The organism is Mesorhizobium sp. dw_380 (assembly GCF_018588885.1).
Classification (GTDB): domain Bacteria; phylum Pseudomonadota; class Alphaproteobacteria; order Rhizobiales; family Rhizobiaceae; genus Mesorhizobium.
In genome coordinates, this window is sequence record NZ_JAFFIW010000001.1 from 111,290 (window position 1) to 168,406 (window position 57,117).

At 63.5% G+C, this 57,117-nt stretch carries 52 protein-coding genes and 1 tRNA gene (1 of these 53 running past the window's edge); 24 read left to right on the plus strand and 29 right to left on the minus strand.

Annotated features, from left to right (window positions below; genetic code table 11):
- Positions 1–225: 225 nt before the first annotated feature.
- From JT360_RS00565 to JT360_RS00575, 3 genes are read left to right on the plus strand one after another with little or no spacing between them, the layout of a single operon-like run.
- Positions 226–2,175: a PrkA family serine protein kinase gene (locus JT360_RS00565; RefSeq protein WP_214469548.1), complete on the plus strand. Its 1,950-nt coding sequence runs from the start codon at positions 226–228 to the stop codon at positions 2,173–2,175.
- Between the two features lie 19 nt (positions 2,176–2,194).
- A complete protein-coding gene (locus JT360_RS00570) occupies positions 2,195–3,505 on the plus strand; it encodes a YeaH/YhbH family protein (protein ID WP_214469549.1) in 1,311 nt (436 codons plus the stop codon).
- A gap of 10 nt (positions 3,506–3,515) precedes the next feature.
- Complete coding sequence (locus tag JT360_RS00575; RefSeq protein ID WP_214469550.1) at positions 3,516–5,060, plus strand: SpoVR family protein; 1,545 nt, start codon at positions 3,516–3,518, stop codon at positions 5,058–5,060.
- A 159-nt stretch (positions 5,061–5,219) separates the two neighbouring features.
- On the opposite strand, the gene JT360_RS00580 is transcribed toward JT360_RS00575, so the two are convergent.
- From JT360_RS00580 to JT360_RS00590, 3 genes are read right to left on the minus strand one after another with little or no spacing between them, the layout of a single operon-like run.
- Positions 5,220–6,110, minus strand: coding sequence for an HlyC/CorC family transporter (locus tag JT360_RS00580; protein ID WP_214469551.1), 891 nt, complete (start codon positions 6,108–6,110; stop codon positions 5,220–5,222).
- Position 6,111: 1 nt separating this feature from the next.
- On the minus strand, positions 6,112–7,248 hold the full coding sequence (aroB, locus tag JT360_RS00585) for a 3-dehydroquinate synthase (protein WP_214469552.1): 1,137 nt from the start codon (positions 7,246–7,248) through the stop codon (positions 6,112–6,114).
- Positions 7,245–7,856, minus strand: coding sequence for a shikimate kinase (locus tag JT360_RS00590; RefSeq protein ID WP_214469553.1), 612 nt, complete (start codon positions 7,854–7,856; stop codon positions 7,245–7,247). The genes aroB and JT360_RS00590 overlap by 4 nt, the downstream gene beginning before the upstream one ends.
- 211 nt (positions 7,857–8,067) lie before the next feature.
- Here JT360_RS00590 and JT360_RS00595 point away from each other — a divergent pair, with 211 nt between their 5' ends.
- The 5 genes from JT360_RS00595 (at position 8,068) to JT360_RS00615 (ending at position 12,033) form a co-directional block, all read left to right on the plus strand.
- On the plus strand, positions 8,068–8,220 hold the full coding sequence (locus JT360_RS00595; RefSeq protein ID WP_214469745.1) for a histidine kinase: 153 nt from the start codon (positions 8,068–8,070) through the stop codon (positions 8,218–8,220).
- Between the two features lie 56 nt (positions 8,221–8,276).
- On the plus strand, positions 8,277–9,194 hold the full coding sequence (locus JT360_RS00600) for a site-specific tyrosine recombinase XerD (protein WP_214469554.1): 918 nt from the start codon (positions 8,277–8,279) through the stop codon (positions 9,192–9,194).
- Between the two features lie 98 nt (positions 9,195–9,292).
- The gene (locus tag JT360_RS00605; RefSeq protein ID WP_214469555.1) at positions 9,293–10,243 is read left to right on the plus strand and encodes an acetyl-CoA carboxylase carboxyltransferase subunit alpha; all 951 of its coding nucleotides are present in this window, start codon (positions 9,293–9,295) and stop codon (positions 10,241–10,243) included.
- Between the two features lie 240 nt (positions 10,244–10,483).
- On the plus strand, positions 10,484–11,782 hold the full coding sequence (locus tag JT360_RS00610; protein ID WP_214469556.1) for a L,D-transpeptidase family protein: 1,299 nt from the start codon (positions 10,484–10,486) through the stop codon (positions 11,780–11,782).
- A gap of 8 nt (positions 11,783–11,790) precedes the next feature.
- Complete coding sequence (locus JT360_RS00615) at positions 11,791–12,033, plus strand: sulfurtransferase TusA family protein (protein ID WP_214469557.1); 243 nt, start codon at positions 11,791–11,793, stop codon at positions 12,031–12,033.
- 3 nt (positions 12,034–12,036) lie between these two features.
- Here JT360_RS00615 and JT360_RS00620 read toward each other — a convergent pair whose 3' ends face one another.
- Positions 12,037–13,143 carry a CobW family GTP-binding protein gene (locus JT360_RS00620; RefSeq protein ID WP_214469558.1) on the minus strand — a complete coding sequence of 369 codons (1,107 nt, stop codon included), beginning with the start codon at positions 13,141–13,143 and terminating at the stop codon, positions 12,037–12,039.
- 5 nt (positions 13,144–13,148) lie between these two features.
- A complete protein-coding gene (locus JT360_RS00625; RefSeq protein ID WP_214469559.1) occupies positions 13,149–14,312 on the minus strand; it encodes a D-alanyl-D-alanine carboxypeptidase family protein in 1,164 nt (387 codons plus the stop codon).
- On the opposite strand from JT360_RS00625, the gene JT360_RS00630 reads away from it, so the two are divergent.
- The 3 genes from JT360_RS00630 (at position 14,311) to JT360_RS00640 (ending at position 15,883) form a co-directional block, all read left to right on the plus strand.
- Complete coding sequence (locus JT360_RS00630) at positions 14,311–14,574, plus strand: hypothetical protein (protein WP_214469560.1); 264 nt, start codon at positions 14,311–14,313, stop codon at positions 14,572–14,574. The genes JT360_RS00625 and JT360_RS00630 overlap by 2 nt on opposite strands.
- On the plus strand, positions 14,549–15,712 hold the full coding sequence (locus JT360_RS00635) for a M20 aminoacylase family protein (RefSeq protein ID WP_214469561.1): 1,164 nt from the start codon (positions 14,549–14,551) through the stop codon (positions 15,710–15,712). The genes JT360_RS00630 and JT360_RS00635 overlap by 26 nt, the downstream gene beginning before the upstream one ends.
- Positions 15,713–15,806: 94 nt before the next feature.
- A tRNA-Arg gene (locus tag JT360_RS00640) sits at positions 15,807–15,883 on the plus strand.
- A 1,910-nt stretch (positions 15,884–17,793) separates the two neighbouring features.
- On the opposite strand, the gene JT360_RS00645 is transcribed toward JT360_RS00640, so the two are convergent.
- From JT360_RS00645 to JT360_RS00680, 8 genes are all read right to left on the minus strand, one after another.
- A complete protein-coding gene (locus JT360_RS00645) occupies positions 17,794–18,258 on the minus strand; it encodes a DUF2231 domain-containing protein (RefSeq protein WP_214469562.1) in 465 nt (154 codons plus the stop codon).
- Between the two features lie 210 nt (positions 18,259–18,468).
- Positions 18,469–18,822: a cupin domain-containing protein gene (locus JT360_RS00650; RefSeq protein ID WP_214469563.1), complete on the minus strand. Its 354-nt coding sequence runs from the start codon at positions 18,820–18,822 to the stop codon at positions 18,469–18,471.
- A gap of 140 nt (positions 18,823–18,962) precedes the next feature.
- Positions 18,963–19,856, minus strand: coding sequence for a sugar phosphate isomerase/epimerase family protein (locus tag JT360_RS00655; RefSeq protein WP_214469564.1), 894 nt, complete (start codon positions 19,854–19,856; stop codon positions 18,963–18,965).
- Between the two features lie 72 nt (positions 19,857–19,928).
- Positions 19,929–20,867, minus strand: a complete 939-nt coding sequence (locus JT360_RS00660) for an ABC transporter substrate-binding protein (RefSeq protein ID WP_214469565.1) — start codon at positions 20,865–20,867, stop codon at positions 19,929–19,931.
- An 80-nt stretch (positions 20,868–20,947) separates the two neighbouring features.
- A complete protein-coding gene (locus tag JT360_RS00665; RefSeq protein WP_214469566.1) occupies positions 20,948–21,943 on the minus strand; it encodes an ABC transporter permease subunit in 996 nt (331 codons plus the stop codon).
- 8 nt (positions 21,944–21,951) lie between these two features.
- Complete coding sequence (locus JT360_RS00670; RefSeq protein WP_214469567.1) at positions 21,952–23,496, minus strand: sugar ABC transporter ATP-binding protein; 1,545 nt, start codon at positions 23,494–23,496, stop codon at positions 21,952–21,954.
- The gene (locus tag JT360_RS00675) at positions 23,493–24,872 is read right to left on the minus strand and encodes an FGGY-family carbohydrate kinase (RefSeq protein ID WP_214469568.1); all 1,380 of its coding nucleotides are present in this window, start codon (positions 24,870–24,872) and stop codon (positions 23,493–23,495) included. The genes JT360_RS00670 and JT360_RS00675 overlap by 4 nt, the downstream gene beginning before the upstream one ends.
- A complete protein-coding gene (locus JT360_RS00680) occupies positions 24,869–25,651 on the minus strand; it encodes a DeoR/GlpR family DNA-binding transcription regulator (RefSeq protein ID WP_214469569.1) in 783 nt (260 codons plus the stop codon). The genes JT360_RS00675 and JT360_RS00680 overlap by 4 nt, the downstream gene beginning before the upstream one ends.
- A 185-nt stretch (positions 25,652–25,836) precedes the next feature.
- Between JT360_RS00680 and JT360_RS00685 the strand changes: the two genes are divergently transcribed.
- From JT360_RS00685 to JT360_RS00695, 3 genes are read left to right on the plus strand one after another with little or no spacing between them, the layout of a single operon-like run.
- Positions 25,837–26,880 (plus strand): class II aldolase/adducin family protein, encoded by a 1,044-nt coding sequence (locus tag JT360_RS00685; RefSeq protein ID WP_214469570.1) that lies wholly within the window; start codon positions 25,837–25,839, stop codon positions 26,878–26,880.
- A 12-nt stretch (positions 26,881–26,892) separates the two neighbouring features.
- The gene (locus tag JT360_RS00690) at positions 26,893–28,167 is read left to right on the plus strand and encodes an FGGY-family carbohydrate kinase (protein ID WP_214469571.1); all 1,275 of its coding nucleotides are present in this window, start codon (positions 26,893–26,895) and stop codon (positions 28,165–28,167) included.
- Positions 28,164–29,015 (plus strand): TIGR01459 family HAD-type hydrolase, encoded by an 852-nt coding sequence (locus JT360_RS00695; RefSeq protein WP_214469572.1) that lies wholly within the window; start codon positions 28,164–28,166, stop codon positions 29,013–29,015. Before JT360_RS00690 ends, JT360_RS00695 begins: the two co-directional genes overlap by 4 nt.
- On the opposite strand, the gene JT360_RS00700 is transcribed toward JT360_RS00695, so the two are convergent.
- Complete coding sequence (locus JT360_RS00700; RefSeq protein ID WP_214469573.1) at positions 29,002–30,012, minus strand: sugar-binding transcriptional regulator; 1,011 nt, start codon at positions 30,010–30,012, stop codon at positions 29,002–29,004. The two genes, JT360_RS00695 and JT360_RS00700, sit on opposite strands and share 14 nt — an antisense overlap.
- 157 nt (positions 30,013–30,169) lie before the next feature.
- Here JT360_RS00700 and JT360_RS00705 point away from each other — a divergent pair, with 157 nt between their 5' ends.
- The gene (locus JT360_RS00705; RefSeq protein WP_214469574.1) at positions 30,170–30,970 is read left to right on the plus strand and encodes a hypothetical protein; all 801 of its coding nucleotides are present in this window, start codon (positions 30,170–30,172) and stop codon (positions 30,968–30,970) included.
- A gap of 2 nt (positions 30,971–30,972) precedes the next feature.
- Here the strand turns inward: JT360_RS00705 and ptsP are convergent, their stop codons facing one another.
- The 5 genes from ptsP to JT360_RS00730 all read right to left on the minus strand — a co-directional run bounded on the left by ptsP (position 30,973) and on the right by JT360_RS00730 (position 35,794).
- Positions 30,973–32,952 (minus strand): phosphoenolpyruvate--protein phosphotransferase, encoded by a 1,980-nt coding sequence (ptsP, locus tag JT360_RS00710; protein ID WP_214469575.1) that lies wholly within the window; start codon positions 32,950–32,952, stop codon positions 30,973–30,975.
- Positions 32,953–33,008: 56 nt separating this feature from the next.
- Positions 33,009–33,389, minus strand: coding sequence for a PTS glucitol/sorbitol transporter subunit IIA (locus JT360_RS00715; protein ID WP_214469576.1), 381 nt, complete (start codon positions 33,387–33,389; stop codon positions 33,009–33,011).
- A 132-nt stretch (positions 33,390–33,521) separates the two neighbouring features.
- Positions 33,522–34,526 (minus strand): PTS glucitol/sorbitol transporter subunit IIB, encoded by a 1,005-nt coding sequence (gene srlE / locus JT360_RS00720; protein WP_214469577.1) that lies wholly within the window; start codon positions 34,524–34,526, stop codon positions 33,522–33,524.
- Between the two features lie 16 nt (positions 34,527–34,542).
- Positions 34,543–35,304 carry a PTS glucitol/sorbitol transporter subunit IIC gene (gene srlA / locus JT360_RS00725; RefSeq protein ID WP_013892733.1) on the minus strand — a complete coding sequence of 254 codons (762 nt, stop codon included), beginning with the start codon at positions 35,302–35,304 and terminating at the stop codon, positions 34,543–34,545.
- 52 nt (positions 35,305–35,356) lie between these two features.
- Positions 35,357–35,794 (minus strand): transcriptional regulator GutM, encoded by a 438-nt coding sequence (locus JT360_RS00730; RefSeq protein ID WP_214469578.1) that lies wholly within the window; start codon positions 35,792–35,794, stop codon positions 35,357–35,359.
- A gap of 192 nt (positions 35,795–35,986) precedes the next feature.
- Between JT360_RS00730 and JT360_RS00735 the strand changes: the two genes are divergently transcribed.
- Positions 35,987–36,628 (plus strand): hypothetical protein, encoded by a 642-nt coding sequence (locus JT360_RS00735; RefSeq protein WP_214469579.1) that lies wholly within the window; start codon positions 35,987–35,989, stop codon positions 36,626–36,628.
- Between the two features lie 105 nt (positions 36,629–36,733).
- Positions 36,734–37,408, plus strand: a complete 675-nt coding sequence (locus JT360_RS00740; RefSeq protein WP_214469580.1) for an HAD family hydrolase — start codon at positions 36,734–36,736, stop codon at positions 37,406–37,408.
- On the opposite strand, the gene JT360_RS00745 is transcribed toward JT360_RS00740, so the two are convergent.
- The 8 genes from JT360_RS00745 to JT360_RS00780 form a co-directional block, all read right to left on the minus strand.
- Complete coding sequence (locus JT360_RS00745; protein ID WP_214469581.1) at positions 37,405–38,553, minus strand: DUF930 domain-containing protein; 1,149 nt, start codon at positions 38,551–38,553, stop codon at positions 37,405–37,407. The two genes, JT360_RS00740 and JT360_RS00745, sit on opposite strands and share 4 nt — an antisense overlap.
- A gap of 32 nt (positions 38,554–38,585) precedes the next feature.
- Positions 38,586–38,855 carry a hypothetical protein gene (locus JT360_RS00750; RefSeq protein ID WP_214469582.1) on the minus strand — a complete coding sequence of 90 codons (270 nt, stop codon included), beginning with the start codon at positions 38,853–38,855 and terminating at the stop codon, positions 38,586–38,588.
- Between the two features lie 121 nt (positions 38,856–38,976).
- Positions 38,977–40,146, minus strand: coding sequence for a DUF930 domain-containing protein (locus tag JT360_RS00755; RefSeq protein ID WP_214469746.1), 1,170 nt, complete (start codon positions 40,144–40,146; stop codon positions 38,977–38,979).
- A gap of 423 nt (positions 40,147–40,569) precedes the next feature.
- Entirely contained in the window at positions 40,570–41,994 is a 1,425-nt protein-coding gene (locus JT360_RS00760; RefSeq protein WP_214469583.1) for a pyruvate dehydrogenase complex dihydrolipoamide acetyltransferase, read from the minus strand.
- A gap of 2 nt (positions 41,995–41,996) precedes the next feature.
- Entirely contained in the window at positions 41,997–42,995 is a 999-nt protein-coding gene (locus JT360_RS00765; RefSeq protein WP_214469747.1) for an alpha-ketoacid dehydrogenase subunit beta, read from the minus strand.
- Entirely contained in the window at positions 42,995–44,023 is a 1,029-nt protein-coding gene (locus tag JT360_RS00770) for a thiamine pyrophosphate-dependent dehydrogenase E1 component subunit alpha (protein WP_214469584.1), read from the minus strand. The genes JT360_RS00765 and JT360_RS00770 overlap by 1 nt, the downstream gene beginning before the upstream one ends.
- Before the next feature lie 2 nt (positions 44,024–44,025).
- The gene (locus JT360_RS00775) at positions 44,026–45,354 is read right to left on the minus strand and encodes an NAD(P)H-dependent oxidoreductase (protein ID WP_214469585.1); all 1,329 of its coding nucleotides are present in this window, start codon (positions 45,352–45,354) and stop codon (positions 44,026–44,028) included.
- A gap of 398 nt (positions 45,355–45,752) precedes the next feature.
- Positions 45,753–46,541, minus strand: coding sequence for a 3-hydroxybutyrate dehydrogenase (locus JT360_RS00780; protein ID WP_214469586.1), 789 nt, complete (start codon positions 46,539–46,541; stop codon positions 45,753–45,755).
- A gap of 259 nt (positions 46,542–46,800) precedes the next feature.
- Between JT360_RS00780 and JT360_RS00785 the strand changes: the two genes are divergently transcribed.
- Positions 46,801–47,589, plus strand: a complete 789-nt coding sequence (locus JT360_RS00785) for an acetoacetate decarboxylase (RefSeq protein ID WP_214469587.1) — start codon at positions 46,801–46,803, stop codon at positions 47,587–47,589.
- The gene (locus tag JT360_RS00790; protein WP_214469588.1) at positions 47,582–48,742 is read left to right on the plus strand and encodes a patatin-like phospholipase family protein; all 1,161 of its coding nucleotides are present in this window, start codon (positions 47,582–47,584) and stop codon (positions 48,740–48,742) included. The genes JT360_RS00785 and JT360_RS00790 overlap by 8 nt, the downstream gene beginning before the upstream one ends.
- Before the next feature lie 292 nt (positions 48,743–49,034).
- Here the strand turns inward: JT360_RS00790 and JT360_RS00795 are convergent, their stop codons facing one another.
- Positions 49,035–50,636 (minus strand): inorganic phosphate transporter, encoded by a 1,602-nt coding sequence (locus JT360_RS00795; protein WP_214469589.1) that lies wholly within the window; start codon positions 50,634–50,636, stop codon positions 49,035–49,037.
- A gap of 101 nt (positions 50,637–50,737) precedes the next feature.
- A complete protein-coding gene (locus tag JT360_RS00800; RefSeq protein ID WP_214469590.1) occupies positions 50,738–51,952 on the minus strand; it encodes an ROK family transcriptional regulator in 1,215 nt (404 codons plus the stop codon).
- 220 nt (positions 51,953–52,172) lie between these two features.
- Between JT360_RS00800 and JT360_RS00805 the strand changes: the two genes are divergently transcribed.
- The 5 genes from JT360_RS00805 to JT360_RS00825 all read left to right on the plus strand — a co-directional run.
- Complete coding sequence (locus JT360_RS00805) at positions 52,173–53,411, plus strand: extracellular solute-binding protein (RefSeq protein WP_214469591.1); 1,239 nt, start codon at positions 52,173–52,175, stop codon at positions 53,409–53,411.
- Positions 53,412–53,493: 82 nt separating this feature from the next.
- Positions 53,494–54,378 carry a carbohydrate ABC transporter permease gene (locus JT360_RS00810; protein ID WP_214469592.1) on the plus strand — a complete coding sequence of 295 codons (885 nt, stop codon included), beginning with the start codon at positions 53,494–53,496 and terminating at the stop codon, positions 54,376–54,378.
- Positions 54,378–55,223: a carbohydrate ABC transporter permease gene (locus tag JT360_RS00815; protein WP_214469593.1), complete on the plus strand. Its 846-nt coding sequence runs from the start codon at positions 54,378–54,380 to the stop codon at positions 55,221–55,223. The genes JT360_RS00810 and JT360_RS00815 overlap by 1 nt, the downstream gene beginning before the upstream one ends.
- A complete protein-coding gene (locus tag JT360_RS00820; protein WP_214469594.1) occupies positions 55,220–56,242 on the plus strand; it encodes an SIS domain-containing protein in 1,023 nt (340 codons plus the stop codon). Before JT360_RS00815 ends, JT360_RS00820 begins: the two co-directional genes overlap by 4 nt.
- Positions 56,242–57,117 carry the 5' portion of a PfkB family carbohydrate kinase gene (locus JT360_RS00825; protein WP_214469595.1) on the plus strand. The gene runs 63 nt beyond the window's last position, so 876 of the gene's 939 nt are visible here — the first part of the coding sequence; its start codon is at positions 56,242–56,244; its stop codon lies beyond the right edge, outside the window. The genes JT360_RS00820 and JT360_RS00825 overlap by 1 nt, the downstream gene beginning before the upstream one ends.

The window sequence follows — 57,117 nt, forward strand, 5'->3', positions numbered from 1 at the left end:
CCTGCATTGAAATGCGGGGCAACCGGCCCCACCTGAAGATTGAGATGCCCTGCTTGCGCCGACGGACCTGATCCGCCCAAGCGTTTTCCCCCCAGGGGGATGGCCTTGGACCCTCGGTGATCGCGGCTGCGCCTCCCTTCATGTGAAGGGAACAAACAGTGCTTCTCGGCAGTTGAATAGGTAATGAGCCGTCCGGCAGCCAAAACGGCTCTGAGGGCAAGCATCATGCGAGAGAATCAATCCGACATCTTCGATCTGTTTTCGGAGATTTACGCGAACGCGGCCCAGGAAGAGATCAGTCTCCAGCAATATCTCCTGGCCTGTAGCGAGGACAAGTCGATGTACGCCTCGGCACCCGAGCGGATGGTCGAGGCAATCGGCGAGCCGAACCTGGTCGACACCAGCAAGGATGAACGGCTCGGCCGCATTTTCTCGAACCGCACCGTCAAGGTCTATCCATCCTTTTCCGACTTCTACGGGATGGAGGATACGATCGAGCGCATCGCCGGATATTTCCGCTATGCCTCGCAAGGGCTGGAGGAGCGCAAGCAGATCCTCTACCTTCTCGGCCCTGTCGGCGGCGGCAAATCGTCCCTGGCCGAACGGCTGAAAAGGCTGATGGAGGAGCGCCCAATCTACACGCTGAAGGTCGGCAGCCAGATCAGTCCGATTTTCGAATCGCCGCTTGGTCTCTTCCATCCCGACCGCATGGGCGATCTGCTGGAGGATAAATACGGGATAGCCCGGCGCCGCCTCAACGGACTTATCTCGCCTTGGGCGGCCAAGCGGCTCGACGAACTGTCTGGCGACATTTCCAAGTTCAGCGTGGTCAAGCTGATGCCGTCGCGGCTGCGCCAGATCGGCATTGCCAAGACGGAGCCTGGCGACGAGAACAACCAGGACGTCTCGGCCCTGGTCGGCAAGGTCGACATCAGGCAATTGGAACATTACAGCCAGTCCGATCCGGACGCCTATTCCTACAGCGGCGGCCTGAACCGGACCACGCAAGGCCTGCTCGAATTCGTCGAGATGTTCAAGGCGCCCATCAAGGTCCTGCATCCGCTGCTCACCGCGACCCAGGAAGGCAGCTACAATGGCACCGAGAATTTCGGCGCTTTCCCCTATCAAGGCATCATCATTGCCCATTCCAACGAATCGGAATGGCAGCAGTTCAAGAACAACAAGAACAACGAGGCGTTTCTCGACCGCATTCTCGTGGTCAAGGTGCCGTATTGCCTGCGGATCACTGAGGAAAGGCATATTTACGAGAAACTGCTGCGCGAGAGCGAACTGGCCGGCAGCCCCTGCGCACCTGAAGTGCTGGACATTCTCAGCCGGTTCACCGTCTCGACCCGTCTTGCCGAGCACGACAATTCGCCCCTCTACACCAAGATGCGCGCCTATGACGGCGAAACCCTCAAGGAGGTCGACCCGAGGGCCAAATCTGTCCAGGAATATCGCGACGCCGCCGGCGTCGACGAGGGCATGACCGGCGTAAGCACGCGCTTCGCCTTCAAAATCCTGTCGCAGACGTTCAACTACGACACCACCGAGGTCGCGGCGGACCCGGTGCACCTGATGTACATTCTGGAGGAGGCGATCAAGCGCGAGCAGTTCCCGAAGGAAACGGAAGCTGCCTATCTCGAATACATCAAGTCGGAACTCGCGACCCGCTATGCCGAGTTCATCGGCCACGAGATCCAGAAGGCCTATCTGGAATCATACAGCGAATACGGCCAGAACCTTTTCGACCGCTACATCGCCTATGCCGACGCCTGGATCGAGGATCAGGACTACAAGGACCCGGATACGGGCCAAATCCTCAACCGCGAGGTGCTGGACAAGGAACTGTCGCAGGTCGAAAAGCCGGCCGGCATCGCCAATCCCAAGGACTTCCGCAATGAAGTGGTCAAATTCACGCTGCGCGCCCGGGCGCGCAACCATGGCCGCAATCCGTCATGGACCAGCTACGAAAAACTGCGTGAAGTGATCGAGAAGCGAATGTTCGGGCAGGTCGAAGACCTTCTGCCCGTGATCAGTTTCGGCTCCAAACAGGACAGCGTCACGGAAAGGCGCCACAATGAATTCGTGCAGCGCATGGTGGAACGCGGCTACACCGAGCGGCAGGTGCGCCGGCTTGTCGACTGGTACATGCGTGTGAACAAGGCGGGTTGAGGCAAGCCCGGATGCTTCCATGCCGATCTTTATCGACCGACGCCTGAACCCGAAGGACAAAAGCCTGGGCAACCGCCAGCGCTTTCTGAAGCGCGCGCGCGAGGAGCTCAAGCGAAACATCCGCGACAAGGTCCGCGCCGGCCGCATCGCCGAGGTCGACCAGGAGCATGCCGTGCCCATGCCGCGCAAGGGCACCAGCGAGCCTGTCTTCAGCGACGCCAGGGACAGCGGCCGGCGTCAGCACATCTTGCCCGGCAACAGAACTTACATTTCCGGAGATCTGATCCCCAAGCCGGGTCTCGGAGGCATGGGCTCTTCGTCTCCGGGAAACAGCGAATCCGAAGACGATTTCCGTTTCGTGCTGTCACGCGAGGAGGTTCTCGATCTTTTCTTCGAGGATCTCGAATTGCCCGATCTGGTCAAGCTCAGTCTCAAGCAGATATTGACGTTCAAGCCGAAGCGGGCGGGCTTCGCCGCCAGCGGCTCGCCGACCAACATCAATGTCGGCCGCACCATGCGCAACAGCCATGGCCGCCGCATTGCGCTCCGGCGCCCCAAACAGGCGCAGCTGGATGCGATCGCCCGGCAGCTCGCCATGCTGGAAGCGCAACCGCCGAACGCGGCGAGGCGCGAGCGCATCGCGGCCCTGCGCGAGGAATTCGACCTGATGGAGCGCCGCCGCAGGCGAATTGCCTATGTCGACCCGGTCGACATCCGCTTCAACCGCTTCGACCCCCAGCCGCAGCCGAATGCCAGCGCCGTCATGTTTTGCCTGATGGACGTATCGGGATCGATGGGGGAACGCGAAAAGGATTTGGCCAAACGCTTCTTCGTGCTGCTGCACCTGTTCCTGACGCGGCGTTATGAGAGGACGGACATCGTTTTCATTCGCCACACCCACGAGGCCCAGGAGGTCGACGAGCAGACGTTCTTCTATCACACCCAGAGCGGCGGCACCGTCGTCTCCACGGCGCTTGAGGAAATGCATCGCATCATCGAACGGCGCTACCCGGCGACGGAATGGAACATCTATGCCGCCCAGGCCTCCGACGGCGATAATTTCGCCACCGATTCCGAGCGCTGCATCGAGCTGCTCGGCGGCAAACTGATGCGCTTGTGCCAGTATTTCGCCTATGTGGAGATCATCGACGAACGCGAAAGCCATATTTTCGGTTCGACCGAAAACGGCACCTCACTGTGGCGCGCCTATAGCGCCATTGAGCAGAAATGGCCGAATTTCCAGATGAGGCGCATCGCCGCTCCGGCTGATATCTACCCCGTCTTTCGCCAGCTCTTCGCCAGGCAGCCGGCGATGCGTGTGAGCGCGTGAGGTATGTCGGATGGCTAGTCAAACCGGGAAATCCGGATTGCTTTTCTCCGGATCCGACTGGGACTTCAAGAAACTGTCGCGTGTCTATGACGAGATCGAGGCGATCGCGATCGATCAGCTTCATCTCGATACCTATCCGGTGCAGATGGAGGTCATCTCCTCCGAGCAGATGCTCGACGCCTACTCATCGGTCGGCATGCCGCTGATGTACCGGCACTGGTCGTTCGGCAAGCATTTCCTGCACAACGAGTTCCTCTACCGCAAAGGCGGCCGCGGGCTGGCCTATGAACTGGTCATCAACTCCAACCCCTGCATCGTCTACCTGATGGAAGAAAACACCATGGCCCTCCAGGCCTTGGTTACCGCCCATGCCGCACTCGGGCACAATCATTTCTTCAAGAACAATCACCTTTTTCGCCAATGGACCGATGCCGCGGGGATCCTGAGCTATCTGGACTTCGCCAAGGGCTACATCGCCCGCTGCGAGGAGCGGCATGGCCCTGCCGCCGTCGAGGCTGTTCTCGATTCCGCCCACGCGCTGATGGACCAAGGCGTGTTCCGATACCACCGGCCGCCGAAACTGTCGTCGGAGCAGCAACGCGAAGGCCTTCGCGAACGCCTCGAATACGAAGAGCGTTCCTACAATGATCTATGGCGAACCCTGCCGCCCGCGCAGGGCACCGACAAGGCCAAAGCCGGGGAAGAAGGCCTGGCGGAACGGAAAAAATCGCTCAGCCTGCCCGAGGAGAACCTGCTCTATTTCCTGGAGAAGAACAGCCTCGTCCTCGAACCGTGGCAACGCGAGGTCCTCAGGATCGTCCGTGTCATCGCGCAGTATTTCTATCCGCAGCGGCAGACCCAGGTGATGAACGAGGGCTGCGCCACGTTCGTCCATTACACCCTCATGAACATGTTGTTCGATCGCGGCAGGATCAACGAAGGCGCCATGCTCGAAATCCTGCGCAACCACTCGAATGTGATCTTCCAGCCGTCCTTCGACGATCCGCGGTTTTCCGGCATCAATCCCTACGCCCTCGGTCTTGACATGATGCAGGACATCCAGCGCATCGCGACCGAGCCGACGGCGGAAGACCGCGACTGGTTCCCCGACATTGCCGGCCGCGGCGACTGGCTCGAAACCTTGCTCGACGCCTGGGCCAATCACCGTGACGAATCCTTCATTCGTCAATATCTCAGTCCGACCTTGATACGGAAATGGCGGCTCTTCGTGCTGGCCGACGGATCCGACCGCCCGCACTACGAGGTCGCGTCGATCCACAATGAGCGTGGCTACAAAAAGATACGTGCCGCGCTGGCCCAAAACTATGATTTGGGCGCGAACCGGCCCGATATACAGGTCGTGGACGTGGACCTGCTCGGTGACCGGCATCTGCGCCTGCAGCACAAGGTGAAGGATGGCATCATCCTCGAGAATGAGAGCCGCGACGCGACCCTGCGCCACATCCGAAGCCTTTGGGGGTACGAGGTCAGCCTGGCGGCGGTCGACGCCGAAACGGGCGCAACGCTCGGCGAACGCTGGACCAAGGACTGTTGAGCGGCTCGCCGTTTCCGTGAAAGGGTGGACCGCTCTAGAGCAATTCCAGGAAAAGTGTGAAACGGTTTTCCCGGGAAAAGCGCGTAGCGCTTTCCCTTGGGAATTGCGTCAAAACAAAGACTTAGAGCGATTCACCGTTCCGTGAAACGGTGAATCGCTCTAAGTCTCGGCTGCCGGTCTGATCCTCAGCCTGGCGATCCGGTTCTTGTCGCGCTTCATGACGATGAAGCGCTTGCCGTGGAAGGTGAAGGCCTGCTTCTCCTCGGGGATCGACTGCGTTTCGTGGATGACGAGGCCGGCAATCGTGGTCGCCTCCTCGTCGGGCAGGTTCCAGTCGAGCGCCCGGTTCAGGTCGCGGATCGGCACCGTGCCGTCGACGACAACGGAGCCGTCGGCCTCCTGCTTGACGCCCTGGATGTCGACATCGTGCTCGTCGGCGATCTCGCCGACGATCTCCTCGATGATGTCCTCCAGCGTCACCAGCCCTTCGACTTCGCCATATTCGTCGACGACGACGGCAAAATGCGCCTTGCGGCGCAGGAAGGCGTTGAGCTGTTCCTGCAAGGTCGTGGTGTCGGGCACGAACCAGGGTTTCGAGGCGATCTTCATCACGTCGATCCTGGAGAAATCATTGCCGACTTCGTTCAAGGCGCGCAGCAGATCCTTGGCGTGCAGCACCCCGACAATGTTGTCGAGCGAACCTTTCCACAACGGCATCCGGGTGTGCGGGCTCTGCAGGATCTCGCGCACCACCGCTTCCGGCGCATTGTCGGCGTTGACCGAGCGCATGTTGGTGCGGTGCACCATGACGTCGGAGACCTCGAGTTCCTCGAGATCGAACAGGCCGCCGACGCGGTCGCGATCCGCGCGCACCACCTGGCCGTCGCGGCGGAAATCGTCGACCGCGCCGCGCAACTCGTCCTGGCTCGATCGCTGCGGTTCGACGCGCGACAGCTCATAGCCGAACGCGGCAAGCAGGCGCTTGCGCAAGGCAATGGCCAGCAGGATGCCGGCGGCAACAACGGCAACGACGATCCAGCCGGTGTCCATCTCAGCCGGCTTTCCGGCTGGCTGGGTGGTTCTCCCTGAGGAACGACAGCACTTCGGAGGCCGGCACATCCTTGGCGATGAAAGCCTGGCCGATGCCGCGCGTCAGGATGAAGGTCAGCGCGCCGCGCGATACCTTCTTGTCCTGCGTGATGAAGGAAAGCAGTGCCTCGGCATCGGGCAGATCGCCCGGAATATCGGCCATCCGCCAGGGCAGGCCGACGGCGCGCAGATGCGCCTCGACGCGCGCCGCATCGTCCGGGCTGGCCAGATTGAGCCGCGAGGAGAACCGATGCGCCAGCGCCATGCCGATGGCGACCCCTTCGCCATGGACGAGACGGTTTCCGTCATACTGCGTGGCGGCTTCGAGCGCGTGACCGAACGTGTGGCCGAGATTGAGCAGCGCCCGGTCGCCGGTCTCGAACTCGTCGCGGGCGACGACATCGGCCTTGGCCCGGCAGGCCTCGGCAATCGCCTGCGCCCTCTCCGGCCCGCCGGCAAACACGTTGGCCCAGTTCGCCTCCAGCCAGGCGAAGAATTCCGGGCGGTCGATCAATCCGTATTTGGCGAGCTCGGCATAGCCGGCGCGGAATTCGCGGATCGGCAGCGTGTCGAGCACTTCGGTGTCGGCCAGCACCAGCTTCGGCTGGTGGAAAACGCCGACAAGGTTCTTGCCGCGTGGGCTGTTGATGCCGGTCTTGCCGCCGACCGAAGAATCGACCTGCGCCAGCAGCGAGGTCGGAATCTGTACGAAATTCATGCCGCGCCGCACGATGCCGGCTGCAAAACCGGCGAGATCGCCGATGACGCCGCCGCCAAGCGCGATGACGACGTCGCCGCGCTCCAGCCTGGCCGCCAGAACGCCGTCGACCACCGCTTCGAGATGCGCAAAGCTCTTGGTCTTCTCGCCCGGCGGCAGCGTTATGACGGCTGGCTGGATGCCGCCCGTCTCAAGCCCGGCCTTCAGCGTAGCGAGATGGACAGCGGCGACATTCTCGTCGGTGACGACCGCGGCGCGCGTGCCCGGCAGGCGGCGAGAAATCTCGGCGCCGGCGCGCGACAAAAGGCCGGAGCCGATCAATATGTCGTAGGCCCGGTCGCCAAGCCCGACTTCGACGGTGACCGGCTGATCCACGCTCACGGGCGCACCTCGCCTGTCGCTGCGATTTCATCAATGCCAAAATGCCGGCACAGCGCCTCCAGCACCTCGGCGGCAATGACTTCCTTGCGATCGTCGCGGGTCGGCACGGTGACATCGGATGTCGCGTAGACCGGATAACGCTCGCTCATCAGCCGCTCCAGCACGGCACGGGGATCGGGGTTTTTCAACAGCGGCCGGTTCTGCTTCTTCGAGACGCGGTCCATCAAAAGGTCGAGCTCGGCCTTCAGCCACACCGACACGCCATGCGCGGTGATGGCCTCGCGCGTCTGCGCGTTCATGAAGGCGCCGCCGCCGGTCGACAGCACCTGCGGGCCATTTTCCAGCACGCGCAGAATGACGCGCTGCTCCAGCGCCCTGAACTCGGTCTCGCCATAGCGCTCGAACAGTTCGGGGACGGTCATGCGCGAAACGCTTTCGATCTCCTGGTCGCTGTCGATGAAGGGCAGCGACAGCATCGTCGACACCTTACGGCCGATCGCCGTCTTGCCGGCGCCCATCAGGCCGACAAAGACGATGGACCGGCTGCCCAGCCGGCCAAGCAGTGCGGCATGGGTCTCGCCTGGAGGATTTGCCTGTAGCGCGTTCATCAGCTGTTTCTTGGGCCCTCTTTGCCGGCGTATCGACATGAAAAGCCCGTTTGCGTCAAGCGGGCCGAGCACCGGGGACCCTATATCGGCCGAGGGACGCCTGCATCAGAAGTTGCTAACAGGCCTCCGCTTCTTTCTTGAATTGGCCGGATTGGCGTCCCATAAGGGCACAGGGTTTGGAAACGCAGAACAAGAAGACGGGCGAAAATTGATGCCGACACTGTTTCGCTTTGTCGTGACCCTCGCGATTCTGGCCGGCATTGCCTATGGTACGATGTTCGCATTGGTGATGTTCGTCGAGCCAAAAAAAGCGGAGATGAGCGTGCGTATCCCGCCGGAAAAGCTGAATCCCAAGAGAAACTGATCTAAGAAAAACTGATCCTAAGAAAAACTGACTCCAGGAAAAAACTGATCCTAGGGATGAACAGCGCCGCCCGCATCGAGGCCTTCCTGGAAATGATGAGCGCCGAGCGGGGCGCTGCCGAGAACACGCTTTCCTCCTATCGTCGCGACCTCGAAGACGCTTCGAGCGAGATTGCTGGGGGGCTTGCCGGTGCGGCGGCCGTCGATATCCGCGGCTATCTCGACGACATCGCCGCGCGCGGCTTCGCGCCGACCTCGCAAGCGCGCAAATTGTCGGCGATCCGCCAGTTCTTCAAATTCCTCTACGCCGAGGGCCTGCGCGCGGATGACCCGACCGGCACGCTGGACAGCCCGAAAAAGGGACGACCGCTGCCCAAGACGATGAGCGAGGCCGACACCGGCCGGCTGATCGACCGCGCCGCGCAGGAAGCCGGCGACGCCGGGCTCGACCACGGTGACAGGCTGGCGGCGCTGCGCCTTCACGCGCTGGTCGAGGTGCTCTACGCCACGGGCCTGCGCGTTTCCGAGCTGGTCGGCCTGCCGGTGACGGTGGCGCAGCGCGACGACCGTTTCTTCATGGTGCGAGGCAAGGGCGATAAGGAACGCATGGTGCCGCTGTCGGCCAAGGCGCGCACGGCGATGCGCGCCTGGCTTGCCGCCCGGGCTGGGGTGCCGGCCTTCGCCGAAAGCCCATTCCTGTTTCCGGCCACGTCCGACAGCGGCCATCTCTCGCGCCAGGTCTTTGCCCGCGAGCTGAAAGGGCTGGCGGCCAGGGCAGGCATCGCCTCGGCCAAGATATCGCCGCATGTGCTGCGCCATGCCTTCGCCAGTCATCTCCTGCAGAACGGCGCCGATCTCAGGGCCGTGCAGCAGCTGCTTGGCCACGCCGACATATCGACGACACAGATTTACACCCATGTGCTGGAGGAGCGGCTGGTGCGGCTGGTCAACGATCATCATCCGCTTGCCGACTAGGCCTCATATCGCTATGTGAGGACGATATTTCACTGCCCGGAGCCTTGGTTTCAAGGGTTCCGCGGTCCTTGCCTTCCGACGTATCGGTCCGCTCAAGCATGTACAATTACCTCGATTTCGAAAAGCCGGTGCAGGATCTTGAGCTCAAGATCCTCGAGCTCAAGAAGCTTGCCGAGAACGGTGAGGCGGTCGACGTTGCCGACGAGATCACCAGGCTCGAGAAGCGCTCGCGCGACGCGCTGCGCGACCTCTACAAGGCGCTGACGCCCTGGCAGAAGGTGCAGGTGGCGCGCCACTCCGACAGGCCGCACTGCGTCGACTACATCAAGGGCCTGTTCAGCGATTTCACGCCGCTCGCCGGCGATCGCAATTTCGGCGAGGACCAGGCCATCGTCGGCGGTTTTGCCCGCTTCCGCGGCGAGCCTGTCGCGATCATCGGCCAGGAAAAAGGCTCGGACACGACCAGCCGGCTGAAGCACAATTTCGGCTCGGTGCGCCCTGAAGGCTACCGCAAGGCCGTGCGCCTGATGGAACTGGCCGATCGCTTCAATATCCCGCTTTTGACGCTGGTCGACACGGCGGGCGCCTATCCCGGCGTCGGCGCCGAGGAGCGCGGCCAGGCCGAAGCCATTGCCCGCTCGACCTCGGCCTGCCTTGGCCTGAAGGTGCCGTCGATCTCGGTGGTCATCGGTGAAGGCGGTTCTGGTGGCGCCATCGCGATCGCCACGGCAAACCGTGTCTACATGCTCGAACACGCCATTTATTCGGTGATTTCGCCGGAGGGTGCCGCCTCGATCCTGTGGCGCGACACGACGCGCTCCAAGGACGCCGCGACCAACATGAAGATCACCGCGCAGGATCTTCTTGAGCTGAAGATCATCGATGCCATCATTCCCGAGCCGATGGGTGGCGCCCAGCGTGCACCCGAAAAGGTGATTGCCACGACCGGTGATCTCATCGCCAAGACGATGAAGGAATTCGCCGGCGCCAACACCGACTTCCGCGAACAGCGCCGGGAAAAATACCTGGCGATGGGCCGCAGCCTCTGACTGCCGTTGACGCCGAACAAGGCCGTCGGAAGCCGCCTGCCCACCGCAATGTGGCGGCAATAAGCAATTTCGCCACAAAAATGCCGTCGCATTCGCGTCAATGAAATTGCCGTGAGGGGTTGGTCGAAGCTTGCGGTAAGGAATTTTCAAGGTTAACGGGCTTACGGTCCGTCGGTGTTCAGCATGCGGGCTCGGCCGTTTCGAAGCCATTGGCCCGAGGAAAAAGACATAGCCGCATCCATGTTTGCCAAGCTCGCCCGCACCGGAGTCCTCGTCACCTCGATAGCCATCGCCGGCTGCAATGATTCGTCGATGAAGGACTTTGCCCCGGAAGCCAACAAGCCGCTGCCCGACAAGATCCTGGCCGACATGAGGGCCAAGGGCATGGTGCGCACCTCCTCGGTGATGGCGCGCATCTTCAAGGAAGAGGGCAAGCTCGAAATCTGGAAGGCCAAGACCAACGGTCGCTACGACATGGTGGCGAGCTACGACATCTGCAAATGGTCGGGCAAACTAGGCCCCAAATACACCGAAGGCGACCGTCAGGCGCCGGAAGGCTTCTACACCGTGCGCCCGTCGCAGATGAACCCGCGCTCGAACTACCATTTGTCCTTCAACATCGGCTTTCCCAACGCCTATGACCGGGCCAACGGCCGCACCGGTCAGAACCTGATGGTGCACGGCGCCTGCTCGTCCTCGGGCTGCTATTCGATGACCGACGCGCAGATCGAGCAGATCTATGCTTTCGGCCGCGACGCTTTCCAGGGCGGCCAAACCGAGTTCCAGGTCGAGGCCTTTCCGTTCCGCATGACGGCCGCCAACATGGCGCGCTATCGCAGTGACCCGAATTACGAATTCTGGAAGATGCTGAAGGTCGGCTACGACAATTTCGAGATCACCAAAGTGCCGCCGAAGGTCGATGTCTGCGAGAAGCGCTATGTCTTCAACCAGGTTGCCGCCGATGGCCAAACCTTCGATCCGACGGGCCCTTGCCCGGCGACCATGCAGCCGGATTCGCTGAAGAGCGCCTACAATGCCTATCAGAGCACCTATGACGCCGCGTTCAACGGCGCCCTCAAGGCCAGCGTGCCGCCGCCCAAGCCGACCATTGCCGGCATCAAGGAAGCCAGCATCGTCTCCGATTGGTCGAAGCGCCGGGCGCGCGGCGAGCGCGTGCCGATCGACCCGCCGTCGCTCAATAACGACGGATCGGTGACCGAGACGGCGCGCATGGGCCGCATCGATTCGCCCGCCGGCCGCAAGATGGCTGCACTCGAGGCCGCGAAAGCCGCCAAGCAGAAGGCCGAAGAGCAGAGGCTGGCTGCGATAGCGGCCGCCAAACAGGCCAAGGAAGCCGCCAAGGCACAGGCGCTCGCCGAAAAGGAAGCCGCCAAGGCCGCCAAGGAGGCGCCTGTCGCGACCGCCACCATCGCGGCCCCCACGGAGGCTGCGCCGCCTGCCGAAACCCAGGCTGCAAGCGCCGATGAAAGCAGGGTTACGAAGCTGAAGAACAAGCTGCTCGGCATGTTCGGCGGCTGAGATCCGTCTTGGCCGAAGCTACCGCCATTTTTGATCTTAAGGGGCTGAACTGCCCGCTGCCCGTGCTCAAGGCGAAGAAGCGACTGGCCGGGATGCAGCCGGGCAGCCGGCTCTGGCTTGAGACCACCGATCCGCTGGCCGTCATCGACGTCCCGGCATTCTGTGCCGACAGCGGCCATCGCCTGGTTGAATCGTCGGCCGTTTCCGGCGGACATCGCTTTCTGGTCGAGCGCGGCGGACAGCAAGCGTAGGCGCTACCGCCCGGCGATCGCCAATGGGTTGTTCGCCAGCGCCGCGCGGTCGGGCGTATCGATCGACGGCCGGTTGGTGAAGGCGGCGAACAGCCTGCGCACATAGTCCTCAGGCATGTCGAGCGTGATCAGCACCAGCCGCGTGCCGCGCTGGCCGTCGGGCCAGGAAGGCAGCCGCGCCGGCGGATGCAGTATCTTCTGCACGCCATGTACGACCAGCGGCCGCGACGGATCCTCCTTCAGTTCGATGACGCCCTTCATGCGCAGCAGGTGCTCGCCATGCGTCGAACGCAACAGGTCGAGAAACATTTCGATGGCCGAGAACGGCACCGGCCCATCATGCACCAGCGAATAGGAGCGTACGCGCTGATCGTGCCGGTGGCCATGATCATGACTGTGATCGTGATCGCCATGATGGTGATGGTCGTGATCATGCGCCGCTTCCTCGCCGAGCCAGCGCCGCACATCGGCGGTTTTGGTGGCGGGATTGTAGAGGCCGCAGTCGAACAGCCCCGCCACGCCTGTTCCCGTGCCGGCGGCGTCAAGCAGGTCCGCCCCCGGATTGACCTGCCGCAGGCGCGCCCGCAGCGTTTCGAGGTCGCCGGGATCGGTGACCAGGTCGGCCTTGCTCAGCACGATGCGGTCGGCGACCGCGACCTGCTTGACCGCCTCGACATGGGCGTCGAGCGTGGCATTGCCATTGACCGCATCGACCAGCGTGATGACGCCGTCCAGCCGAAAGGCCTGGACGAGTGCCGGATGCGCCATGATCGACTGCAGCACCGGCGCCGGGTCGGCAAGGCCCGTGGTCTCGACGATGACGCGGGCCAGGCGGGCGATGCGACCGGTCTGCAGCCGGTCGACCAGATCAGCCAGCGTGTCGACCAGTTCGCCGCGCACCGTGCAGCACAGGCAGCCGTCCGAAAGCTGGATGATGCCGTCGGACGCCTGCTCGACCAGCAGATGATCGATCGCCACCTCGCCATACTCATTGATGATGACCGCCGTGTCGGCGAGCGCCGGGTCCTTCAGGAGCCGGTTGAGCAGCGTCGTCTTGCCGGCGCCTAGGAAGCCGGTCAGAACGGAGACAGGGATCGGGAAGTTTGCCATGTCGGCTAGTTCGCAGCCTTGACCGGCTGGTCACCTTGCGCGGCGGAGCCGGCAACCACCGGACCGGCGCCGGCCGGCGCCGGCAGATCGGGCCGCCAACTCGGGATCGGCACGTCGGCATATTCCTGGCCGCCCTGGTCGAGCATCGCCTTTGGTGCCGGACCGGTGGCGCCGCCGAGACCGACGGCAACCAGCGTCGGCACATGGTCGAGCTTTTCCTGATAGGGCGATTTCGGTGCGTCCTTGGCAACGGCCGGCGGAGCCTCCGACTGCTCATGCGGCTTCTTCTTCTTGCAGATCTCGTCGCTCATATCGTTGGGCGAGGTGGTGTCGCCGTAAGGCGCCAGGGTGGCGACGGTGGCCGAGCCGGCGACAGGCGCGTCAAAACCCTGGTCGAGCAGTTTGGCTGTCGTCTCGGCACGGCTGACCGCCGATTTCTCGCCAAGCACCACCGCCACCAGCGTGCGGCCGTTGCGCGTCGCCGAGCCGATCATGTTGAAGCCGGAGGGGCAGACGAAGCCCGTCTTCATGCCGTCGGCGCCGGGAAAGCGTCCGATCAGGAGATTGTAGTTCGCGATCGCCTTCTTGCCGACCGCAAGGCCCTCGATCGAGAACCATGGCGCATATTGCGGAAACTCGCGGCGGATCGCCATCACCAGCACCGAAAGGTCGCGCGCCGTCGTGTACTGGTCAGGCGAGTAGATGCCGTTCGGATTGACGAAATGCGTGCCGTTCATGCCGAGCCGGACCGCCTCGGCATTCATCCTTTCGGCGAAGGCGGCCTGTGAGCCGCCGACATTTTCGCCGACCGCCATGGCGATGTCATTGGCCGATTTGACCAGCATCATCTTCAGCGCATTGTCGAGCCGCATCACCGAGCCCGGCTTGAAGCCCATCTTGCTTGGCGGCTCGCCGGCGGAATGCTTGGTCACCTTGATCGGCGAATCGAGCTGGACTTCGCCGGCTGCGATTGCCCGGAAGGTCACATAGGCGGTCATCAGCTTGCTGAGCGAGGCCGGGTACCAGCGCTTGAACGCATCCTGATGCTGCAGGATCTGGCCGTTCTTCAGGTCGAAGACAACCACCGGATTGGCAAGGACCGGTCCGGCCAGGACCGACAGCATGATTGCGCCAGCCGGGAATAGTTTGAGGAAATGCCTGTGCCGCATGATCGAATCCGAAATCGCCTCTTGCCCTGATTGCCCCTGGCTCCGTAAGATTTCGTTACGTGACCGCCAGCATGATGCGTCCGTCCCTCAAAAACCGGACCGCATCGATGCGGTGCTATTTACCCTATGTGACGCCAACATGGCAAAGTGCCTGACAATCACAATTGCAAAACACTGGGCACGATTGCAAAACACCAGGCTGAAGCCGGCTGCTCCAACAACGAAATGGAACCATCATGCCAATCCTGAACCGCGCCGCTGAAATGCAGGACGAAGTTGCCGGCTGGCGCCAGCAGCTGCACCAGACGCCGGAGTTGAACTTCGACGTCTTCAAGACGGCGGCTTTCGTCACCGAAAAACTGAAGGAGTTCGGTTGCGACGATGTGGTCACCGGCCTCGGCAAGACCGGCGTCGTTGGCATCATCCGTGGCCGCCAGGGCGAAGGCGCCACGATCGGCCTGCGTGCCGACATGGATGCGCTGCCGCTCAACGAGATATCAGGCAAATCATACGCGTCGACCGTTCCCGGCAAGATGCACGCCTGTGGCCATGACGGCCACACGGCGATGCTGCTGGGCGCGGCGAAATATCTCGCCGAGACGCGTAATTTCGCGGGCTCCGTGGCGGTGATCTTCCAGCCGGCGGAAGAAGGCGGCGGCGGCGGCAACGAGATGGTCAAGGACGGCATGATGGAGCGCTTCGACATCTCCAAGGTGTTCGGCATGCACAACATGCCGGGCCTGCCCGTCGGCCAGTTCGCCATCCGTCCGGGCCCGATCATGGCGGCGACGGCCGAGTTCACCATCACCGTGAAGGGCCGGGGCGGCCATGCGGCGATGCCGCACGGCACGATCGACCCGATCGTCATCACCAGCCAGTTGGTCGGCGCGCTGCAGACGATCGCCTCGCGCAGCACCGATCCGGTCGAGGCCGTGGTGGTCTCGGTGACCAAATTCCATGCCGGCGACGCCTACAACATCATCCCGGAATCGGCCGAGATCGCCGGCACCGTGCGCACCTTGCGCAAGGAGATCGCCAAGAAGTCCGAGGAGCGCATCCGCACCATCTGCGACGGGCTGGCGACCGCCTTCGGCGCCAGGATCGAGGTCGACTACCAGGCAAATTACCCCGTCACCTTCAACCATGCCGCAGAAACGGTCTTTGCCAGCGACGTCGCGGCCAATGTCGCGGGCGACGCCCATGTCCACCGCGGCATCCAGCCGGTGATGGGCGGCGAGGATTTCTCCTATATGCTCGAAGCCCGGCCCGGCGCCTTCATCTTCATCGGCAATGGCGACACCGCCGGTCTTCACAACCCGGCCTATGATTTCAACGACGAGGCCATCCCGCACGGCATGAGCTACTGGGTGAAATTGGCCGAAACCGCCCTCGCCGCCTGAGGCGCGGCTTAACGGACGATGACAAGGCCGGCCGAATTGCGTTCCGCCGGCCTCTTGGCGAAACGGTCCGAAGCGGCTATGTGTCGGGCCGCGTGGTCCCGTAGCTCAGTAGGATAGAGCGGCAGATTCCTAATCTGTAGGTCACAGGTTCGATTCCTGTCGGGATCACCACGAAAAACCAAGGAAAATCAGCTACTTAGGCGATCTGGTCCGAAAGGGCTCGATCGCCATTCTACGCGAATAGCCGTGAATTTCGCCACTTTCCATCACCAAGAATCCGTAGAATGAACCCATTCTACGGATTTGCGCAGAACTGCTTGACAGGCTTTGACAGCTTCAGTTGCATGTCTGGACCGGTCATTGACGATGTCTCGCTGACGAGGCACATCGCACGAGACGCAACGAAGCCGGCACCACAGCGTCCTTCCCCCGCTCCAGTATCTTTCAGGAAGAGGGCCACCCATTCAATTTGGAAACGAAGGAAATCGCCGCATACTGCTCGTGGATTACGTCGGCCAAGGCGGCTCTCAGGAGGGCTCTTTCGTCGCCATTAGCCCAGCCAGTGCGAAGACCCTTGGCTAGTCGCTGGTGGTCAAAATCTGACGCTTGGTTCCGGGCCGTAAGCCCGCTCAGGGTGGAAAGCGGAAGTTGGGCGTGACCTAATGATCATTCAGCGCCGTGGCGACATCACAACTCGCCTCGCCTGCGGCAAGACGTGCCATAGAAGGTTTCCACAAATCCACCGAATAAGACTTCGCCTGATTTGCCTCCTCTTGGACAGCTATGCTCTTCTAATTCCACCAAAAATGTAAATATTTGAAAGGAATAGCAATATCAAGATAGTACTTACCTCTACTCCCTCGGAGAGACCGACAAAAATTATAGACAAAAGAACGTAAACAATTGATAACACCATATTGAAGATGAAAGACCGTCTATTCCAAGTGAAGATTATGCATGATAATACAGATAGAAATGTTATAATTAGCAAATAGTATTTATTATATGTTTCGCCGATGTACACTATCGATACGATTAAAAATAGTATTATAACTAACGTCAAAAACAATTTTGTCACATCAACACCCTGCTTATTGCAAGTTTAGAAAAAACTAATTTAGCGCCTTATTTTATTAGCCGTTGCGGATCAGTCTATGAAGTATTCTATCGGATCGTCACCACGGTGCCAACGCAGACCGGCCTTGTCGAGGGTTGCGTTCATGTCCACCGGACACAGGCATAGATCGAGATCGTGCCAATCCTTCCCCTCCGGCCACGGCACGAAGGGATTTCTCTTCTGCCAGACGCTTGTCCTCGCCGCCGAGCAATGCAGCGAGATCGCGCGGCGAAGTGTATTGCCGACCGTTCCTAACAACAGAATTGCACATGTCTAATCGACCATTTGACTAAGGTGACGATAGCGCATCGCGCATAGAGCACCAACCTTAACGTTTGTGTCCTACATTGGGTCGGCAGCGGTATTCCGTTTCGGGTATCAAGTGTCAGGTTTTGACCACTACCTCGTTTCCCGAGGGATCAATTGGTCAACATGAAGGCCGTTGGCGAAGGAAGATCGCCTTCTGACCTCGCCAGAACCTCATTACCTGAGTGGCGCTCGACCGCCTCGCCGTGAAGTTTTGGCCCGTCATATCGTTCATCTTGTCTGCGATGGCGGTGAGGGTTTGGCCAGCGCGCCCAAGGGGCCGACGACCCGCACGGCCTTCTCCGCTTCGACCTTCGCCTTCCTCGGACCGGCTCGTTGCGCTTCATGGTCTTATCCCTGAGCCCGTCTGTTCAATGAACGTGATAGGCGATTGATGTCCAGAAAATCTGGACAACGCTGGTTAGTACAACGCTACAAATCCGTAGAATCCCGTAGAATGAAACAGGCGCCCAATAAGTCATTGATTTTATTATGTTTTTCGGCGCGAAACATATTCCTAATCTGTAGGTCACAGGTTCGATTCCTGTCGGGATCACCATGCCTTTTCAGACACTTGGCAAGGCGGATCCCAAGGAGGCCGTTTGTTCGCCCTGGCGGCATCCGCAAGGGCCAAGAAATGCGCAGCCGCACTTCAGAGTCAGAGCACCTCCTCCGAGCCATCGGCGACACCCACGCGATGTCGGTAGACCATCTCCCACCCCTTCCAACCCGTAAACAGAAGGATGAGGACCACGACCAGCGACAAAATCAGGCCGGTGGGCACCACGGCCGCCACACCGTGGGCATATCGCGAGTACCAGTTGTAGAGTTCGATCAGGACGACGACCACATTGCCCCCAGCATGGAGCCATGCAGCACGCAGATTGCGGATCTGAACGTCGCCCAAAACATCGGTCAGGCCGGCAAGCGCTGCCAAGGCGGCCATTATCAGGCCAGCTCCAAGCAGCCAAAGGCTAGCCGTGACCCATCCTGGATTGCCTGTTCGCCAGAAGATCAGGTCGCAAACGAAGGTGGCGACGAAAAAGGCGATCGGGAATGGGATCAGCATGGGGTGGATGGGATGGCCGGCAACGCGTGCCGTGCTTTGTGGGTTGCGGCTCATGGTAGTGCCTCCAAAAGGCGGCGCGCACCCCCTCGCGGCCTGCAGTGCATTCCTGAAAGACAGCGTGCAAGCAAAACGCTGGCTCTAGTTGAATGTTCCACAAGCTGGAGGGGCAGAGCCTTACGGAGGCACGAAAAGGCGTTCGCTAGGCACGCGCCCGCCATGGCGAAGCATGGCGGGGTTTCATGCGGCCAGACGGATCAGCCCGCCTCAGCCAACCCTGACGACAAAATGCTTGGTCACCGGCTCGATGATCTTCCAGGTTCCCTTGAAATCGGCTTCCACCACGAAGGCATCGCCGGGACCCACTTCGACCGGCGTGCCGCCGTCGGGCGTGATGACGATGCGGCCAGCGATCATGTGCACGAACTCATAGTCGGTGTAGGTCGCATGATAGGTGCCGGGCGTCGCCCGCCATGTGCCCGACATCACCTTGCCGTCGTCGGTCGTGTGCTGGACGGCGGTTTGCATGGTCGGTCTGCCCTCGACCACGATCCAGCCAGGCAGATCGCCGGCTTCCGCGTGCTCGACTGCGCCGAATTTGAGGATCGTCTTGTTCGTCATGCCGGGCTCCGTTTGCTTCATTTGTCCGGGACGTCGGATAGCCGATGCGCATGACGGGAGCAATGCATGCACCAAGGGAACCAGCAGCGTTTATGCATCCAGGCAGCGCGGCCCGGGAAGTCCTGCTGCCCGCGCCGGACTTACGGTTTATGCCGAGCCGAGACGAGTTCCGCCTTGCGCCGCGCCGTCTCCAGGCCGAGACCGATGAAGGCGCGCGCGTGCCTGGCGAGCGCCATGTTGTCGGTCCAGAGATTGCGCCAGATGGCGGTCTTCTTCGACAGATTCTCGTCGACGATCTCAGAGGAAAAGGATTCGAAGCTGAGATCATCGGCATAGCCGATAGCGGTCAGTGCATCGAAAATCCCTGCGAAGTCGATATTGCCGGTGCCGAGGAAGCCGCGATGGCTCTCGCCGATATGGACATAGCCGATCTTGCCTGCGGCATTGCGGATGGCGAGCCCGACATCGGCCTCCTCGATGTTCATGTGGAACGTGTCGAGATGCAGGAAGATGTTGTCCGAGCCGGTGTCCTCGATGAAAGCCAGGCCCTGCGCGGCGGTGTTGAGCAGGTTGCTTTCGAAGCGGTTGACGATTTCGAGATTGAGCGTGACGCCGGCCGCCTTCGCCGTTTCGGCGACCTTGGCCAGCGTGGCAGTGCTGCGGTTCCATTGGTCGCGCGTCGGCGCCTCGACCTGCAAGCCGTGGCTGGTCGACAGGATGCCGGCGACCTTGCTGCCGCCAAGGTCGCGCGTCAACGCGATGGTTTCGTTGAGGATCTCGACGCCGCGCGCGGCGACCGCCTTGTCGGCGCTCGATATGTCGCCGTTCGTAGGCAGTCCGATGCTGATCGCCACGCCGAGACCGAGATCGGCGATGCGTTTGGCAAGCCCGCCAATGTCGACATCTGCCGGGTCGAGATAGGAGAATTCGATCAGGTCAAAACCGGCCTCCCTGGTGTTTGCCAGCGTGCGTTCGAGCTCGCTTTGCGCCGAGCTTGCCGACCAGACGAAAGAATGGATTCCGATGCGCGACATGATCGTCTCCGGTTCAAGACAATGATAAGGGGCGCGGCCGGAACAAGCCGGCCGCGCCCCTTGTCGGACTGGTCAGCGGGCCGCGGTCCAGCCCTTGTAGTCCTTGAGGTTCTCGGCGGTGATCAGCTTGGGGTCGAGCAGCACGGTGGCCTCCGCCGGCTTCTTGCCGGCCAGCAGATCGGCCGCCATCGTCAGCGACTGGCCAGCCATGACGTAAGGATCCTGCGAGGCCGAGGCCTTGATCATCGACTTGCCGGAAGAGAGCTCCTTTTCGATATCGGGCGCGCCATCGACCGCGGTGAAGATGAATTCCGAACGGTTGAGCTGCTTGGCGGCAAGCTGGGCGCCGATCGCCGTCGGGTCGTTGATGGCAAACACGGCGTCGATCTTGTCGAAGCGGGTGAGCAGCGACTGGAACACCTTCAGGCCGCCGTCGCGCGAGCCTTCGGCGTTCTGGTCGTCGGAGAGGACCTTGATGTCGGGATGCTGCGAAAGCACGTTCTTGCAGCCCTTGACCCGCTCGAGGATCGATGACGACGCCGGGCCGTTGAGGATGACGTAGTCGCCCTTGCCGCCGGTGTTGTCGACCAGGTACTGGCAGGCTTCCTCGCCGGCCTTGACGTTGTTGGTCATCACGGTGACGTCGGCGCCCGGCGCCGAAACGTCGAACGCGGCAACGATGATGCCGGCAGCCTGCGCCTTCTTCACCGCCGGCGCGATCGCCTTGGCGTCGACCGCGTTGAGCATGATCACGTCGACCCCGGCGGCGATGAAGGAATCGACCTGCGAGACCTGCTTGTTGAGGTCATAGTCGGCCGATACCGACGTCACCTCGACCTTCGGATTGATCTTCTTGGCCGCGTCCTCGATGCCCTTGATGGTGGCGACGAAGAAGGGGTTGCCGAGCAGGCCGACCGAGATGCCGACCTTGTTGAGGTCCTTGGCCGATGCCGGCGCGATGGCGACGGCCGCGAATGCGGCGCCGCAGAGCAGTTTGGCGATGGTCTTCATTACGCTTACTTCCTCCGATTGCCCCGCGCCTCTCACGGTGCGTTACACGAGCCGGTCGTTGATGCCGGCGATCAGGTCACTCACGTTCTTGCCCCAGCCTGGAGCCTGTAACGGTCGAGGGCGACCGCCACGATGATGACCAATCCCTTGATGATGTACTGCCAGATGTCCGAGACCCCGGCCAAGATGAGGCCGTTGGAGAGCACCGCGATGATCAGGCCGCCGATCAGCGTGCCCCAGATCGAGCCGACGCCGCCGACGAAGCTGGTGCCGCCGAGGATGACCGCGGCGATGGCGTCGAGCTCGTAGGACTGGCCGAGCTGCAGGCCGTTCGCGGCATAAAGCCTTGCCGCCGACATGGCGCCGCCGAGGCCGGCGAGCAGGCCGGAAACGCCATAGACGAAGAGCAACACCAGCGGCACCTTGATGCCGGTCAGCCGCGCCGCCTCGGCATTGCCGCCGACGGCATAGATCCAGGTGCCGAGCACCGTGCGCTTGAGCACCAGCCACGACAGCACCACCACCGCCAGCGCGATGACGACCAGCCAGGGAATGCCGAACAGCGAGCCATTGCCGATGAAATCGAACGGCAGGTCAGAGTTGAACACGGTCGTGTCCTGCCCAAGCAGACGGGCAACACCGCGCACCGCCGTCAGCGATCCGAGCGTGACGATGAAGGGCGGCAATCTGATGTAAGCGACGAGCAGCCCGTTGATGAGGCCGAAGCCGAGACCCACCAGGATGGCGGCGGGCACGCCGAGCAGGCCCCAGTCCGGCACCAGCGACACCAGTACCGCCACCATCGCCGAGGCGGCAAGGATGGAGCCGACGGACAGGTCGATGCCGCCGGTCAGGATGACGAAGGTCATGCCGGCGGCGAGCACGATGTTGATCGACGATTGCTGCGTGACGATCAACAGGTTGGTTTGGGTGATGAAGCGCGGATTGATGAACTGGAAGCCGCCAGCCAGCAGCACCAGCACCGGCAGCATGCCGAGTGCGGCGAAGGCGGTCCGCAGCCGCCGGCTCCTGATCGCCGCCTGGTCCACGGTCGTCCCGGTCGTTTTGTCGGACATCCTGTCGATCATTCCTGGGCCGCTCCCGTCGCAAGTTCCATGATCGCTTCCTGACGAAGCGGCTCGCCCCCGGATGCCGTCACCTCACCAGATATGGCGCCGTCGCGCATCACCAGCACGCGGTCGGCGACGCCGATAACCTCAGGCAATTCGCTGGAAATCATCAGGATCGCGATCCCCCGGTTGGCGAGATTGTCAATCAGCCGGTAGATTTCCGACTTGGCGCCGACATCGACGCCGCGGGTCGGCTCGTCGAGGATGACGACCTTCGGTTCGGTTTCCAGCAGCCGGGCGAGCAGCACCTTCTGCTGGTTGCCGCCCGACAGCGAGCCGGCAGTGGCCTGCGTCGAGCGGGTGCGGATCGACAGATCCGCGATTGCCTTTGCCGCACGCCTGTCGGCGGCGGTGAAATCGCGAAATCCGCCGGCCCGCGCATCCCTGGCCAGCACGCCCATGCTGATGTTGTCGGAAATCGACATGTCGAGGAACAGGCCGAGTTCCTTGCGGTCCTCGGTAAGGTAGGCGATGCCGGCATCGAGCGCCTCGCGCGGGGAGCCGATGGAGATCGGCCTGCCGTCGAGTTCCAGCGTGCCGGCGCTGCGCTTGTCGGCGCCGAAGATCAGCCGGGCGAGCTCGGTGCGCCCGGAGCCGACGAGACCCGCCAGGGCCAGCACCTCGCCTTTGTGGAGGTCGAACGAACAATTCTTCACCAGGTGCCCGTCGGACACGCCGCGCACTGAGAGCGCGACCGCGCGCTTCTCGTCCGGCGGGCGATGGTCCTTCTTGTAGAAAGCAGAGAGATCGCGGCCGACCATCATCGACACCAAGCGTGAAGCGTTGAGGTCAGTGCGCTCAAGCGTGCCGACATAGCCGCTGTCGCGCAGCACGCTGACGCGGTCGGCGAGCTGGTAGACCTCTTCCATGCGGTGGCTGATATAGATGATGGCGATGCCTTGCGCCTTCAGCGTCGCGATCACCTCGAACAGACGGTCGGTCTCGCGCGAAGTCAGCGACGTGGTCGGCTCGTCCATGACGATGATACGCGCATTGCTCGACAGGGCACGCGCGATTTCGACCAGCTGGCGCTCGCCGAGCGACAGGCTGGAGACAAGGGCGCGCGCCGAAAAGGAGACGCCGAGCCGGCCGACGATCTCGGCAGCACGCCTGTTGCACTGGTCACGGTCGACGACGCCGAAGCGCCGTGGTTCGTTGCCGAGGAAGACGTTCTGCGCCACCGTCAGATTGGGCGCCAGCGACAGCTCCTGATAGATCACCGCGATGCCGGCAGCGCGCGCCTTGATCGGATCGCCCGTCGCGGCGGGCATGCCATCGATCAGGATCTCGCCGCCGGGATCCGGCCGATAGGCGCCCGACAGGACCTTCATCAGCGTCGACTTGCCGGCGCCGTTTTCGCCCATCAGTGCGTGCAGCTCGCCGGCGTGGACAGTAAGCGAAACGTCCTGCAAGGCGCGGATTGCGCCGAAGGTCTTGGAGATATGGCGCATCTCCAGCACCGGCTGGCGCGTAGCCTGTGTCATGGCCGCCGCAGTCATCGTGCACCACCTGCCGCTTTGCTGGCGATGCCGCGGCCGGCGACGAGATCACGCCAGTCGTCGCGATAAACCGCAAGGCCGGTGAAGCGCGCCGCCGTCACCGGTTCCGGCGCCTCGGCGGCAAAGTCGCGGCCGACACTCTCGAAGGCGAGCGCTGCCGCGCCCGTGGCGCTGCCTTCGAGCGAGGCGCCTTGCAGGAAGTCCTGGCCGGGGCGCAGCTGCGCCAGCAGCCCCGCGAGCAGACCGCCAGCGTTCAGCCCGCCATCGACGATGACGGTGTTTTGCGAATGGATCAGGTCGAGGCAGAGATCGACCATCAGTGCGACATAGAGCAGCGCCATGGCCGCACGTTCCCCGGCATCGGGCATGCGCCCGACCAGCCGGCCGGGGCGGTCCGGCATCGGCCCACCCGGCGCGAAGCTTGGCAGCGCCATGAGCCCGGCATCGATTGCCTGCTGTATCGACCCATGCGGGATCGCGCCCTGCCAACCGCCGCTGATGGCAGCGAATTCGCGCCCGCCCATGAAGCGGATGGTCGGCACCGGGCCGCCGTCGACATCGACATTGACCAGCATGTCGCGGTCACGGTCGAGCGCCTCGAGCGGGCAGTCGGGATTGAGCACGATGACCCAGGTGCCGGTCGACACCACGGTCAGCGGGCCAAGCTCCTGCCGGCGATAGGCATGGAGCGCCGCATTGGAGTCGTGGACGCCATTGTGGATGGCGACCGGCCGCGCCGCGCCGCCAAGACGCCGCTCGCCGATGACCGCGCCCGCGCGCTCGAAGGCCGGCATCTGCCCGCGCCAGCCCTCGGCATCGACCAGCGAGGAGAAGTCACGCTTGCGCGGCGCCCACAAATGCGAATGGCAGCCGAGATAGGACACTTCCGAGACCGGCCTGCCGCCGAGGCGCCAGCTCCAGTACTGGGGATAGCCGAGGATCGACGTCGCCGCCGCGAACGCGTCGGGATCGACCTCCTGCAGCCACAGCATGTGACGGCCATAGTTGAAGCCGAGCGGCAGGCGGGGCGAGAACGTCTCGGCGAAATCGGGAATGCGCCGATCGAACCGGGCACTGATCTCGGCCGGCGGCTCCTGCTCGTAGTCGAGGATCGGATGCGTCAGCGCCTCGTCGTTCACAAGCGCGAAGGTGCAGCCATGGCCCGAGACCATCACCCCTTCGACGCCATGGTTTTCGACCGCGTCAGTGACGGCATCGAGCGCCCACTCATGCAGCTTGGCCTCGTCGAGCACGCTGAAGCCGTCCTGGCGCGTCCACTGCGGCTGTGTCCGGCGCTCGTCGAGGATGCGCCCGTCCTGGCCGAAGACGAACAGCTTCGAATTGGTCTTGCCGAAGTCGAGCACCGCCACTTTCATGGGACGGCTCCCGAAGTGGAAGCAATCCGCACCATCACGCCGGCATCCTCCAGCATGCGTGCATCGGTATCGGAGAGGCTGTCATCGGTGATCAGCGTGCCGATGCGCGACAGCGGCAGCGCGACATTGCGCGCGTGGATCGAAAGCTTGCGGCTGTCGGCCAGCACGACGATCTGGTCGGCGCAGAGGCTGAGCTCGACGATGGAGCGCACCAGCAGCGGATGCGATTCCAGCACCCCTTCCTGGTTGAGGCCTTGCGCGCCGAGAAAGAACTTCGAGGCGTAGAAAGCCGTGGCCTGCGTCGGCGAATGGATGATGCCGGGTTCGCGATGCAGGTCGCCGCCGGCAACCGTCAGGCTGCAATGGCCATGGTCGCTGAGATAGGCCGCCAGCGGCATCGAATTGGTGTAGAGCCGGATGTTGCGGTCGGCGAGCTTGACGCCAAGATGGAAGCAGGTCGAGCCGCCATGGACGATGACCGCGTCGCCGTCGCGCACCATGGTCGCGGCGAGCGCGGCGATCTGCCGTTTGGCCTCGACCGCAAGGTCACGGTTCTCGTCATAGGGCCGGGCATAGGCAACGCCCGCATGGGAAGCGCCGTCGAGCGCCGAAATGCCGCCATAGACCTTCCGCGCTTCACCGGCTTCGTCGATCCGGTCGATGTCGCGCCTCACCGTCGCCGCTGAAACGCCAAGCCGCTCCTGCAGCTCGCGCACCGAGGCGAACGGACGGTCCCGCAGCAGTTCGACGATCTGACGCTGGCGGCCGAAGTCGCTCAAGCCTTTCCTCCCGAAATGGCATTTCCTATGGCAACTGGTGCAACTTACTCAACATTAGTCGGATTGCAAGCTCGTTTTGACGATAGTAGATCACTGTTGACGTAGATCACTCATATCTGCGATATCAGCGCCAAATATCGGCCCCGGCAACGGGATTTTCGTGCAAGCGTTGGAGAGAAGGCGCCATGGCAACCCAAGCTGATGCACAGGAACTGGCTGCCTTACGCGCGCTTTCGGCCAGCATCGGGCTGAACCCTCACATGACCCAGGCGGCAGGCGGCAACACCTCGCTCAAGGCCGGCGACACGCTGTGGATCAAGGCGTCCGGCACCTGGCTGAAGGATGCGCTCAGCGACGACATCATGGTGCCGGTGGCGATGGCGCCGCTGCTCAAGGCGGTCGAAGAGCGCAATCCGGCCGCCGACAAGCCGCAGGCCTTTGCCATCGATGAATTCAACCCGCGCGGCCTGCGCCCGTCCATCGAGACCACGGTGCACGCCTTGATGCCGCAGCGCGTAGTCCTGCATGTCCACTGCGTCGACACGATTTCGCTCGCCGTGCAGGCCAACAGCGAGGCCGAGGTCGCCAGGCGGCTCGGCGGCATCGAATGGGCCTATGTGCCCTACTTCCGGCCGGGCCTGCCGCTTGCCCGCGGCATTGCCGAGAAATTGCGGCCCGGGGTCGACGTGCTGATCCTTGGCAATCACGGGCTGGTGGTCGCCGCCGAAACCGTGGCCAAGGCCGACCTTCTGCTGCGCCGCGTTCGGTCGCTGCTGGCGCGGCCGGCGCGCGTCGCCGCTGCGCCCGACATCGCGGCCTTGACGACGTTGGCCGGCGACAGCGTCTACCGATTGCCGGCGGATGTCGAAGCGCACGCGGTCGCGCTCGACCCGGAAAGCCGCCGCATGGCCGAGGCCGGCAGCCTCTATCCGGACCATGTCATCTTCCTCGGCCAGGGCTCGGTCGTGGCCAAGCCAGGCGAGGACGCGGCCGGTGTCGCCGCGCGGCTCGGCACCGCCCCTGTTGCGATCCTGTTTCCCGGCGCCGGCGTGCTGATGCGCGGCGACGCCAGCGCGGGCGCTGACGCCATGCAGCGCTGCCTTGCCGACGTGACGGCGCGCGTCGATGTCGCGGCGCGGCTGAACTATCTCACCGCCGCCGAGAACGACGAACTGGTCAACTGGGACGCCGAGCAGTATCGCCAGAAGCTCAACGCGGCAGGCGGCTAGCAAAGGACTGACATGATGCCCCTTGTCATCGGCATCGACATCGGCACGTCGGGCGCGCGCGCCGTCGCCATGCGCCCGGATTTTTCGATTGCCGGCCAGTCCGCCGTTCGACTTGATCGATTTGGCCAGAATCCCCGCGACCCCTCCGCATGGTGGCAAACGGTCCAGGCCGCCCTGACGGAACTGCTTTCGGGCATCGACCACGCCGCGGTCCGCGCCATCGCTGTCGACGGCACGTCGGGCACGCTGCTGCCGGTCGACGCCGCCAGGCGGCCGCTGGCGGAACCGTTGATGTACAACGACAAGGTCGCCGACGACGGCATCCTGGCCGTGATCGCCCGCCAGGCGCCGGAAGCGAGCGCCGCGCACGGGGCGACTTCCGGCCTCGCCAAGGCCTTGCGGTTCCAGCATCTGCACGGCATCGCGGCGGTGCTGCACCAGGCCGACTGGATCGCTGGAAACCTGTCCGGGCGCTTCGGCGTCAGCGACGAGAACAATGCCCTGAAGACAGGCTATGATGTCGAGGCCCGCCGCTGGCCGGACTGGATCGCGGCCACCGGCATGCGCGTGGAGTTGCTGCCTGACGTCGTCGAGCCGGGCGATGTCACCGGCACGCTCACCGCAGTCGCCGCGGAATTGTTTAGCCTGCCGCGCGATGTGGTCGTGGTCGCCGGCACCACGGATGGCTGCGCTTCGTTCCTGGCGACGGGGGCCACCGCGGTTGGCGACGGCGTCACCGCGCTTGGATCCTCCCTGACCATCAAGATCCTCTCCGACCGGCCGATCTCAGCGCCACGCTTCGGCATCTACAGCCATCGCCTCGGCGACGCCTGGCTGGCCGGCGGCGCGTCGAATTCCGGCGGCAAGGTGCTGGCGCAGCATTTTCCGCTCGCGCGGATCATCGAACTCAGCGCGGCAATCGACCCCACAACGCAAACAGACCTCGACTATTATCCGCTCGGCTCGGTTGGCGAACGGTTCCCGATCGCCGATCCGGCCTTGCCGCCACGCCTCACGCCACGGCCGGCTGACGACGCCGACTATCTCAAGGCAATGTTCGAGGGCATGGCCGCGATCGAGGCGCTCGGCTACCGCAGGCTGGCCGAACTCGGCGCGCCGGCGCTGACCTCGGTCCGGAGTGTCGGCGGCGGCGCGGCGAACCCGGCCTGGACGGCGATCCGGCGGCGCAAGCTCGGCGTCGATTTCCTGCCGGCACTTTCAGACGAAGCCGCAGCCGGCACCGCGCGGCTGGCGCTGAAGGGTGCAAGCAAGCAGGGACTCCTATGAGCGCGAAAACAATCGAACGCCTCGATGGCATCAGTCCGCTGGCGGAGCGCTACCAGGTTTTCCTGCTCGACCAGTTCGGCGTGCTGCATGATGGTCAGGCTCCTTATCCCGGCGCAGTGGAGGCATTGTCGGCGCTGAAACGTGCCGGCAAGACGGTGGTACTGATTTCCAATTCCGGCAAGCGCGCCAAGCCCAACGAGGATCGCCTGCTGAAGCTCGGCTTCGCAGCCGGAAGCTGGGACCATTTTGTTTCCTCCGGCGAGGTGGCGTGGCGCTCCTTTAATGACATGGCGGCATCGGGAAAGCTGCGCCCGGGCACAAAATGCCTGCTGATCAGCCGCGACAGTGACCGCACCGCGATCGAAGGTCTGCCCCTCGTGCTGACCGGGTCCGGCGAAGACGCCGAGCTGGTGCTGATCTCGGCCAGCGAGGGGGACCGCTACGACCTCGACCACTATCGCCGACTGCTTGCCCCGGCGGCGGCGCAAAAGGTGCCGTGCTTCTGCACCAATCCCGACAGGATCATGCTGACGGCGGTCGGCCCCCGCTTCGGCGCGGGCGAACTCGCCGATCTCTACGAAAGCCTTGGCGGCAGCGCTACCCGGATCGGCAAACCCTATCCGGCGATTTTCGACGCGGCGCTGGCGCTGGCCGGCGAACCGGACCGCGCCAGCGTGGTCTGTGTCGGCGACAGCGTCGAGCATGACATAGCGGGCGGAAACAACGCCGGCATCGCCACGGCATTGGTGCTGAGCGGGATATTGGCCGACACGCCTGATCTCACCACCGTTTTCGACGAGCAGCAGGCCTGGCCCGACTACGTCACGGGGTCCTTCAGCTTCCGCTGACCGCCTCGAGCATGCGCCTTGCGCTTTCCTCGTCGGTGATCAGGATCGTCGGCGCGATCAGGTTCATGGCGCCGAGCAGCGCCTCGGTCTTCTCCTCGCCGCCGGAGGTGAGGATGCGGATCGGGGCCTTGCGAAGCCGGTCGACGTCCACCGACATCACGTGACTATTGACGGGATGGTCGACCAGATCGCCGTTGCGATCGAAAAAATGGAACAGAAGGTCGCCGACGGCGCCACGTGCAAGCAGCGCCTCCCGGTCCGCCTCCTTGAGAAAGCCGCCGCGAGAGAAGGTGGTGGCCGAAGCGATGCCGCCGACGCTCAGCAGAACGGCATCGAGCACGTTGGCCATCTCAAAAACCTCCTGCAGGCCGCAGCGCTCGACCAGCGCGATCTTGGTCTCGACGCTGTCCACGACGGCCGGCGTCGGGATCAGATAGCCGTCACCCTGGAAGATTTGGGCAAAGCGCCACGCGAACTCGGCCGGGTTGTAGCGCCGCACGACGCCGACACCGCCAAGCAGCGAAATGACCTTGAAGTCGGTGAGCGATTTGGCGCTGATGAAGGGCAGGCTCGAGAACAGTGTCTGGCCCCAGCCGACGCCGACGCGCATACCGGATTTCATGGTGTCGGACAGGAAAATCCCGGTCTTGGCGCTGATCGCGGGGATCGGATCGGCATTGGGCGCGGAGAGCGGTGCCACCAGCGCCTGCTGCAGGCCGAACGTACGCTCCAGCGCGCGCTCCAGCCGCACGATCTCGGACAATTCACTCTCGATGGTGATCTTCACCTCGTTGCGCGAACGAGCCTCCGCTAGCATGCGCACGATGGTGACGCGGCCGACGCCAAGCACGTCGGCGATCTCGTTCTGCGTCATCTGCTCGACGAAATACATCCAGGCGGCACGAATCCTGAGGCGATCCGTCCGGCTCTCATTGACGATCTGCTCGGGCGCGTCTGCTCCTGCCCGACCCTCTTCGGTTTGTCGTCGCCTGGCCAAATCATCCTCCCCCGCGGCGACGGACGAGCCCGCCGCCGCCGATTCTGCATGCTGGTCTAGTATCGCCTATTGATCTACCAATCGATAGGAACAATGTAGAGTCGGTGGCTGTCCTCTTGCCGGGCGGCCCTCAACGGAACTTTCGAGGCGATCCGCGATGCTCCGACAAATCTCCGAAGATGTCCGCGTCAACCTGAAGGACCGGTTGCGGGAAATCCGCGACATCATCCGCCAGAGCCGCCATGACGGCAGCGGCGACGCCAGTGTCGTGCGCGAAGCGACCAGCCATCTGCCGTCGTTTCCGGGCAAGGGCATCGAAGGCCTGCTCAGCCATGCCGCCAGCGCCGTCGACGAAGCGCTGTCGATCGCCGAATCCTTTGTCCCGCATGAGCGCCCGATCAAGGTGGATGGCACGACCGTCAAAGGCCTCGGCACCTATTTCCCGGCCGGAAACGAAGAGCGGCAGTTGAGCGCCGAGCGCCTGTTCCGGCGCGACATGTATTATCTGACCAAGTCCGTTCTTGCCGGGCTGAAGATCGACAATGCCCGCATCCACGAAGCCGATTTCGCCGCCGCCCACGCCGCGATGCGCAAGCGCCATGGCGATCTGTTGGCCGCGCTTGCCGCGCCCGGCGCTGGATTGCAGGCAATCGCGGCCACCTGCGCTGCGCTACTGGTCGAGTTGCTCAACCAGCGTCCGGTCCGCTTTGGCGAAGCCGCGCCGGAAACGGCAGCGGCGGGCGAACGGGCGCTCGATATAAGCTGCCTGGCGCCGGTCGTTCTGGCCTGCGGTCTGGCGACCACCGGCCGCGACGGCGCGCCGGAGCCGGAGATGTTGGAGATAGCCATCCTTGCGGCCGATATCCGTCACGATCGCATCGTACAGGCCTGCGCCAAGGCAAGCCCGGTCGATGAACTGACGCCGGTCTTTGCCACCTTGCTTGCGCATTTGCCGTAGGCCTAGTCCCCGGCCAGGGCCATGATCGTCTTCTTGGCGCGCTGGATCGAGGCCGGGCTCATCGAAAGTTCGGTCAGCCCCATCTTGACGAAGGTCGCAATCAGGTCAGGACGCCCGGCCGCCTCGCCGCACATGCCGACCATGATGCCGGCATCGACACCGGCTTTGGCCGTCAGCTCGATCGCCGACATGACGGCCGGATTGGTGACGTCATTGAGCTTGGCCACGGTCGGGTTGAGCCGGTCGGCCGCCATGATGTACTGGGTCAGATCGTTGGTGCCGATCGAGAAGAAGGCCACCTCCTTCGCCAGCGCCGGGGCAATCAGCACGGCGGCCGGGGTCTCGATCATCACGCCGAGATCGAAAGTCGCGTAGGGCACGCCTTCGGCCTTGAGTTCCCCCACGCATTCATCGACCAGGATGCGCGTCTGTCTCACCTCGCCGATGTCAGACACCATCGGCAGCATCACCTTGATATTGCCATGTACTGACGCCCTGAGCAGCGCCCTGAGCTGGCGCTTGAAGATATCGGGCCGGTCGAGGCACATGCGGATGCCGCGCCAGCCGAGGAAGGGATTTTCCTCGTCGGGGAACTCGATGCCGGCAATCGGCTTGTCGCCGCCGATATCGAGCGTGCGCACGATGACCTGATATGGCGCGAAGGCCTTGGCCAGCGCCGCATAGGTCTCGGCCTGCATGTCTTCCGAGGGCAGGTGCATATGCCGCATGAACAGAAGCTCGGTTCGGAACAGGCCGACGCCCATCGCGCCGGCCTCCTGCGCCGCCTCGATTTCCTCGAGTGAGCCGATATTGGCCGCGACTTCGATCACCCTGCCGTCGGCAAGCCGGGGCGTCACCGTCTTGAAGGCGGTCAGACCGGCGCGCTCCTTTGCCGCCGCTTCGACGCGGCCGGCGAAATCTGCGCGCGTCGCCGCATCGGGGTCGATGATCACATGGCCGCTATTGCCGTCGATCGCCACTTCGCGCGCGGTGCGCAAGGCGTTGATCTGCTCACCAAGACCCAGCACCGCCGGAATGCCGTGAGAGCGGGCGATGATGGCGATATGCGAGGTGGCGCCGCCATGGCCGCACACCACGCCGCCGATGCGTTTCAGCGGCGCGCGCGCCAGATCCCAGGCGCCGATGTCGTCGGCGATGAGGATGGCGCCTTGGGGGATGCTTTCGAGGCTGACATCGTCCTGCCCGAGCAGCACCAGGCAGATCTGCCGCCCCACGGCATGGACATCATCCGCCCGCGCATTGAGGTAGTGATCGTCGACGGCGCTGAAATCGGCGGCGATCGTGGATGCGGCGGTGATCACGGCCGAAACCGCGTCATTGCCGCCCTTGATCGCCTTTTCTGCCTCGCCGGTCAGGCTATCGTCAGCGGCAATATCCCTGAGCGCAGCGACGATGCCGCGGTCCCCGGCCGACAGGCTGTCCTGCGCCAGCGCCCGGTCCATCCGTGCCTGGACGGCGGCGACGGCGGCGCGGAACCTGTCGATCTCGCCGGCGATCTCGTCAGCCTGCAGCATGCGGCCCTGTCCGGCGACGTCAGGCGGGAAATGCGCGAAAGCCGGCCCGATCGCAACGCCCTCGCTCGCGGCGACACCGCGCAAGCCATTTGCTTCGCCGGGTCCAGCCGGCGCAGATTGGGTCGCCTGTACGGGTGCCGCGTGGCCGGCATTATTCGCGGGACTTTGCGTCTCGGCGTCGTCGTCGAGACCCGCCTTGGGATTCTCGAGATAGCCGATCAGCGCCTCGATGGCTTCGATGGCGTCGGCGCCGTTCGCCCGCACGGTGACTTCCTGGTTTTCCTTGACCGCCAGCAGCATCAGCTTGACCGAACTCTTGGCACTGACCGCCTTGCCGTCCTTGACCAGCTCGACATCGGATTCGAAGCCCTTGGCGAGCTTCACGAACCGCGTGGCGGGACGGGCGTGCAAACCTTCATGCACTCTGACGATGGTCGAGCGTTCCATGGCAAATACTCTGCTTTTCCTGGCGCCAGGACCAGATGGGTCGCGGCGCGAATGCTTCAGGCGGCGATGGTGATGATCGCGCCGGTCTTCAGGGCGGCCACGAGCGCTTGTCGGTCGACCTCCGATGCGCAGATCTCGCCCGGCCTCTCGGCCTCGGTGGCGCCGTTGAACGAGATGACGACATGGCCCATCTCAAGAACCTTGCTCCATGCGCTGGAGCCGACGGCGGTGATGGTCGCGGACACATCGCCAAGGGTGATCGACGCGCCCTTGGCGGGCGCGCCGTCGCTGGGTCCAAGCTCCGTCTTGTGGAGCACGGAGACCTCGGCAAGCTCCGGCGGCGAGCCATCCGCGAACAGGATGACCACGCCCCCTTCGGCAAGATCCGCCACTTCGGGCCCGATTTCAGTGACCCGTGTTCTCAACAGAACCGTCATATGGCGAACCTCATTTTCCAACTCTTCTGAGAGTGGCTCATCGTTTTGTGGAAACGGCGAGCCACTCTATCTCTTTTGTTTTGAAGCGATTCCGGACGGAAAACAGTGGAACACTTTTCCTGGAATTGCTTTTTAAAACACGATCAGGCTGACGATCCAGGCGATCAGCACCGAGACCGGGCCCATGATCTGGCGGCTGATGAGCACCGCCGGCACACCGATTTCGATCGTCTTCGGCTTGGCTTCGCCCAGCGCCAGGCCGACGGGGACGAAGTCGCAGCCCACTTGGGTGTTGTAGGCAAACAGCGCCGGCAGGGCCATCGCCGGCGAAATCGTGCCGTTGGCGATCTGCGGGCCGATGATGGCGACGCCGATGACCTGCGCGATGACGGCGCCCGGCCCGAGTATGGGTGACAGGAACGGCAGGCCGCAGATCGCCGAGATGATCAGCAGGCCGACGATGTTGTTGGCGAGCGGTCCCATCGGCTGCGCCAGCACGTCCCCGATGCCGGTGTACAGGATCAGGCCGATGAGCATGGTCACGAAGGCCATGAACGGCAGCACGTTGCGCACCACTTGGTCGATGGTGCGGCGACCGGCATTGAAGAAGATGCCGACGACGCGGCCCATGACGCGGCCGATCGAGCTGATCAGGCCGATCAGCCCGCCTTCGCTCGGCAGCGGCTGTGGCGCAGCGGCCGCTGTGTTGTTGTTTGAACTCATCGATGCTGCTCCCCCTGCAGTGGTGACCGCCTCGGACCCGTCCGCCATTGTGACGTTGGCCGGCTTCACGCCCGAAACGTAGATGTCTTCCGTGATGAACTGGGCGAGCGGCCCAGCCTGGCCGACCGGCGTCAGATTGACGGTCGGGATGCGCTTGCGCGGATAGACGCCGCATCGTGCGGTGCCGCCGCAGTCGACGACGACAACCGCCATCTCGCTTTCGATCGGCGGCGCCTTGAAGCCGTCGACGGCCGTGGCGCCGGTCATGTCGGCGATGAGCTGTGCCACGGGATGGATGCCGCCTCCGGTGACGGAGACGATCTTGTCGCGTTGCGCGGTCGGCTCGATGACGAGCGGGCCGCCCCAACCGGTTTTGCCCCGGGAGATGCGTACGGCTTTGTATGTCTTTGCCATGATGTCCTCCCCGCCCTTACAGCTCGACGCCCTGGCGGCGTGCCATGATGGCGGTGATGCGCTCGGTCAGCATGCCCTTGAGCAGGATAACGACGAGGCCGACAATGGCGTACCAGATCGCCACCTTGACGTGATAACCGGCGACGACCGCACCCTTCTTTTCCAGCTCCAGCAGTGCGACGAGAATGCCGCCCCAGACGAAATATTCGCCGGGATTGATGTGCGGGAACAGGCCGAGCGGCGGGTGCACGTAGGACACGGCCGCGTCATAGAAGGCCGGCTTGTGCTTTTCTTCCAGGAATGACCCGAACGTATAGGCCATCGGATTGGTGAGGAAGAACACCGCCAGCAGCGGCAGCAGCGTGTAGCGCGTCAGCGCGATACGGCCGGCGCCGCGCGCCAGGCCATGCACGCGCTCTTCGCCGACCAGTTCGGTGACGGCGTAGAAGGCGGTCATCAGCACCACCAGCGTCGGGATGATGCCGGTGACGAAGCCGGCGAAAACCTCGCCGCCCTTCTGGAAGATGCCGATGAAGTATTTGCCGATGGCGGTCAGCCAGCCAAGCTGCTCTTCCTGCTGGACCTCTTTCAGCTTTTCCTTGAACTGGTCGACGGTGATCGGCCCGCTGTCCGCCTGTGCCAGGACAACGAGATGGTCAGAGGCATGCTCGACGGCGAGCTTGCCATGCAAAGCAGCATCCGAGACCATGGCACCTGCGACATGCAGATTGTGCACGGCCATGTCGGCATGCTGCGCCAACAACGAAAATACAGACATTTCTCCTCCTTATGCCGCCCGCCGGTTTATCCCAGTCGGTGCGCGGCTTCCTCTAGGCCCTTGCTACGTTCAGACCGGACAGACCCGGCTTCTTCCCCGGCTCCGACCGTGCTTTGTCGATCTGTTCGATCGCTCGCTTCACGGCCTCGGCCACACCGGGTTCCCCCTCCCCCAAGATTGCAGGGTTGGACCGGAGTCGATCGAGGGCAACACCCTCGAATTCTTGAAATCTCTTGAATTTGGTGAAGACGGAACGGCCGCTCATCACCATCAGGCGGCGCACGATCAGGTCAGGCGTCACCACGACGAGCGCGATGGTGCCCTTGGCCAACCGACCGCGAAAATTGCCGGCTCCGACGAAGCCATCCTTGTACTGGTCGGTGACGCCCCGGAAGACATCCGAATAGTGCCGCATCTGCAGCCAGACGCCGAGCGACTGCAGCGCCCACACAATAACCAGCAGAAGCAGTCCCCACTGCCAAATCGCCATTCGGTTCTCCTCCCGAAGCCTATGTTGAACCGCACTTTGGACCGGCGCGCGACAACAGCAAAGTGAGAACATTTGTTTCCGCGAATGTCAATATGTATGATATTGGCCCTGGTCACGGTCATCCACAGGGCCGTCGGCCGATTTCGGCGGCGGCACGGCTGTGCTAGCCTGTCACCAAACGGGATGCGTGAAATGGAACTGCCCTTCAGGGATGAACTGGCCCTTATGCCCGACCTGCGCCACCGGTTACGGCAGCTGCGCTGGTTCCGCGCCACCTTCCGCGGCAGCGCCAGAGTGGTCGCCGACACGTTCGGCGTGCGTTTCGAGATCGACGAGGCGAAGCTCACCCGGGCCTTTCTCGACTGGGTCGAGGTCATGGAAGCGCAAAAGCGCTTTGCCGCGGTGGACCGCGCCGACTTCATCGTCTTTGCCGCCGGACTCGTGCTGCGAGAACTGATCAAACAGGCACCGGCCAGGGAAATCTCCGGCCTCGCGCATCTCAATGAAACGGAACAGAATGCCGGCACGCTGGAAATCATCCGCTTCTGGCCGGAAGGCTTCCTCTACACCAATTACTGTGTCTCGGTGATCTCGGCGATCTACGAGCAGGAATTCGGCACGGCGCCCAGCATCGACAAATGCGCCGACGACCTGCGCACATGGTGGTCCTATCGCGAGAATGTGACCGAGATGCCGGCCTACACGGTGGCTTTCCTCGACCGCTTCCTCGGCGCCGAGCCGAACTGGATCACGCCGGACCGCGCCCAGTCCCGGCAGGCCATGCAACGGGCGCTCGGATCCGCCCGCGCGAGCGATGTCCTGCGCCAGCTTTGACTGCTCGTGGCTGCATGCTCCAAACGCCCTCAAGACATCGAGCTATTGAACATCTGACTTTTTGCCGATAGCGATGTGCGGAATTTGACTTAGGGAGACGAGCGCGTGGCGCGACCAAGGCCTATCATTTTCGATTGCGACGGCGTTCTCGTCGACAGCGAGCCCCTGGCCGCCAAGGCCTATGAACGCGTTTATGAAAAGCACGGCATGGCGGGCGTCCATGGCGGCATCATCGCCCAGTGCGTCGGCATGAAGCAGTCCGACATCATCGTCAGGATCAGGGAATTGACCGGCCACCAGTTTCCCGCAGCGGCGGACGGCGACATCTGGGCCGAGACCAAGATCCTGTTTTCGCAGGAATTGAGCCCGACACCCGGCATCGCCGCCTTTCTGGAAACGCTCGAGGGCGACCGCTGCGTTGCCTCGTCATCTTCCGTCGAGCGCATAAACCACAGCCTTGCCGTCACCGGACTGGCGCATTTCTTCGGCGATGCGATCTACAGCTCCTCGATGGTCAAGAACGGCAAGCCGGCGCCGGATATCTTCCTGTTCGCCGCCGCCAGGATGGGCGCCAATCCCGCCGACTGTATCGTCATCGAGGATTCCCCCTTCGGCATCCAGGGCGCGGTTGCCGCCGGAATGACCGCGATCGGCTACACCGGCGGTGGCCACACCTATGCCGAACACGCCGCACGGCTGATTGAGGCCGGTGCCGATTTCACCTGCGCCGACTGGCATGAAGTTAGCCGGCAATTGGCTGGCCTCGGCGTGCCTGCCTAGTAGGGACTGGGTAATCTAAGAGGGCCCCATTCGCTGGGTGGGATCATTTGCCCCACACCGAAGTTGAAGGACAGAACCTTCGTCGCATCGGTGTCGACCTCGCACCGAAAGCTCAGATGATACCATGTGGTTGTCGTGCTGAACGCGACATCCGGAGCGTCAAGGACATTGCCCGCCTTCAACGGAACAGATGGCACCCATTTGGGAAAATACGAGGCGTCAAGCAGTTGCTGCTGCAACGCGCTGGCGCAAAGTTTGGCTGCACGCTGAGCGCGAGGCACGCCGCCCATCGAGGTCGTGGCCAACGCATCGCCGCTAGCGCCTTGTGAGTAAAGCCTGCGGACGCCCGGGAGGCCCGAGTCGTTCCGAGATACAGACTTCGAGGCCTTTGAGGGGCTGGGCTTCGGCGCATTTGTGGGTTTGGGCATCGGCTTTTCGGCCGACATGGGAAGCTCGATCTCGCCGCCGCCGCCATCAGCAGCCCAAGGCGCTGGTGCGGCGCCCCGTTGCTTGGCGGCGTCGAGCGCCGCCTGCCTGTCTGCCTCCTGTTTGGCTGCCTGTTGTCTATCAATCTCCTCGGTTGAAGCTGCCTGCTTCTCCACATCCTGTGTCGGCTTCGCGTCCGCCGTCACGGTTACCGGCTTCTCGTCGGCCTTGGTTGGATCTGCCCCCTGCTCGGAGTCTGGCGGCGTGGCGGGTTGGTTCTCTGCGGGTTTCGGCTTGATCGGCGGCTGCGAAGCGTCATCCTTGGCCGGCGACGGCGAGCTGTCCTGAGCGCTGGCCCCATCCAGGGATTTCCGCGGGCCGGTATCCTTGTCGCCGAACTGAAAAACGGGCTTCAGGACCTCGACTGGCAGGGGCTTCGGCGCCTGTTTTTCCGGCAGAGGCGGCTTTTCAACCTTCTGCTCGGGTGGTTTTTCAACCTTCGGCTCTGGTTGTCTAGGAGGCGGCGCCGGAGTAGGTTTCGGTTTCGGCTGATCGGGCGGAGGCACGAGCGCGACATTAACCGGCTGCTCCTCCTGCGGCTGCTGGGGAGGCACTTGCAGGCCATACACCAGGAGCGTCGCGACAAGCACGTGCAGGATCAGCGATGCGGGCATGCCCCACAACAGATTCCGACGCCGTTCATCTGTCTCGCCCTTCATCCTAACCGATGTGGAATGAAATAGCGGCGGCTTCAAGCATAGACATTGGATTTGCGCAATCTAGCCGCTGACAACTTGTCGACTTGAATCACCACACCCACGGCAGCCCGACCAAGGCGCTGGGGCGACTCAACGAGCGGCAGCCCACGATCCGATCCATCAAGACCTGGGATCAGCCAGTTCGCCGCCGCCAGGATGGGCGCCAACCCGGCCGACTGCATCGTGATCGAGGATCGCCCTTCGGCATCCAGGGCGCGGTCGCCGCCGGCATGACGGCCATCGGCTACACGGGCGGCGGCCATACCTATCCGGGAGCACGGCGCGCGGCTGATTGCGGCCGGTGCCGATTTCGTCTGCGCCGACTGGCATGACGTCAGCCGGCAATTGGCCGGACTTGGTGTACCGGCCTAAGGCTGGCATAGACTAAAGAGGCCGCGGCCATTCGCTATGTGGGATTTGAGCGCCGACACGGAAGTTGAACGACAAGACCCTTGTCGCATCGGGGTCGACCTCACACCGGAAACTCAGCTGGTACCAAGTGGTCATTGTGCTGAAGGCAGCCTCTGGCGGGCTGAGAACATTGCCTGCCTTGAGCGGAATAGTTGGCAACCATTTGGGAGAATAGTCAGCCTGCTGCAACTCCTGGTTCAGTACGTTGGCGCAAAGGGTGGCAACACGCTGACCGCGAGGCACGCCGGACATGGAGCTTGTTGCCAGCGCGTCGCCGGTAGCGCCCTGCGAGTAGAGCTTTCGAACACCCGGAAGGCCGGAATAAACCGGCGATCCAGCAATCTCTGTGTTCGTGGGACTTGACGTTCCTGCACCCCCGCTTCGAGCTTTCAAAGCCTTGGCGGATCTGAACTTCATTGCCTTTGCAGGTTTGGGCTTTGCCTTTTCGGCCGGGGTCGGAGGCTCGGGTTTGGCGTCGGCCTCGGCCGCCAACGGCGTCGGCGCCACGGCTGCCGGCTTCTCGGCGGTTTGCTCTGCCGCCTCCGGTTTGTCTGCCTGTTGTTTATCGGTGTCCTCGGTCGCCGCCTTATCAGCGTCCTCGGTCGCCGGCTTTTCCTCGCTCTGTGTCGGCTTGGCGTCCGTCACGACGGTTGCGGGCTTCTCGTCAGCCTTGCTTGGCTCTGCCTGCGGCTCCGCTGGTGCCGAAGATGGGGGCTCCGCAGGCTTCGAAGTTTCATCCTTGGGCGGCGACGGCGCGTTGTCTCGGGCACTGCCTCCATCCAGGGATTTCTTCGGCCCGGTATCCTTCTCGCCATATTGGAAGACGCGCTTCAGAACCGGATCGTCCACCGGCTTACGCGGCTGCTCGGGCGGTTTTTCAACCTTTGGTTCCGGTGGCTTTTCGGCTTTGGGTTCCGGGGGTTTTTCGGCTTTGAGTTCCTTTGGCGGCGGGGGAGCAGGTTTCGGCTTTGGCTGATCGGGCGGAGGCACCAGCGCGACATTGACCGGCTGCTCCTCCTGCGGCTGTTGGGGAGGCCTCGGGACGTTGTAGACCAGGAGCACCGCGACGAGCGCATGCAGGATCAGTGATGCGGGCACGCCCCACAGCAAATTCCGACGCCGTTCTCGTGCCTCGTCCTTCATCCTGACCGATGTGGAACGAAATAGCGGCGGCTTCAAGCATAGGCACTGGATTAAGGGAATGTAGCCGCTGCACAGCTTGGTGATCAGAATGGCCAGGCGCACGGCACCTCCATCGGCGCTGGCGCGATCGAACAAGTGGCTGTGCCATCCTGACGGTCGCGGCGACCCGCATTTTACGGCCGAGCCAGGATCCCATCCAGGAATCGTTCGTCCAGCCGCGTTTCGCCAAACCAGTTCACATGACTGGTGGATGACACAGCGCATGCACGACCAGATCAGGCGACAGCGTCGCGCGAAATACCTTCACGGCACAACAGTAAGGCCCGCGGAACGGCGGTCCACGAGCCTTGTGACCGCCTTGGGCGGGCTGGCGATCCTGCTACGCAATTGAGGCAACCGAAGGCTTCGGCGCCTCGGCCGGCCCTAGACCAGCATGCCCATCGGGTTCTCGATCAGCCGTTTGAAGGCGACCAGCAGTTCGGCACCCAGCGCGCCGTCGACGGCGCGATGATCGGTCGACAGCGTCACCGACATGATGGTGGCGATTTTGATCTCGCCGTTCTTGACCACCGCCCGCTCCTCGCCGGCACCGACCGCCAGGATCGTCGCATGCGGCGGGTTGATCACCGCGGCAAAGTCCTTGATGCCGAACATGCCGAGGTTGGACACGGCCGTGGTGCCGCCCTGGTATTCTTCCGGCTTCAGCTTGCGACTGCGCGCCCGGCTGGCCAGGTCCTTCATCTCGTTGGAGATGGTGGACAGCGTCTTTTCGTCCGCCTTGCGGATGATCGGCGTGATCAGGCCGCCGGGGATCGAGACGGCGACACCGACATCGGCATGCTTGTGCTTCACCATGGCGCTTTCGGTCCATGACGCATTGGCATCCGGCACCGCCTTCAAAGCCATGGCCATCGCCTTGATCACCATGTCATTCACGGACAGCTTGTAGGCCGGCGCTTCACCCTTGTCGGTCTTCTTCACCGGGGCCGTCGCATTGATCTGCGTGCGCAGTGCCAGCAGTGCGTCAAGCTCGCAGTCGAGCGTCAGGTAGAAATGCGGGATGGTGGTCTTGGCCTCGACCAGGCGGCGGGCGATGGTCTTGCGCATATTGTCATGCGGGACGATCTCGTAGGAGCCGGGTTCGAACAAACGCAGGACGTCCCCCTCCCCCTTGAGGGGAGGGTGGCCGGCCGAAGGCCGGTCGGGTGGGGTCGGTTCGACTGGACGCGGCGCCAGGGCAGTGCTGGGCGGGGAGGTGCCTTCTGAGGCGACCCCCTCCGTCCGCTTCGCGGACACCTCCCCCTCGAGGGGGGAGGAAAGCACGGCGTCTATGTCGGCCTTCACAACGCGGCCATGTGGACCGGTGCCTGCGATATTGGAAAGTGCAATGCCTGCTTCCCGAGCCAGACGCCGCGCCAAAGGTGTAGCGCGGGTTTTCCCCTCCCCCTCGAGGGGAGGGTGGCCGGCCAAAGGCCGGTCGGGTGGGGTCGGTTCGACTGGGCTCGACCCGGCAGTGCTCGACGCCAGGGCGATGCCTCCTGAGGCGACCCCCTCTGTCGACTTCGTCGACATCTCCCCCTCAAGGGGGGAGGTCGGCGCATAATTTTCATCGTCGGCATAGATCCACGCCACAGGCGCGCCGACCGGAATATCGACGCCTTCCTTGCCGGTCACATCGCGCAGCACGCCGCTGGCCGGGGCGTCGATCTCCATTGCCGCCTTGTCGGTCTCGATCTCGAACAGCACATCGCCCTTCTTGACCCGGGCGCCTTCCTCGGCGAACCAGCGCGAGATCTGTCCGGTCGCCATGTCCATGTCGACCTTGGGAAGAATGACTTCGGTCGGCATTCTCAGCGAACCCCTTTCACGAGGTCGCGCGCGGCGGTGATGATGTCGGGAACCTGCGGCACGGTGGCCTTCTCCAGCTCCGGATTGTAGGGGATCGGCGTCTCGGCGCCGCCCAGCCGCACGATCGGCGCGTCGAGATAGTCGAACGCCTCGCTCTCGGCGATCATGGCGCTGACCTCGGCGCCGATGCCCAGCGTCTTGACCGCTTCGTAGACGCACATCAGCCGCGATGTCTTCTTCACGCTGTCGATGACGGTCTGCTTGTCCATCGGCCGGATGGTCCTGAGATCGACGATCTCGACGTCGATGCCTTCGGCCTCCAGCGCGGCCGCGGCGTCGAGCGCCTTCTGCACCATGATCGACGTGGCGACGATGGTAAGGTCGCGGCCCTCGCGGCGGATGTCGGCCTTGCCGATCGGCACCGTGTAATAGCCTTCGGGCACCGGGCCCTTCATCTTGTAGAGCAGCTTGTGCTCGAAGATCATGACCGGATCGGGATCGGCGACCGCCGCCAGAAGCATGCCCTTGGCATCATAGGGCGTCGCCGGCTGGATGACTTTGAGGCCCGGCACATGGCCAAGCCACGCCTCCAGGCTCTGGCTGTGCTGCGCGGCGGCACCCGTGCCCGAGCCGGCGGGAAAGCGCATCACCACGGGAACGGAAACCTCGCCACCCAGCATGAAGCGCATCTTGGCCGCCTGGTTGACGATCTGCTCCATGGCGAGCGTGGCGAAATCGGAGAACTGGAATTCGAAGATCGGCCGCATGCCGGTGAGGGCCGCACCCACCGCGACGCCGGCGCCGCCCAGTTCCGAGATCGGCGTGTCCATCACCCGGTCCGCGCCAAAGCGCTCGACCAGGTCACCCGTCACCTGGAAGGCGCCGCCATAGACGCCGATATCCTCGCCCATCAGGAAGACGCGTTCGTCCATGTCCATGGCAATTGCCATGGCTTCCTGGATCGCCTGGGCGTAGCTCAGTTCACGCACCATCGCGTCCATCACGCCTGCTCCGTATACACGTAATTTCCGGCCTCGCTGATATCAGGCGACGGACTTGCCTTGGCGAACTCGATGCCGTCGGCAATCTCCTGCGCCACGGCATCGCGGATGGCCTCGATGCCCTTGTCGTCGATGAAGCCGAATTCCCTCAGCTCGTTCTCGAACAGCGTGATCGGGTCGCGGTTCGACATCCAGTCCTCGATCTCTTCCTTGGTGCGATAGCGGTTGCGGTCGCTCTTGGAATGGCCGCGATGGCGGTAAGTCTTGGATTCGATCAGCGTCGGCCCCTCGCCGGCCCGCGCGCGCTCCACGGCCTTGTGCGACGCTTCGGCGACTTCGGAGAAGATGTTGCCGTTGACGATGACGCCGGGCATCGAATAGGCGGCAGCGCGGTCGGCGATGTTCTTGACCGCGGTCGACCGGGCCGTCGACGTCGACATGCCGTAGCCATTGTTCTCGCAGACGAAAATGACCGGCAGCTTCCAGACCGCCGCCATGTTGAGCGCCTCGTGGAAGGCGCCCTCATTGTTGGCGCCGTCGCCGAAGAAGGACACGACGACCTTGCCGGTCTTCATCATCTTGGAAGAGAGCGCCGCGCCAACCGCGATCGGAATGCCGCCGCCGACGATGCCGTTGGCGCCGAGATTGCCCTTGCCGACATCGGCAATGTGCATCGACCCGCCACGGCCCTTGCAGTAGCCCGTGGTCTTGCCGAAGAACTCGGCGAACATGCGCTTGACCTCGGCGCCCTTGGCGATGCAGTGGCCATGGCCGCGATGCGTCGAGGTGATCTGGTCATCCTCGCCAAGCGGCATGCAGATGCCCATGGCGCTGGCTTCCTGGCCGATCGACAGGTGCATGGTGCCGTGGATCAGGCCGCGCGTATAGCTTTCCTCCGCGCCCTCTTCGAAGCGGCGGATGAGGTACATCTTATAGAGCACCTGCTTGAGCTGCTCGGCGCTGTACTGGCGGTAGACGAAAGGCAGGTTGGCGCGACTGTCCGCGGCGGCTTTGCTGGCTGCGGCCATGGTCAGGCTCCAACGGTTCCATAGACGAGCTTGTCCTGGCGGGCACGCAGTTCGGCGATCTTGGAGCCTGGGGCCGGGGCCGCATTCGCATAGGTGATGAGCTCGCCCTTCCTGATCGGCGCGGTCACCGAGCCGCCCTGCAGCAAGCCGCAGGGAATGGCCTTGGCGGCATGCGCTTCCGGCGCCGTCATGATCCAGGCGCGGTAGCAATATTCGCCGATCGCATCGAGCTTCTCGCCCGGTTGCATGTCCTTCTTGGCCACGGCGCAGACTTCGGCCACAGGCTTGGCCAGCGGCACCATATCGGCCTTGCCGTAGAGCACGACGCGGGCGCAGGTCAGCGGCACTTCGAGCGAGGTCAGGTGATAGGGGCGATGGAAGGTGAAATACGGGCCCTTGCCCATCTTCAGATCTTCCATGCGCTCCGAAATGCGCGGATGCGACATGTCGGCGACGACGAAAACGCCGGGCGCCACGCCCTTGCCGATCGAATAGTCGACGACGCCGACCTTGGACAGCACGCCACCGTCCTTTTCAGGCACCAGGACTTTCGACAGTTCGCCGAGCGTCGCGGCCGGGCCATGCATGCCTGCCTTGTCGGGCACCAGCCCGGTGGCATTGGCGATCGCCGCCATCTCGACCATGGTCTTGGAACCGTCGACGAATTCGACCAGCATGCGCACATTCATGTGCCGGCGCTTGGCTTCTTCCTCATAGGCGGGCGGCGTGGCATCGATGTTGAGCGGATTGTTCTTGCCCTTGCCGGCGGCGACGATCGGATGGCCCATTGCCGAGACGAACTCGATCAGCTCCATGCAGGAGGAGGGCTCGTCGCCGGCGCCCAGCGAATAGGTGACGCCCAGCCGGTCGGCCTCGCTTTTGAGATAGGCGCCGATGGTGACGTCGGCTTCGACATTCATCATCACCAGATGCTTGCCGTGCTCCATGGCGCGCAGGCCGATCTCGGCGCCAACGGCCGGAACGCCGGTGGCGTCGATCACCACGTCGATCAGATCATTATTGATGACCAGGCTGGCGTCGTTGGTGACCGCCACCTTGCCGGCCTCCATGGCGGCCGTCATCGCCGAGGCGTTCGACACCTCGCGCGCATGGCCGGTTTCCTGGAAGGCGATGTCCACGGCCCTGCTGGCGGCCGGCAGGTTGAGCTCGGAGATCGCGCCGATCTCGATGCCGGACATATGGGCGACCCGGGTGACGATGTCGGTTCCCATCTCGCCGGAGCCGATCAAGCCGATGCGAATGGGCTTGCCCGACTTGCCGCGTTCCTCGAGATCGCGGGCAAGGCCCGTCAACGAAACATTGGAAGCCATACCGCTCATTCCTCCCATAATGCAGGCTTGTTCAATCGCCTGACGGGTATTGAACATCTGTATTTCTGTCAAGACTAATGTCCAAAATTGAGCGCTTTTTGAGTGCTTCGCAGAGACTCCGCGTAAGTCGCAAAAGACAGCCCTGCAGCAACAGAGGCAGCGCCGCGTCGCCCTGACCCGATCAGAGCGACGGCGGCACCGGAAAATCATGGAAATGCACGATCACCCCATCCGCATCGATCAGGACCACGGCATAGGCTGGCGGCTCGTGACCCAATCGCCACCTGGCGTCATCAGATGCGGATCGGAAAGCTGGATGATTTTCAAGGACCTGGCCGAGTGCTCTCCCGCCAGCACCCTGCGGCATCGACCAGAAGACAGAGCGCTTCGCCCACGCTCTACTGTGCGGTCCAGCCGCCGTCCATCGGCAAGGTCGTGCCGGTGATCTGCCTGGCTGCATCCGAGCACAGGAACAGCGCCAGCGCCGCAAGCTCCTCGACGGTGACGAACTCCTTTGTCGGCTGTGCGGCGAGCAGCACATCATGCTTGACCTGTTCTTCGGTCATGCCGCGCGCCTTCATGGTGTCGGGGATCTGCTTTTCGACCAGCGGCGTCCAGACATAGCCCGGCGCAATGGCGTTGACGGTGATGCCGTCCTGCGCGACTTCCAGCGCCACCGTCTTGGTCAGGCCTGATATGCCATGCTTGGCCGAGACATAGGCCGATTTGAACGGCGAGGCGACCAGCGCATGCGCGGACGCCGTGTTGATGATGCGGCCCCATTTGCGGCTCTTCATGCCGGGCAGCACCGCCTTGATGGCGTAGAAGGCCGCCAGGAGGTTGATGCGGATGATGGCTTCCCACTTGTCGTCGGGAAAGTCCTCGATCGGCGCGACATGCTGGATGCCGGCATTGTTGACCAGGATGTCGAGACTGCCGAACGCCGCCTCGGCCTCATGCACCATGGCGCTGACCGCCGCACCGTCCATCATATTGGCGTCGGAATATCGGCATTTGACGCCGAAATCCTTCTCGATGCCGGCGCGCTCCTGCTCGATCGCAGCCGCGTCGCCAAGGCCGTTGATGGTGACGTTGGCGCCTTCGGCGGCAAAGGCGCGGGCGATGGCCAGGCCGATACCGCTGGTCGAGCCGGTGACGAGGGCATTCTTCGAAGACAGGGAACCCATAGTGATCTCGCGAGAGGTGGGAGGGAAGATGAGGATATAATTGTGCGTCGCAGCATGACAATGCCAGAGCCATGTGTCGATGCGATTACAGCCAGACGGCAGCGCCGGCATGGCTCTCGATCGTTCGAAACCATGGTCGTCCGGCTGACACGGCACTGTCATGGTGCCATGCAACATAATCGGCTGCGCATTCGCGCGGTCATTCCTGAACCAAATTCGCCCAACAAAACTTCGCCTGACAAAACCTTGGGGGTGCAGCTTGGAAATCGCCGATGTCGTGAAGCGCGCCTATGCGATGCCGTTGACCAATCCGTCCTTCCCGCCCGGCCCCTACCGTTTCTTCGACCGCGAATACATCATCATCACCTACCGCACGACGCGCGAGGCGCTCGAGGCCGTCGTGCCGGCGCCGCTGGAGATCGACGAGCCGCTGGTCAAGTACGAGTTCATCCGCATGCCGGACTCGACCGGCTTCGGCGACTATACCGAGACCGGCCAGGTCATCCCCGTGCGGTACAAGGGCCAGCATGGCGGCTACGTCCATTCGATGTATCTCGACGACGACGCGCCGATCGCCGGCGGCCGCGAACTCTGGGGCTTTCCCAAGAAGCTGGCCAACCCAAAGATCGTCCATGAGGGCGAGGTGATCGTCGGCACGCTGCACTATGGCAGCGTTCTGTGCGCCACCGGCACGATGGGCTACAAGCACAGGGAGGCCGACCACGATTCCGTGCTCGCAGCACTCGCCGCCCCCAATTTCCTGATCAAGATCATCCCGCATGTCGACGGCACGCCCCGCATCTGCGAGCTGGTGCGCTATTACCTTACCGATATCACGCTGAAGGAGGCCTGGACGGCGCCGGCCGCGCTCGATCTGCGGCCCCATGTCATGGCCGACGTGGCGAAGCTGCCGGTGCTCGACATCGTCTCCGCCGTCCACTTCAAAGCCGATCTGACGCTTGGGTTGGGCGAGGTCGTCCACGACTATCTTGCCGATCACGGCCGGCTCGCAACCAGCACAACCCAGCCGGAGAAAATTCGTGCTTGAACGCAACCGAAACAAGGAAGCCGCCGCCACGATCGAGGAGATCTCGGCGCAATATGACCGCATCGCATTGGTGTTCCAGGGCGGCGGCGCGCTCGGCGCCTACCAGGCCGGCGTCTACCAGGCTCTGGCCGATGCCGGCTGTGAGCCGAGCTGGCTCTCCGGCGTGTCGATCGGCGCCATCAATGCCTCGATCATCGCCGGCAATGAGCCGAGCCGCCGCCTGCAGCGGCTCGAACAATTCTGGCAGACGATCTCGGGGCGCAAGATCTGGGCCTATACGCCGGAAGGCGACATCTACCGCGACATCCGCAACCGCACCTCGTCGTGGATGACGATGACCATGGGCCAGCCCGGCTTCTTCAAGCCGCGCAACCCCAATCCCTGGTTCGAACAGCAAGGCGCCGAGGGCGCGACCAGCTTCTATGACACCGCCGAATTGAAGGACACGCTGGAGAGCCTGATCGATTTCGACGTGCTGAACGACGGCAAGAAGCGGCTGAGCGTCGGCGCGGTCAACGTCCGCACCGGCAACTTCGTCTATTTCGACACCGACAAGGTCCGCATCGGGCCCGAGCACATCATGGCCAGCGGCGCCCTGCCGCCGGCCTTTCCTTCGGTCCGCATTGAAGGCGAGTACTATTGGGACGGCGGCATCGTCTCCAACACGCCGCTGCAATATCTGCTCGACCAGGAAGAGGACCGTTCCTCACTGGTGTTCCAGGTCGATCTGTTCAGCGCGCGCGGTGTGCTGCCGCGCAGCATGCCGGACGTGCTGTCCCGCCACAAGGACATCATGTATTCCAGCCGCACGCGCCAGAACACCGACAATTTCAAACGCATCCATGGCCTGAAGATGCGCCTGCTCGATGCGCTCAAGCGCGTGCCCAAGGAGCAGCTGACGCCAGCGGAAGAAGCCCTGATCGAGGACTATTCGGATGCCGGCATCGTCAACATCGTGCACTTGATCTACCAGCACAAAGGTTATGAGGGACACGCCAAGGACTACGAATTCTCCGGTACCTCGATGCGCGAACATTGGGAAACCGGCCTGGAAGATACACAGCGCACCTTGCGCCATCGCAAATGGCTGACGATGCCGACCAATGTCGATGGCGTCGCCATCCACGACCTGCATCGCGAGGATCCGACCTGAGGTCAGCCTCGCCGGAATCGATCATCTGACACCGAGTTCCGTCACACCCCCCTCTGTCCTGCCGGACATCTCCCCCGCAAGGGGGGAGATCGATGCCGCCTGGGCCTTCGCCAATCTCCAACAGCTCAAAGCTGGCGGGACGCATGGGCTGCTAATCTCCCTCCTTGCGGGGGAGATGGCCGGCAGGCCAGAGGGGGGTGCTGTCCCGCCGGCGCTTCGGCATGAAACAACAGAAAAGGCAGCACCGATCACCGACGCTGCCTTTTTTGTTTTGTGAAAGGCCTGCTCCCGCTCAGAACACCTGGCGGAAGATGATGAACAGCACGAACGCCAACGCGATCGAGCATGGCAGGGTCAGCACCCAGGCCAGCAGCAGGTTGCGCACCGTCGACCATTGCAGGCCCGAGCCGTTGGCGGCCATCGTTCCGGCGACACCTGACGACAGCACATGGGTTGTCGACACCGGCAGGCCGAGCCGGTCGGCCATGCCGATGGTCACCATCGCCACGAGTTCGGCGGCGGCACCCTGGCCATAGGTCAGATGGCTCTTGCCGATCTTCTCGCCGACCGTGACGACGATGCGCTTCCAGCCGACCATGGTGCCGAGGCCGAGCGCCAGGGCGACGGCGATCTTCACCCAGAGCGGGATGAACTTCGTCGCGTTGTCGACCGCCTTGTGGTAGTCGGTCACCGCCTTGAGATCGGCGGCCTGCATCGGCAGCAACTGCTTCTTGTCGATCAGCTTGAGCGCCTCGCCGATCAGGTAGATGTCGTTGCGGGCGTTGCTGACCAGATTGGTCGGCACGTTGTCGACCGAGGCGTAAGGTTGCAGCGAAGCGGTGGTGTTGTGGATGTAGGTCTGCAGCGCGACCGTCGTCTGGTCGTTCCAGGTCCGTGTGCGCACAGCGTCCTGGACGGCTGCCTTGGCGTCTGTGACTGTGACGCCGGGCTTGGCATATTTGCCGAGCGCCTGCTCCACGCTGACCGAGGCCGCCTTGTAGGCCTCGAGATAGTTGATGTCGGGCGTGCGATTCAGCGCATAGGCCGTCGGCACGACGCCGATCAGGATCAGCATGATCAGGCCCATGCCCTTCTGGCCATCGTTGGAGCCATGCGCGAAGCTGACGCCGGTGCAGGTGAAAATCAGCAGCGCTCGGATCCACCAGGGCGGCGGAGCATTGCCTTTCGGTGCCTCGTAGAGCGCTGGATTGCGGACCAGAAGCTTCATCGCATAGAGCAGGATGGCCGCGGCAAAGAAGCCGACGATCGGCGACACCAGCAAGGTGGTGCCGACATTGGTCGCCTGCGACCAGTCGACGCCGCTGGTGGCGCTGCCTGCAGGGGCCATGAACTGGTTGGCGAGGCCGACGCCGATGATCGACCCGACCATCGTGTGCGAACTCGACGCCGGCAGGCCGAGGAACCAGGTGCCGAGATTCCACAGGATCGCCGCGACCAGCAGCGCGAACACCATGGCAAAACCCGAGGAGGAGCCGACCTGCAGGATCAGCTCGACCGGCAGCAGCGACAGGATGCCGAAGGCGACCGCGCCGCTGGAGGTGAGAACCCCGAGGAAGTTGAAGACGCCGGACCACATGACGGCGAATTCGGCCGGCAGAGAGCGCGTGTAGATGACGGTCGCCACCGCATTGGCGGTGTCGTGAAAACCGTTGACGAATTCGAAGCCGAGCGCGATCAGCAAGGCGATGCCGAGCAGGATCCACGGCACTGTCTTGGCCACCGCCAGATCCTGGCTGAGCGCATAGCCGACATAGACGACGCCGACCAGCACCAGCACCCCAAAGGCGGGCAGGAACCACTTGGCACCGCCCGATTGATCGAGCGGATGCTCCGGTCTCGGTATACCCGCCTCACTAGAAACTATGTCCACCATGTCCCACTCCATTGCATTGCGGCAAAGAACTGGGAAAGACGCTATGTCCGGTCGATGAACCCTGTGTGACGCCGGGAGAGCGGTTTAGGCCTATGATGCCCCTACACCGGACCCGAGCTTGTCTTCAGGATCGCCGAGAACAGCGGATCGAACGCGCGGCTGATCGGGGCCGCGGCTGCGCCGAGCGCGATCGACCAGGGGTCGGTGGTGCCGAGTTGCAGGCGCGGCAAAGTCCGGCCTGGCCGGTCGGCGATCGACGGCAGCAGCGGATGCATCGCCTCGACAAGCCGGCGCGCCAGCGCTTCCGGCGCGCCGCTGGTCAGGATGACGGTCTGCGGATCGAAAATCGTTTCGATGAGATGCACGCTCCAGCGCAGATCATGCGCGGCCCCGTCGATCCAGGCCATCATCCTGGGATCCTCGGCCAGCACCAGGGTATTCATTTGCTGGTAGATATCCTCGTCCGCCGGGTTGAGGCCGAGATGCTGGTAGAGCGAGGCCAGCGATGCGCGATGTTCGAGCGGCGTCGAACCAGGACCGGCCGGCGCGAGCAGCGCCATGCCGATTTCGCCGGCATTGCCATGGCCGCCGCTGTAGAGCTCGCCATTGAGGATCAACCCGGTGCCGATGCCGTAGCCGACATAGAGGCAGACCGCGTGATCGACGCCATGCGCCGCGCCGACGATGCGCTCCGCCGTGGCGCAGGCGGCGGCATCGTTCTGCAGGCCGACATTCAGCCCCGTCCTGGCAGCCAGCGTCTCCAGCAGCGGAAACTTCTGCCAGGCAGGCATCATCCATTTGTCGTCGGAATTCTTCAGGCCGAAAGGGCCGGGCATGGCGACGCCGAGACCGACCAGCCGTTTCTCGGATTGCGAGGAAATCCCGGCCAGGTCGCGCCGGACGCCATCGATCAGGCCGAGGATCACCTCGACGCCCTTCGACGGCTCATCGAACGGCAGGTTCGCGTCGGCGCGCGCCAGCACGCTGCCCATCAGGTCGACCGCGACCGCCCGCGTCAGGTGGCGGTCGATCTGCAGGCCGATGGCGAAGGCGCCTTCGGGCACCAGCCTGTAAGGGGTCGAGGGTTGCCCCCTGCCCTTGCGCACCGCATCGAGAGCAACGACCAGGCCGTCGCTTTCCAGATCCTCGATGATGTTGGAGACCGCCTGCTTGGTCAGCTGCGTCGCCCGCGCCAGATCGGCACGCGACAGGGCGCCATTGAGGCGCAGCGCCTCGATCATGACACGGCGGTTGTGCGCGCTGGTGCCTTCCTGATTGGTGCCGCTTTTGGCGCGGATCGGGCTGATGTCGTCCACCGGCGTTTCCCCTCTTGACTCCATTAGAATATTGATCGACTAATTAAGTCAAGCGAATTGACTTAATGTAACCGAACGCCCCAAAACAAGATGGCCAAGGCCCCTCGGCCTGTCGCCACTGGTCAGCCGGTTCATTATCAGGTCACGCGACATGGATCCGGGAAGACGATGCGAAATGCCCGTATCGCCGGCCCGTCAACGCCGGAAATGGGAGAAGAAGATGCTTAAGACAATCACCAAAACGCTGGTCGGCGCGGTCTTCGCTGGAGGACTGTTCGTTCCTCACGCTTTCGCCGAAACGACGCTCAACGCGCTTTTCATGGCACAGGCCGCCTACAGCGAGGCCGACGTGCGCGCCATGACGGATGCCTTCACCAAGGCCAACCCGGACGTCAAGGTCAATCTCGAATTCGTCCCCTATGAAGGCCTGCACGACAAGACGGTTCTCGCGCAGGGATCGGGCGGCGGCTATGACGTCGTGCTGTTCGATGTCATCTGGCCTGCCGAATACGCCACCAACAAGGTGCTGGTCGACGTCTCATCGAAGATCACCGACGACATGAAGAAGGGTGTGTTGCCCGGCGCCTGGACCACGGTCCAGTATGACGGCAAGTACTATGGCATGCCCTGGATCCTCGACACCAAATATTTGTTCTACAACAAGGACATCCTCGAAAAGGCCGGCATCAAGACGCCGCCGAAGACCTGGGAAGAACTCGGCGCACAGGCCAAGATCATCCAGGACAAGGGCTTGCTGAAGACGCCGATCGCCTGGAGCTGGTCGCAGGCCGAAGCCGCGATCTGCGACTACACCACACTGGTCAGCGCCTATGGCGGCGACTTCCTCAAGGACGGCAAGCCGGACTTCCAGAATGGCGGCGGCCTGTCAGCGCTGAAATACATGGTCGACAGCTACAAGTCCGGCCTCACCAACCCGAATTCCAAGGAATTCCTGGAAGAGGACGTGCGCAAGGTCTTTGAAAATGGCGACGCTGCCTTCGCGCTGAACTGGACCTACATGTACAACATGGCCAACGATCCGAAGGACAGCAAGGTGGCCGGCAAGGTCGGCGTCGTGCCGGCACCAGGCGTCACGGGCATCAGCGAGGTGTCGGCCGTCAACGGCTCGATGGGCCTCGGCGTCACCGCGGTCTCGAAGCATCCGGACGAGGCGTGGAAGTACATCACCTTCATGACTTCGCAGGCGACGCAGAACCAATATGCCAAGCTCTCGCTGCCGATCTGGGCCTCGTCCTATGACGACCCGGCCGTCACCAAGGGCCAGGAAGAACTGATCGCCGCCGCCAAGCTCGGCCTGGCCGCCATGTACCCGCGGCCGACCACGCCGAAGTACCAGGAGTTGTCGACCGCGCTGCAGCAGGCGATCCAGGAATCGCTGCTCGGCCAGACGTCGCCGGAAGACGCCCTGAAGACCGCCGCGCAAAACAGCGGCCTCTGAGGCACTTTTCTACGGTCACGGGCGGCCTAGTGCCGCCCGTGCGATGTCAGAAACCAAGATGAGTTAGGGAGAGGCTGCTCTTATGTCGGGCACCTGGATGACAACCCGTGCATGGCTCTTGATGCTGCCGCTGTTCGTGGTCATGGTCGCCGTCATCGGCTGGCCGCTGGTCGACACGGTCAGCCTTTCCTTCACCGACGCCAAGCTGGTCGGCACCGGCGGCAATTTCGTCGGCTTCGACAATTACACCAACATGCTGTCGAGTTCGAATTTTTCACGCACACTGGTCACCACCACGCTGTTCGCTGTGATTTCGGTTGCCGCCGAAATGGTGATCGGCGTTCTCGCCGCCCTTTTGCTCAATCAGGAATTTCGCGGCCGCGCCGTCCTGCGTGCCCTGATGATCCTGCCCTGGGCGCTGCCGACGGTGGTCAACGCCACACTATGGCGGCTGATCTACAATCCAGAATATGGCGCCCTGAACGCCGCCTTGACGCAGTTGCATCTCATCGACGCCTACCGCTCCTGGCTCGGCGAACCCGGAACGGCGCTGGCGGCGCTGATCGTCGCCGACTGCTGGAAGAACTTTCCGCTGGTGGCGCTGATCGCGCTCGCCGCCCTGCAGGCGGTGCCGCGCGACATTACCGCAGCCTCACTCGTCGATGGCGCGGGACCTTTCAACCGCTTCCGCTTCGTCATCCTGCCCTATCTCGCCGGCCCGCTGATGGTGGCGCTGGTGCTGCGCACCATCGAGGCGTTCAAGGTCTTCGACATCATCTGGGTGATGACCCGCGGCGGCCCGGCCAACAGCACGCGCACGCTGTCGATCCTCGTCTACCAGGAAGCCTTTTCCTTCCAGCGCGCCGGCTCCGGCGCGTCGCTGGCGCTGATCGTCACCTTGCTGGTCACCGTGCTCGCCGTTGCCTATGCGGCACTGGTCAGGAAGACTGCCGGGAGTGCCGCCTGATGGAACGCAAAAGCCCGGCCTTCAGCGTCTTCATCCATGCCTGCGCGCTGTTGCTCGCGGCCGTCATCCTGGCGCCCATCGCCTGGCTTTTCATCATGAGCATATCGCCGGCCGCCGATCTCGCCGCCAAGCCGCTGCGCTGGTGGCCGCAGGCGGCCGACTTCTCGCGTTACCGGCAATTGCTGTCGACAGCCGAAAACAGCGCCGGTGCCGCCTTCACCTCGTCGTTGCGCAACAGCCTGGAGATCGCCGGCATGGCGACGCTGGCGGCCCTCGCCCTGGCGATCCCCGCCGGCTGGGCGGTGTCGCGCACGCCGGCGATCGGCTGGTCGCTGTCGATGGTGATCGCGACCTACATGCTGCCGCCGGTGGCGCTGGCCGTGCCGCTCTATATGGGCCTTTCGCATCTCGGCCTGCTCAACAACGTCTTCGGCCTGGCGCTGGTTTACCTGACCATATTGGCGCCCTTCACCACCTGGCTGATGAAATCAGGCTTCGATTCCATCCCGCGCGAGATCGAGGCGGCGGCGATGATCGACGGCGCCGGCCTGTTCCAGACGCTGCGCATCATCACGCTGCCGCTGGCCGCGCCGGTGATGGCGACGTCGGCGCTGTTCGCCGTGCTGCTCGCCTGGGACGAATTCTTCTATGCGCTGCTGTTCACGTCCGACCAGCGCGCCAAGACCTTGACGGTCGCGATCGCCGATTTGGCCGGCGGCCGTGTTTCCGATTACGGGCTGATCGCCACGGCCGGCGTGCTCGCCGCCCTGCCGCCGGTGCTGATCGGCCTGGTCATGCAGCGGGCGCTGATTTCGGGCCTGACCAGCGGCGGTGTGAAAGGATGATGATGACTGCAGCAAAAACTCGGCCGGCCGGACTGGTCGCGATCGACCGCGAAATGGCACGCCAGCATGCGGACGCGCGTGCCTCGTTCGAACACAACACCGCCATGGCGGCAGACGTCGCCGCCTCGATCAGGAGGACCGGTCGTCTGCTTCTTCTCGGCATGGGTGGCTCGCATGCGGTCGGGCGCGCCGTCGAGCCGCTCTATCGCGCGGTCGGCATCGATGCCCTGGCGCTGCCCCTGTCCGAACAGCTCGGCCAGCCGCTGCCGCTCGCGGGCCGGACGGTGCTCGTCACCTCCCAGTCGGGCGAGAGCGCCGAGGTTGTCAGATGGTTTTCGGAGGCCGGCGGCGCCGCCGATATTTTCGGCCTGACGCTCGAAGGCAGCTCGTTCCTGGCGCGCACGGCGCCTTGCCTGGTCGGCGCCGGCGGCACTGAACTTGCCTTCGCCGCCACCCGCAGCCTGACTGTGACCTTCGCCTTGCATCTGGCCATTCTTGCAGCACTTGGCGAAGACCCGGCTGCCGCGCTTGCCGCACTGGACCAGCCGCAGGACAACGACATCACACAGGCGCTCGCAGCGCTGGATAAGGTCACGGCCATCGTCACCTCCGGCCGCCGGTTGCAAGGCGTCGCCGAAGCGCTGGCGCTCGGTCTTGCCGAACTGTCGCGGCTGCCCTGCTTTTCGCTCGAAGGCGGCCAGTTGCGGCATGGGCCGATGGAGATGCTCGACCCACAGGTTGGCGTCATCCTGTTCCGCGGCAACGATCCGACAGCGGAATTGGTCACCGCCATGGCCCTTTCCGTCGTCGAGGCCGGCGCGCCGCTGGTCATCTTCGACGCATCCGGGCAAACGCCCGTCGCCGGCGCCGTCACGCTCTCGTTCAAACCGGCTTCGGGGCTCGCCGCTGTCTTTGCCATGCTTCCGGTCGCGCAGCGGCTGATGATCGCCTTTGCCGACAGCCGCGTCGACAATGCCGGCACGCCCGTGCGCTCCACCAAGATCACCAGGAGCGAGTGATGCGTCCGCTCGCGGTGATCGGCAACGTCAATGTCGACCTGATCGTCGGCCCGGTCTCGCCATGGCCGAAGGCCGGAACGGAGACCGTCGTCGACCATGACGAATTGCGCGTCGGCGGCCAGGCCGGCAACAGCGCGCTCGCCTGGGAGGCGCTGGGCGTCGACTTTACGATCGCCGCCAATGTCGGCGACGATCAGTTCGGGCACTGGCTTCGCAAGGCGTTCGGCAGCCGCGCCGAGACATGGCCGGTGCGTCCCGAAGGCACGACGCTGTCGGTCGGCATGACGCATCCGGATGGCGAACGGACCTTCTTCACCACACGCGGCCACCTGCCGCGCTTCAGCCTCGCCGATGTGCTCACGGTTCTCGATGGCAGCGCATTGTCCGGCGGCTACGCGCTTCTGTGCGGCTCCTTCCTGACCGACGATCTCACCCGCGACTACGCCGCGTTTTTCGACTGGGCGGACAGCCACGACATTGCCGTGGCGCTCGACACCGGCTGGCCGATCGACGGCTGGACGCAGGCCAACTGCGCCGCCACACGGGCATGGCTCTCGCGCTGCGCGCTGGCATTGTTCAACGAGGTCGAGACCGTGACCCTGGCCGGAATGGAGAGCCCGGTCGAGGCCGCGCGCGCGATCCGCTCCAGCATGCGGCAGGGCGCGACCTTCGTCGTCAAGCGCGGACCGCGAGGCGCCATCGCCATCGGCCCGGACGGCTCCCTCGTCGAAGCCGCCGCGCCCGATGTCCGCGTCGTCGATACGATCGGCGCCGGCGATGTCTTCAACGCCGCCTTCCTCGCCGCTCTCGCCCAGGAACAGAAGCTGTCCGCCTGCCTTTCCGCCGCGACGCATATTGCGTCGCGCGCCATTTCC

Excerpts from the sequence above, each read along its gene's own strand:
- JT360_RS00565 (WP_214469548.1), top strand. The coding sequence starts at position 226 with ATGCGAGAGAATCAATCCGACATCTTCGATCTGTTTTCGGAGATTTAC.
- JT360_RS00570 (WP_214469549.1), top strand. The coding sequence starts at position 2,195 with ATGCCGATCTTTATCGACCGACGCCTGAACCCGAAGGACAAAAGCCTG.
- JT360_RS00575 (WP_214469550.1), top strand. The coding sequence starts at position 3,516 with ATGGCTAGTCAAACCGGGAAATCCGGATTGCTTTTCTCCGGATCCGAC.
- JT360_RS00580 (WP_214469551.1), bottom strand. The coding sequence starts at position 6,110 with ATGGACACCGGCTGGATCGTCGTTGCCGTTGTTGCCGCCGGCATCCTG.
- JT360_RS00590 (WP_214469553.1), bottom strand. The coding sequence starts at position 7,856 with ATGAACGCGCTACAGGCAAATCCTCCAGGCGAGACCCATGCCGCACTG.
- JT360_RS00595 (WP_214469745.1), top strand. The coding sequence starts at position 8,068 with ATGCCGACACTGTTTCGCTTTGTCGTGACCCTCGCGATTCTGGCCGGC.
- JT360_RS00600 (WP_214469554.1), top strand. The coding sequence starts at position 8,277 with ATGAACAGCGCCGCCCGCATCGAGGCCTTCCTGGAAATGATGAGCGCC.
- JT360_RS00605 (WP_214469555.1), top strand. The coding sequence starts at position 9,293 with ATGTACAATTACCTCGATTTCGAAAAGCCGGTGCAGGATCTTGAGCTC.
- JT360_RS00610 (WP_214469556.1), top strand. The coding sequence starts at position 10,484 with ATGTTTGCCAAGCTCGCCCGCACCGGAGTCCTCGTCACCTCGATAGCC.
- JT360_RS00620 (WP_214469558.1), bottom strand. The coding sequence starts at position 13,143 with ATGGCAAACTTCCCGATCCCTGTCTCCGTTCTGACCGGCTTCCTAGGC.
- JT360_RS00630 (WP_214469560.1), top strand. The coding sequence starts at position 14,311 with ATGATCGAATCCGAAATCGCCTCTTGCCCTGATTGCCCCTGGCTCCGT.
- JT360_RS00625 (WP_214469559.1), bottom strand. The coding sequence starts at position 14,312 with ATGCGGCACAGGCATTTCCTCAAACTATTCCCGGCTGGCGCAATCATG.
- JT360_RS00635 (WP_214469561.1), top strand. The coding sequence starts at position 14,549 with ATGCCAATCCTGAACCGCGCCGCTGAAATGCAGGACGAAGTTGCCGGC.
- JT360_RS00645 (WP_214469562.1), bottom strand. The coding sequence starts at position 18,258 with ATGAGCCGCAACCCACAAAGCACGGCACGCGTTGCCGGCCATCCCATC.
- JT360_RS00650 (WP_214469563.1), bottom strand. The coding sequence starts at position 18,822 with ATGACGAACAAGACGATCCTCAAATTCGGCGCAGTCGAGCACGCGGAA.
- JT360_RS00655 (WP_214469564.1), bottom strand. The coding sequence starts at position 19,856 with ATGTCGCGCATCGGAATCCATTCTTTCGTCTGGTCGGCAAGCTCGGCG.
- JT360_RS00660 (WP_214469565.1), bottom strand. The coding sequence starts at position 20,867 with ATGAAGACCATCGCCAAACTGCTCTGCGGCGCCGCATTCGCGGCCGTC.
- JT360_RS00665 (WP_214469566.1), bottom strand. The coding sequence starts at position 21,943 with ATGTCCGACAAAACGACCGGGACGACCGTGGACCAGGCGGCGATCAGG.
- JT360_RS00670 (WP_214469567.1), bottom strand. The coding sequence starts at position 23,496 with ATGACTGCGGCGGCCATGACACAGGCTACGCGCCAGCCGGTGCTGGAG.
- JT360_RS00675 (WP_214469568.1), bottom strand. The coding sequence starts at position 24,872 with ATGAAAGTGGCGGTGCTCGACTTCGGCAAGACCAATTCGAAGCTGTTC.
- JT360_RS00685 (WP_214469570.1), top strand. The coding sequence starts at position 25,837 with ATGGCAACCCAAGCTGATGCACAGGAACTGGCTGCCTTACGCGCGCTT.
- JT360_RS00690 (WP_214469571.1), top strand. The coding sequence starts at position 26,893 with ATGATGCCCCTTGTCATCGGCATCGACATCGGCACGTCGGGCGCGCGC.
- JT360_RS00695 (WP_214469572.1), top strand. The coding sequence starts at position 28,164 with ATGAGCGCGAAAACAATCGAACGCCTCGATGGCATCAGTCCGCTGGCG.
- JT360_RS00705 (WP_214469574.1), top strand. The coding sequence starts at position 30,170 with ATGCTCCGACAAATCTCCGAAGATGTCCGCGTCAACCTGAAGGACCGG.
- ptsP (WP_214469575.1), bottom strand. The coding sequence starts at position 32,952 with ATGGAACGCTCGACCATCGTCAGAGTGCATGAAGGTTTGCACGCCCGT.
- JT360_RS00715 (WP_214469576.1), bottom strand. The coding sequence starts at position 33,389 with ATGACGGTTCTGTTGAGAACACGGGTCACTGAAATCGGGCCCGAAGTG.
- srlE (WP_214469577.1), bottom strand. The coding sequence starts at position 34,526 with ATGGCAAAGACATACAAAGCCGTACGCATCTCCCGGGGCAAAACCGGT.
- srlA (WP_013892733.1), bottom strand. The coding sequence starts at position 35,304 with ATGTCTGTATTTTCGTTGTTGGCGCAGCATGCCGACATGGCCGTGCAC.
- JT360_RS00730 (WP_214469578.1), bottom strand. The coding sequence starts at position 35,794 with ATGGCGATTTGGCAGTGGGGACTGCTTCTGCTGGTTATTGTGTGGGCG.
- JT360_RS00735 (WP_214469579.1), top strand. The coding sequence starts at position 35,987 with ATGGAACTGCCCTTCAGGGATGAACTGGCCCTTATGCCCGACCTGCGC.
- JT360_RS00745 (WP_214469581.1), bottom strand. The coding sequence starts at position 38,553 with ATGAAGGGCGAGACAGATGAACGGCGTCGGAATCTGTTGTGGGGCATG.
- JT360_RS00750 (WP_214469582.1), bottom strand. The coding sequence starts at position 38,855 with ATGGCCGCCGCCCGTGTAGCCGATGGCCGTCATGCCGGCGGCGACCGC.
- JT360_RS00755 (WP_214469746.1), bottom strand. The coding sequence starts at position 40,146 with ATGAAGGACGAGGCACGAGAACGGCGTCGGAATTTGCTGTGGGGCGTG.
- JT360_RS00760 (WP_214469583.1), bottom strand. The coding sequence starts at position 41,994 with ATGCCGACCGAAGTCATTCTTCCCAAGGTCGACATGGACATGGCGACC.
- JT360_RS00765 (WP_214469747.1), bottom strand. The coding sequence starts at position 42,995 with ATGGACGCGATGGTGCGTGAACTGAGCTACGCCCAGGCGATCCAGGAA.
- JT360_RS00770 (WP_214469584.1), bottom strand. The coding sequence starts at position 44,023 with ATGGCCGCAGCCAGCAAAGCCGCCGCGGACAGTCGCGCCAACCTGCCT.
- JT360_RS00775 (WP_214469585.1), bottom strand. The coding sequence starts at position 45,354 with ATGGCTTCCAATGTTTCGTTGACGGGCCTTGCCCGCGATCTCGAGGAA.
- JT360_RS00780 (WP_214469586.1), bottom strand. The coding sequence starts at position 46,541 with ATGGGTTCCCTGTCTTCGAAGAATGCCCTCGTCACCGGCTCGACCAGC.
- JT360_RS00795 (WP_214469589.1), bottom strand. The coding sequence starts at position 50,636 with ATGGTGGACATAGTTTCTAGTGAGGCGGGTATACCGAGACCGGAGCAT.
- JT360_RS00805 (WP_214469591.1), top strand. The coding sequence starts at position 52,173 with ATGCTTAAGACAATCACCAAAACGCTGGTCGGCGCGGTCTTCGCTGGA.
- JT360_RS00810 (WP_214469592.1), top strand. The coding sequence starts at position 53,494 with ATGTCGGGCACCTGGATGACAACCCGTGCATGGCTCTTGATGCTGCCG.
- JT360_RS00815 (WP_214469593.1), top strand. The coding sequence starts at position 54,378 with ATGGAACGCAAAAGCCCGGCCTTCAGCGTCTTCATCCATGCCTGCGCG.
- JT360_RS00820 (WP_214469594.1), top strand. The coding sequence starts at position 55,220 with ATGATGATGACTGCAGCAAAAACTCGGCCGGCCGGACTGGTCGCGATC.